Genomic DNA, 57,671 nt, shown 5'->3' with positions numbered 1-57,671 from the left:
TGATGTAGGCGGCGACGGTGTCGATGCCCTCCGCGTAGCGGGCGTGCGCGGCGTGCAGGTCCTTGGAGTTGTCGTACTCCGTGCCCTCGCGGCCGCCCCACATGACGAACGTCGAGGCGCCCATCTCGGCGGCCAGCTCGACGTTGGTGAGCACCTTGCGCAGGCCGTAGCGGCGCACCGCGCGGTTGTTCGAGGTGAACGCGCCGTCCTTGAAGATCGGGTGCGTGAAGGTGTTCGTGGTGACCATCTCGCAGACGAGGCCGGTCTCCTCGGAGGCCTTCTTCACGGCGTCGATGTGCTTCTGGCGCTCCGCGCCCTCGCCGCCGAACGGGAAGACGTCGTTGTCGTGGAACGTGAAGCCCCAGGCGCCGAGGTCGGCCAGCTTGCGGATCGACTCCGCGGGGTCCAGCTCGGGGCGGGTCGCGGTGCCGAACGGGTCGGCGGCGGGCCAGCCCACGGTCCACAGGCCGAACGAGTACTTGATGTCGCTCACGGGGTTCTCCTCGTCGAGTCGTGTGTCGAAGGCTGCCGGAACGGGCACCGGTCCAGCGGCGCCGCGTCCGCGCGGCGTTTTGTTGTACGGCTGAACTATTGCGCGTCGCTGGGCTAGAGTCAACACGTGCCAGCCACCCCGACGACGACGCCCGAACGGGCCTCCCGCGTTCCCGACGGCGGCGCGGCGTCGCGCCAGCACACCCTGCGGGAGCGGAACCTCCGCCTCGTCGCCGGGGCCGTCTTCGGCGCCGACGGGCCGCCCTCGCGCGCCGACGTCGCCGCCGCCACCGGGCTCACCCGGGCCACCGTCTCGACCCTCGTCGACCGGCTCGTGGCCGGCGGCCTCGTCGCCGAGCTGCCGCCCGTCGTCGCCCAGCGGGCCGGCCGCCCCGCCGTCCCGCTCGTGCCCGCCCGCCGCACCGTCGTCGGGCTCGGGCTCGAGGTGAACGTCGACTACCTCGGCGCGCGCGTGCTCGACCTGGTGGGCGACGTCGTCGCCGAGCGCGTCGTCACCGGCTCCCTGCACGACTCCGACCCGCGCGAGGTGCTGGCGCGCCTGCGCGGGCTCGCCGTCGACGTCGTGGCCGAGGTCGAGGCCGGCGGCATGCGCGTCGCCGGCGCGCGGCTCGCGCTCCCCGGCCTCGTCGACGTGCGCGGGGCGCGGCTGGAGGTGGCGCCCAACCTGGGCTGGTCGTCGGTCGAGCCCGTCCCCGAGCTGGACCTGCGCACCGGAGCCGGGGAGGCGGTCGACGTCGAGGTGGCCAACGAGGCCAAGCTGGCCGCCCTCGCCGAGCTCGCCGGCGAGGTGCCGCCGTCGTTCCTCTACGTCTCCGGCGACGTCGGCGTCGGCGCGGGGATCGTCGTGGACCGCCAGCTCTTCCTCGGCGAGCGCGGCTGGAACGGCGAGATCGGGCACGTCGTCGTCGACCCCGCCGGCCCCCGCTGCTCGTGCGGCGCCACCGGCTGCCTGGAGCAGTACGCCGGCAAGGAGGTGCTGCTGCGCGGCGCCGGCCTGCCGTCGTCCGCCCCCGTCCACGCCGTCGTCGACCTGCTCCGCCAGGGCGACGACGCGGCCCTCGCCACCGTGCGGCGCGCCGGCCGTGCCCTCGGAGCCGCGCTCGCCACCTTCGTCAACCTCGTCGACGTCTCGACGATCGTCCTCGGCGGCGCGTACGCCGAGCTGTTCGGCTGGGTCGGCCCCGTCGTCGCCGGCGTCGTCGAGGAGCGCGCCCTCGCCGCGCCGTTCGCGCCCGTCGACGTGCGGCCCGCCGCCGCCGGACCCCACGCCGCCCTCACCGGCGGCGCGCGCGAGGTGCTGAGATCGGTGGTCGCTGACCCGGCCGGCTGGGTCTGACGGTCGGAACGGTCAGAACCAGCCCGCGACGACGCGCACGCCCTGCACGACCAGGGCACCCAGGCCGAGGATCGCGAGCAGCGCGATCGCCCCGGCGACCAGGCCTGCCGCCGTGCACCCCGCGCGTTCGAGGACGCGCTCCGACCGGGTGCGCTCGTCCACGGCGTCGTCCGGCGATCGCGCCCCCTCCTGGAGCCGCGCGAGACGTGCCGACGCCACGGGGCCGAGAGCGTCGGTGTCGCCCGACCATGCGACGGCGGCGAGCCTGCCCCGCGGCGACCGGAAGGCGCGCTCGAAGGCCGCGATCTCGGTCGCGTCCGCGTCCTCGGCGAGGAACGACCAGCGACCCGCCTGCGCGATCTCGTGCTGGCTCCGGTAGACGACCGCCAGCCGGGCGCGGACGTCGAGCCGATCCGGGTAGGTGCGCACCAGGCTGCGCAGGCGCTGGATCGCCGGGAGGACCCGACCCTGAGCGAGGTCGTCGTCCACCCGCTGGAGCGTGAGGTCGAGGGGCACATCGAGGATTATCGGTGACGGCGCCTCGCGGCCACCAGAGAATTCGCGGCCAGGGTGCCGGGCGCGGGACGCTAGGCTGTGGGCGGCCGCGATGAGGACAACGCGGCGGCACGCGTCACCCCGTGGTGGCGCGCGCGCCTGTAGCTCAGTGGATAGAGCACCGCTCTCCTAAAGCGGGTGTCGGCAGTTCGAGTCTGCCCAGGCGCACTCTCGCCAGGTCTTCGGGGCGGTCCCGCGGTCCTAGGCTCGTCCCATGCCGCCTTCCGACGTCGAACCGCGCCTGGACTCCGCCGACCCGGCGGAGCAGTTCGCCGCCTACCTCGACTACTACCGCGCCGTCGTGGCGCGCAAGGTCGAGGGGCTGACCGACGCGCAGCTGCGGACCAGCCTGCTGCCGTCGGGGTGGACGCCGCTGGAGATGGTGACCCACCTGGTGCACATGGAGCGCCGCTGGTTCGTGTGGGGCTTCCTGGGCGAGCAGGTGGACCGGCCGTGGGGCGACAACGCGGACGCCGCCCCGGAGAGCCCGTGGCGCGTCCCCGAGGGAGTCGGTCCGGAGGAGCTGGTCGCCGCGCTGCACGCGGGCGGCGAGCGGACCCGGCAGCTGCTGGCGGTTCACGACCTGGCCGAGCGGGCCGCGGTCGGCGGGCGGTTCACGACCGACGACGGCACGCCTCCCACGCTGCTGTGGATCTGCTTCCACGTGCTGCAGGAGTACGCGCGGCACGCCGGTCACCTCGACATCGCGCGGGAGCTGGCCGACGGCGCGACGGGGGAGTAGCCCGGGCTCCCTCGCGGTCAGTCGGCCTGGGCGTGCGCGATGTGGGCGAGCTGCCGCCACACGAGCACGAGCGTCAGCCCGGCGCCGACGAAGCCGAACCACATGGGTGCGGTGAGGCCCCAGTGCTCGGCGAGGACGCCGCCGACGGCGTTGCCCACGACGATGCCGCCGAACACGCACATCATGTAGGCGGAGCCGACGCGGCCCTGGAAGCGGGTGGGGGTGGCCCGCTGCCGCACGGTGTTGGACACGGTGCCCCAGACGAACGAGTACGCGCCGAACACGAAGAGGATCGCCATCGCCGCCCAGCCCTTCGTGGCGAGGGCGAGCGCGAGGTGGAACAGCACCTCGAGCGTGAGGCACACCTTCATGAGGGTGGCGAGCGAGTACCGCCGCTCGAGCGTGCCGTACGAGAACGTGCCGATGAGTCCGCCGACGGCGGCGGCCGTGGTGAGCAGCCCGTAGCCGACGGGCCCCATGTGCAGGTAGTCGAGGGAGTACTTCACGAGGATCCCCCACGGCGCGGCCCACGTGGCGTTGAAGACGAGGATCACCAGGGCGAGCGTGCGGACCGGGGGGTTGGTCCAGATCCACCGCAGGCCCTCCGCGATGTCGTGCCGCACCTTGTGGCGCTCGCCCCCGACGCGCGCGCCCGGCGCGGGCGGTACGGGCGTCAGCACGACCTTGCTCACCAGCAGCACGGCCAGCAGCACGGTGAGGACCTGTGCGGCGAACGGCCACGCGGCCCCGGCGGCGAAGAGCGCGGCACCCAGCGGCGGCCCCACCAGCTGGTTCGCGGTGAGGAACCCGGCCTGCAGGCGGGAGTTGCCGATGCCGAGGTCGGCGGGCCGCACCAGCATCGGCAGCAGGGTCTGGGAGGTGGTGTCCGCGAAGACCTCCGCCACCCCCATGAGCAGCATGGCGGCGAGGACGACGCCGATGTTCACGTGCCCGGTGACGATCACGACGCAGAGGGCGGCGACGACGACGGCGCGCAGCAGGTTGGCGACGATGACGAGCCTGCGGCGGTCGAGCCGGTCGGCGAGCACCCCGGCCCAGAGGCCGAAGATCAGCCAGGGCAGGCGTTGCAGCATGGCGGCCAGGGCGACGAGCATGGCGGAGCTGGTCTGCGACGCGACGAGCAGTGGTCCGGCGGCGAGCGCGACGCCGTCGCCGATGTTGCTCACCCACGACGCCGACATCAGCCACCGGAACCCGGTGCCCATGCGCGCGGGCGCCACCGCCTCGACCACTCGTCTCACGAGCGACCAGCCTAGGTGCCCCGGGCAGGCGGCCGCCCTCAGAACTTCCTCACATGAGTTGCGAGGTTCGCCCTCCTCGCATATTGACGACATCGACAGTGAGCGGCACACTCTCGGTGACAGCGCGCATCGCCCGCCCCCTGCGCGGTGCGCGCTGTCCCTTGCCGGGCCGAGCCCGGCCCGACGCCCCTTCGGACCCCCCGCCGAGGGGGCGTCTACGTGCTCGTGTGCCGTCGATGTCCCCGCCGGGGCGCCTGCTCCGGCCGTTCCTCGGCGCGGCGAGCCCGGCCCGAGGGGTCGGCCGTTCTACCGTGCTGGCGTGAGAGCCGCCCGACGATCCACCGCCACGACCGCGGTCGACCCCTCCGCCGGGGCCCCCGCCGCGCCGGCCACGTCCGCACGGACGGGCCAGGACGGCGACGGTCCCGCGGGCGGGGGAGACGACGCCCCCGACGCCGCGCGCGGGGGGCGCGACCAGGAGCACGACGCCGCGCCGGGCACCGGCGACCGGTCGTCGGGCTCGGGGCCGCACGGGCGGCGGTCGGGCGAGAGCGCGTCGTCCGCGGCGGCCGCGGCCGTCGAGACGGCGACCCGCCGCTGGCGCACCTCCCTCGTCGACATGGTCGGCGGCTCGTCCCTGTCGGACGTCGGACTGCTCGGTGAGGCCATCGTCGACCTGTCCAAGGCGCACCCCAACGGGGTCGCGGGGTTGTTCGCCGGCCGCCCGACGCGCCTGTCGAACCTGGTGCGCGAGGGCGAGGCGCTCCCCGCGGCCCGCCGCCGCGCCCGTGCCGTCGCGGCCCGTGCCGCGGAGCACGCGTCGCGCTACGGCGTGGCGCCCACGTACCTCGCGATCGGCGTCGCCACCTGGGTGGAGCACGACGACGAGCCGGAGGTCCCCTTCGGTGGCGGCGGCCCGCAGCGGCACGACGTCGCCGCGCTCGCACGGGTCGCGTCGTCGGGCGCGACGGCGGCCGCCGTCGCGGACCCGGACGACGCGGACGACGCGGACGGGGCCGAGGACGCCGACGGCGTCGACGAGGCCGCCACCGACGGGTCCGGCGCTGCCGGCTCCGGGGAGGCGACCGGGTTCGCCGACGGCGACACGGGCGAGAGCCCCGCGCTGACGACGTCGATCCCCGTCGTGTCGATGGCGTCGCGGGAGCGGTCTGCCGCGCCGCGCGCCACGCCGTCGGACCCCGACGCCGGGCCGCCCGCCGGCCGTGTGGTGCACGCGCCGGTCGTGCTGCGGCCCGTCACCCTGACCCCGCGCGGGGACGGCGGCGCCGACTACGACCTCACGCTGGAGCCGACGGTCGAGATCAACCCCGTGGTGGCGCGCACGCTGCGCGCGCACGGGGCCCTGCTGGACCCGGCGGCCCTGGCCCGCGCGACCTTCACGCTGGCCGGGTTCGACCCGACCGACGTGCTGGCACGGGTGGCCGCGCTCGGCGAGGCCGTGCTCGAGGACTTCCAGCTGGACCGCCGGGTGCTGGTGGGCACGTTCGTGCACCCCGGGCAGGCGCTGGTCGACGACCTCGACCAGCTCTCGCCGTCGCTGCACCGGCACGAGGTCGTGGCCGCGCTCGCCGGCGTCGACGACGCCGCGCAGCGCCTGGCCGCGCTGGAGCTCCCGGCCGTGCGCCGCGGCGACGCCGACCCGACCCGGGAGCGCGGGGTCGGCGACCTGGACCCCCAGCAGCGGTCGGTGCTCGACGCGCTCGCGACGGGCGGGCACCTGTTCGTGGACGCCCCGGTGGGCTCCGACGTCGCGGGCACGCTCGCGGCCGTGGTCGGCGAGGCGACCGCCGCGGGCCGCTCCGTGCTCTACGTGACCGGGCACCGGCGGGCGGCCGACCGGCTGGCGCTGCGGCTCGACGGCCTGGGTCTGGAGAGCCTGCTGCTCGACGTGCCGCCCCACCCGACGTGGCGCGAGGACGTGACCCGCCGCCTGCTGTCCGCGATGGCGAGCGAGCCCGAGCAGGTGGACGTGGACGGCGCCGCCCGCGTGCGCGACGCGCTGATCGGCACCCGGTCCCAGCTCACGGGCTACATCGAGGCCCTGCACCAGCCGCGCTCGCCGTGGCAGGTCTCGGCCTACGACGCCCTGCAGGCGCTCGCGCGGCTCACCTCGGAGCGGCCGGCGCCGTCGACCACCGTGCGGCTCGCGTCCGAGTCCGTGCTGGCGCTCACCCCGGACCGCCGCCGCGAGATCGCGGCGGGCCTGGAGCGCGCCGCGGCGCTCGGAGCGTTCACGCTGCGCCCGTCGTCGACACCCTGGTACGGGGCGCACCTGCTCACCGACGACGACGCCCGCCAGGCGCTGGTGCGCGTGGAGCGGCTGCGCGACGTCACGCTGCCGCAGCTGCGCCGCCAGCTCGCGTACACGGGCGAGGTCACGGGCCTGACGACGCCGACGACGGTGCGCGGCTGGGGCGAGCAGCTCGCGATGCTCGGCGGCATGCGCAGCACCCTCGACCTCTTCCACCCGATGGTCTTCGAGCGGACGGCCGCCGACCTCGTGCAGGCGACGGCGTCCCGGCGCTGGCGGGCCGAGCACGGCATCGAGATGGGCTGGTTCGCGCGCCGGCGGCTGCGCAAGCGCGCCAAGGACATGGTGCGCCCCGGGGTGCGGGTGCCGAACCTGCACGAGGCCCTGGTGCAGGTGCAGGAGCAGCGTGACGTCTGGGCCGAGCACGCCCAGCGCGGCGGCTGGCCGACCCTCCCCGAGGGCCTCGCGTCGATCGAGGACACCTACGAGGCGGTACGCATCGACCTCGAGGCGCTGGAGCCGGTGCTGGCCCCGACCATGCTGGGCGGCCACCTGCTGGACCTCGACCTCGACGGGCTCGCCGAACGGCTGCAGCGCCTCGCCGGCGCGGCCGAGGCGCTCGCCAAGCTGCCCGAGCGGACCCGCCTGCTGCGCGAGGCCCGGGGGGCCGGCGTCGGCGACCTCGTGGACGACCTCACCGACCGGCGCGTGCCGGGAGACCTCGTCGGGGCGGAGATCGAGCTCGCCTGGTGGTCGTCCGTCTTCGAGCAGCTGCTCACCGCCGACCCGGTGCTCGCCGGGCAGGACGGCGTCGGGCTCGACGCGCTCGCGCGCCGGTTCCGCGACCTGGACCGCGAGCACCTGGCCGCCCTGTCGCAGCCGGTGCGCGTCGCCGCGCGCGCCCACCTCGGCACCGCGATGCGCGAGGATCGCGACTCCGCGGAGGCGCTGTTCACCGAGCTCATCGAGGGCCGGATGACGACGCTGCGCGACGTCGCCGAGCGGCACGGCGACGTGCTGCGCCGCCTGCGCCCGGCGCTGGTCGCCACGCCCACCCTGGTGCCGCACCTGCTGCCCGAGCACCGCACCGCGGACGTCGTGATCCTCGACGCCGTGCAGCACGTGCCCACCGAGGTGGTGGTGCCCGCCATCGCGCGCGGCCGTCAGATCGTGGTGGTCGGCGACCCGCGCTCGGCGTCCGGCACCAGCGTGCACGAGCTGTCCGCCCTGCTCCCGACGGTCACGCTGCAGCCGCACGAGAACAGCCGCGACCCCGAGCTGACCCGGCTGCTCGCCGCCCACGGCTACGAGGGACTGCTGCGCCCCGCGCCGCTGCCGCGCGCGGAGGCGCTCGTGCACCTCGACGTGGTGGACGGCACCGGCATGCCCGACCCGGTCTCGGGCAGCGTCGAGAGCACGCAGGCCGAGGTGGACCGCGTGGTCGAGGTCGCCATCGAGCACGCCCTGACCCGACCGGAGGAGACGTTCGCCGTCGTCACGGTGACCGCCACGCACGCCGACCGCGTGCGCGAGGCGCTGCTCGCCGAGGTGCGCGCGAACCCCGCGCTGGCGCCGTTCTTCTCGGGCTCGCGGCCCGAGCCCGTGGTCGTGGCCGACATCACCGGGGTGGCCGGGCTTTCCCGCGACACCGTGCTGCTGTCCGTCGGCTTCGGCCGCACCCCGCACGGCCGCGTGCTGCACCGCTTCGGCGTGCTGGGCGACGCCGGGGGAGAGGCCATGCTGGTCGGCGCGCTGGGCGCGACCCGCAAGCGGCTGCACGTCGTGTCCTGCTTCCGGGCCGACGCCCTCGACCCCGAGCGGCTGCGTGGTGCCGGCCCGCGGCTGCTGGTCGACACGCTGGAGCTCGCCGAGCGGCGCTCCGGCGTCGCCGACCAGGTGCGCCTCGGCAACGGCGTCGACGTCGGCCGCGCGCCGGACCGCCTCCTGGTCGACCTGGGCGAGCGGCTCTGGAAGCTCGGCTACCTCGTCGAGACCGACTACGGCGCCACGGACGGCGACCGCATCCCGCTGGTCGTGGGGCACCCGGACCTGCCGGGCGAGCTGCTCGTGGCCGTCCTGACCGACGACGCCGCCTATGTGGCCGAGCCGTCCGTGCGCGTGCGCGACCGGCAGCTCGCGGAGCGGCTCGAGCGGCTGGGGTGGGTCGTGACGCAGGTCTGGTCGGCCGCCGCGTTCCTCGACCCCGACGGCGAGGCCGACCGCGTGCGGCGGCTCGTGCAGCGCGTGCGCGACGAGCGCATCGGCACCGCCGGCGGCGTCGTCCCGCCGCGGGAGGTCGTCGTGCCGGTGCTCCCGGACGAGGACGAGCACCCCGTCGACGTCGGCCCGGCGCCCGAGGTCGTCGTCGACGTCGCGGTGGACGTCGAGGTGGACGTGGACGCGGATGTCGAGGTGGGCGTCGAGCCGGACGACGAGCCGGACGAGGCGTCGGGACCGGAGACGGTTGCGCTCGCGGAGGGCCCGGACGCCGCGGACGACGGCACCCCGGACGGTGCCGAGGCGGCGCGGGACGACGTCGAGGCGGCGCCGGCCGCGGCGACGGACGGCGACGACACGCCGGAGGCCCGGCCGCAGGGCTGATCGCACCTCCGCCCGCCGCGGCGGACCCGCCGCAGACCGTGGCGGACAATGGCGGGGTGAACGATTCCCCCGAGCGGACCGCCGCGCCGTCCGGCGCGGACCCGGACGAGACCACGCCGAGCGCGCCCGCTCCGCGCCGCCGGCGCCGCCGCGTGGTCCGTCAGGGCACGGAGCGGGAGACGGTCATGGGCCAGACGGCCGACGACCGCGGCGGCCACGACGACAACGACGACCGGCTGCTGCGCGACGTCCCGCCGCACTGGGGCCGCCGCTGAGAGACGCCGACGGCCGAGCCCGGAGCCAGGACCCGCTGCGGGTCCAGGTCTCGACGGGCTCGGCCGCTGCAGCGAGTTCGACTGCGGTGCGCGGCGAGCGCCGGCAGTGCGTGGCCAGGTCGGTGACCGGTCAGTACTGAGGACGGTCCGACTGCACGCCGCCGGACTGCGCGGCGAGGAGGTCGCGGATCTCCTGCAGCAGCACGGTGTCCTGGGCCAGCGGCGCCGGCTCCTCCTCCTGGCCGCGGGCACGCCGCGCCGCGAGGTGGTTGAGCGGTGCCACGACGATGAAGTAGAGGGCGGCGGCGATGATGAGGAAGTTCAGCACGGCGTTGAGGAAGAGCCCGATGCTGAACTTCGCCTCGTTGATCGTGAACGACAAGACGTGTGAGATGTCCGGCTGCCTGAAGATCGCCGCGATGAGCGGGTTGATGATGCCGTCGAGCAGCCCGGTCACGACTGCGGTGAACGCGGCGCCGATGACGATGCCGACCGCGAGGTCGACGACGTTGCCGCGCAGAACGAATTCCTTGAAGCCTGCGAGCAGGTTCTTCATGCGTGCCCCCTGGGTGGTGTGTGGCGCGCCGGGAGAACCCCGGCAGCGGCTGACGGTCGCCGATTCTCGCCGGGGAGCAGCGGGGCCGCAACGGCGGGGGCGGCGTGTCACCGGACCGGTCACCTCACCAGGACGGCGCCGACGGTGCCTCCGCCCGACGCGGCGGACAGCCCCGGCGCCTCGTCCTCGGACACGGCCACGAGGGTGACGTCGATGCCGTCGGTCGCCCCCGTCGGGCCTCCGAGGAGGCCGCCGCCGGCGTCGGTCGCGACCTCCGCGGCGGGGCGGGGGAGCACGAGGGCCCGCCGCGCGAGGTAGGGAGAGGTGTCGTCCTCCGGGTCGCCGCCCGGCCCTCCGTCCGGCTCGCTCGCCCGGACGAGGTCGACCCGGTCGCCGGGGCGCAGCCAGTCGGCGGCGGTGGCGTCGAGGCGGACCGGGACCACGACGGTGCCCGTCGGCGCCTGGGCCACCACGCCGCCGCCGGGCAGCAGCTCGACCCGCAGCGGCAGCCCGGCGGGCAGGGGGGTCGCGGGCGCGCGACCGACGAGGTCGGCAGGGGCGGTGACGGCGCCGTCGGGGGCGAGCGCCGCGGCCACGGGGACGGTGGTGAGGTCGGCTGCGGCGACCGGCTCGCCGGCGGGCAGCTCGCGCACGGGGACCACGACGTCGACCGACGGCGGCGGCGCGGGGCGGACCGCCTGGACGACGGCGGTGGCCGCGAACCCGCAGCAGGCGGCGGCCAGGACGAAGCGGGAGCGCCAGAGGGCGGCGCGCAGGCGGCGCAGCGTGCGACGGCCGGCCGGCGTGCCGCGGTCGTGGGGACCGGCGGGCTCGTCGGCGCGGCGTCGGGAGGGGCGGGTCAGCGCGTCGGGCAGCGGCATGGCGGCGACGCTAGGCCGACGTCGCGCGTCCACCCCCGTGCCGGCGGTGCACCTGTGGACGACGGGTCCCTGGGGGCAGCGCTCAGGCCAGCGCCCCAGCGACGCCGTCCCCGAGATGGGTCAGGAGGACGCGGCCTTGGAGGCGCTTGAGGACGACGTCGACGTCGACGAGGTGCCGCCCGACGACGAGCCGCCGGACGACGAGGACGACGAGCCGGACGAGTCCTTGCCCGCCGACACGGCGCTCGAGGAGGCGCTGGAGCTCTTGCCCGAGCCGGAGCGCGAGTCCGTGCGGTAGAACCCCGACCCCTTGAAGGTGACGCCGACGGAGCCGTACTGCTTGCGCAGCGCGCCGCCGCACTCGGGGCAGACGGTGAGCGAGTCGTCGGTGAACGCCTGGTGGACGTCGAAGGCGTGGCCGCAGTCGGCACACCGGTACGCGTAGGTGGGCACGTGATCTCCTCGGGGCGGACGCCGGCACCTGCCGCGGGACGCGGGATGCTGGCACTCAGGTGATGCGAGTGCCAATCATACGCCGGACGGTAGTCTCGCCTGCGTGTCAGCGACCGCCACCCCTGCAGCACCCGGAAACCCCCCCGAGCCGGACCCCTCGTCAGACGGTACGGAGACCGAGGAGACGCCGCCTCGGCAGGCCAGGCGATCGCGGCTCCGCAGCGCCGTCGTCGGCGTCGCGGTGGTCGTGGTGCTGGCGCTCGTGGCAGGCACGGTCTTCACGGTCGTGACCCTGCGGCGCCCGCTGCCGGACCACAAGGGCTCGCAGCAGGTGCCGGGCCTCACCTCCGCCGTCGACGTCCGCCGGGACGCGCAGGACGTGCCGCAGGTCTACGCGGACACCCCCGAGGACCTGTTCCGCGCGCAGGGCTACCTGCAGGCGCAGGACCGCTTCTTCGAGATGGACTACCGCCGCCACGTGACGGCCGGCCGGCTGGCCGAGCTCGTCGGCGACGTCCCGGCCGCGATCGAGGCCGACAAGGTCACGCGCACCTTCGGCTGGCGTCGGGTCGCCGAGCAGGAGTGGCACGAGATCTCCGACGAGTCCCAGGAGTACCTCCAGGCCTACGCCCAGGGCGTCAACGCCTACCTCGAGGACCGCGACACCGAGGAGCTCGGCGTCGAGTACACGGTGCTGGGCGCCACCGTGGACGTGAAGGAGCCGGAGCCCTGGGACCCGGTGGACTCGCTCGCGTGGCTCAAGGCGATGGCCTGGGACCTGCGCGGCAACTACGACAGCGAGCTCGACCGCGCCCTCGCCTACAGCACCCTCGGCGAGACGGACCTGGTCGACGAGCTCTTCCCCGACTACGACGCCAGCGGCAACCACCCCGTGCTGCGGAACCGCGACCTCGCGAACGACCGCAGCAAGTCCAGCGGCTCGGAGCAGGACGACAGCGCCTCGGACGCCGACCTCACCAGCGCGCTCACGGGGCGCACGACGGGAGCCGGGGCCGCGACGGACGCGCTGGGCGCGGCCGTCGACTCGGCCCGCAGCGCGCTGGACGCGGTCCCCGTGCTGGTGGGCCGCGGCGACGCGGCAGGCTCCAACTCGTGGGTGGTGTCGGGCGAGCACACGGCGTCCGGCAAGCCGATGCTCGCCAACGACCCGCACCTGGCCCTCTCCGCGCCGGGCATCTGGTCCCAGGTGGGCCTGCACTGCAACCAGGTCAGCGCCGAGTGCCCGTTCGACGTCGCGGGCTTCTCGTTCGCGGGCTTCCCGGGCGTGATCATCGGGCACAACGGCGACCTGGCCTGGGGCCTGACCAACATGGGCGCCGACGTCACCGACTTCTTCATCGAGCGCGTGCGCGGCGACACCTGGCTGAAGGACGCCGACGCCGAGGAGTGGGAGCCGCTCGACGTCCGCAAGGAGACGATCCGGGTGTCGGGCGGCAAGCCCGTGGACATCACCGTGCGCAGCACGGAGCACGGGCCGATCGTCTCGGACGTGCTCGACGTCGGCGACGTGGTGGGCGCGCCCACCCAGGCCGGCACCGAGTTCGGGGAGTACGCCGTCGCGCTGCAGTGGACGGCGCTGCAGCCGGGCCGCACCGCCGACGCGGTCTTCGCGTTCGACACGGCCAAGGACGCCAAGGACATCCGCGCGGCCGCCGCGCTGTTCGAGGTGCCGGCGCAGAGCATCGTCTTCGCCACCACCGACGGCCACATCGGTTACCAGGCGCCCGGCCGCATCCCGGTCCGCGCCAAGGTCAAGGGCCCGGTGCCGTCGGACGGCACGTGGCCCCGGCCCGGCTGGGACCCGCGGTACGACTGGCAGGGCTGGGTGGACCCGGACGACATGCCCCGGACCCTCGACCCGCAGGAGGGGTTCGTCGTCGCGGCGAACCAGGCCGTGCTGCGCAGCGGTACCGCGCCGTACCTCGCGGACGACTGGGACTACGGCTACCGGTCCGAGCGGATCCGCACCCTGCTGACGGAGCAGATCGCGGCGGGCCGCCCCTTCACCGCCGAGGACATGAACCGCATCCAGAACGACGACTGGTCGGCGTTCGCGGAGGCGCTCGTGCCGGCGCTGCTGGACATCGACCTCGACGACTCGTACGTCGCGGCCGGGCAGGAGCTGCTCGCCGACTGGGACTACCGGATGGACGCCGACTCCCCGGCGGCCGCCTACTTCGCCGCCGTGTGGCGCAACCTCCTGCAGGAGGCTTTCTGGGACGACCTGCCCACGAGCATGCGGCCCGACGGCGGCTCGCAGTGGCTGGTCGTCGTGAAGTCGATGCTGGACCGCTCCGACGACACCTTCTGGGACGACCGCACCACCGCGAACGTCGTCGAGTCCCGCGACGAGATCCTCACGCGCGCGCTCATCAGCGCGCGGCGCGACCTCACGGTCGAGCTCTCCAAGGAGCCGTCCGACTGGGACTGGGGCACGCTGCACACCCTGCGCCTCGAGCACCCGGTGCTCGGCGGGGCCGGGGTGCCGAGCCTCGTGCGCGACCTCGTCAACCCGGACCCGGTGAAGATGCCCGGCGGCTCGTCCATCGTCAACGCGACCGGGTGGGACGCCGGCACCGGCAGCTTCGCGGTGACGACCGGGCCGTCCATGCGGATGGTCGTGGACATGGCCGACCTGGACGCCTCCACGTGGGTGACCGTCACCGGCACGTCGGGCCACCCGGCGTCGTCGCACTACGACGACCAGCTCGACGCGTGGGCCGCCGGCAAGACGTTCGACTGGCCGTTCTCCCGCGAGGCCGTCGAGGAGTCGGCGAAGACGCGCGCCACGCTCGTGCCCTGACGGCTCCGACCGTCCGGCGCCGAGCGCGCCGACGAGCCCCGGACGTCCTGACGTCCGGGGCTCGTCCGTTCTCGAGCCCGGCGACGTCAGAAGTCGTCCGCGAGCGCCGCGCCGTAGGCGTCGGCCCACGAGAGCTGCTGCGCGAGCTCGGCGGCGTCCACGGAGCCCACGACCTGCTCGGACCCCGCGACGGGCGGCGTCGTGGAGTCCTCGAGCAGCGCGATGCCGGTGACGGCGGTGGCGGCCGCCGCGACGAACGCGACGCCGAGCGCCATGACCGTGCGGCCCGGGCCGCGCAGCCAGCGGCGCACGACGCCGCCCGGCGCGGGCGCGTCCTCCGCCGTGCCGCCGGGCGCCCCCGCGGTCGGGCCGTCGACGAGCCCGGCGACGAGGGCGTCGAGCTGGCGCGGCGTGAGCCGCTCGAACGCGTCGACGAGTGCCGGCCCGAGGGTCCGGCCGGCGTGTCGGTCGGCGTCGCGGAAGCGGTCGAGCGCCTCCTGGTCGGTGCGGCCGAGGCGGGGTGCGGTGGTCATGGTCGGCTCTTCTCGGTTCGGGTGGCGGTCGCGGGGTCGGCGGGTGTCGGGGTCTCGAGGTCTCGGGGTCAGCGGCCCGGGGCGCGGGTCACGACCTGCTGGAGCACCCAGCCGTTGCCGTCCGGGTCGGCGAACGACGCGTAGGTGCCGTAGCTGTCGGTGGCGGGGTGGGGCCCGGGGACGCGGTTGACCTCGCCGGCCCAGTGGAAGATGCCGTCGGCGTCGTGCCAGAGGTCGCTGACGTCCGCACCGCGGCGGCGCAGCTCGTCGCGGGCGGCGCCGATGTCGGTCGTGACGAGGTGCAGCCCCTGGAGGGAGCCGGGCGCGGCGTCGGTGAGGCGCTCGCCGAGGATGATCGACGCCTCCGACCCGGGCGGGGTGAACTGCACGACGCGCAGCCCCTTGTCGCTGCGGAAGTCGGCGTCCAGGCGGAAGCCGAGGCCGGTGTAGAAGGCCGTCGCGCGGTCGACGTCGGAGACGGGCAGGACGACGATCTCGAGCTTGAGTTCCATGGTGTTCCTCCGGTGCTCTCGGAGACCGGCGTTACCGGTCTGACTGGTGACGACCTTCCTCCGACAGGGTGTCACCTGTCAAAGTGGTGATGGTCACGCGGCCCGGCCTTGCGTTGACAGGCGTCACCCCTCAGGATGGTGACGTGATCCATGCCTTCCCCTGCGGCACCCTCCCGCTCGACTTCGTCGGCACGCTGCGCGCGCGCCGCAACGACGCGCCCATGGAGAAGCTGGCGTCGGCCGCGGACCTCGACGCGTGGTTCGTGGAGTCGGGCCTGCTGCCCGACGCGCGGTCGTCGGGCGCGCGCGACCTCGAGCGCGCCGTCGAGCTGCGGGAGGCGGTCTACGCGCTGGTCTGGGCGCGCCTGCACGACCGCCCGCTGCCCGAGGACCCCGTCGCGACCGTCAACGCGTACGCCGCGGCCGCGCCGCTCGTCCCCGTCCTCACGGACGCGGGCTGGTCGCGGGTGGGCGGCGCGGGGCAGGCGCTCTCACAGCTGGCGCGGGAGGCCGTCGAGATCGTCGGCGGCGACCAGGCCGCGCTGCTGCGCGAGTGCGGCCGGCCGGAGTGCACCCAGGTCTACCTGGACCACTCGCGTGGCCACCGCCGCGAGTGGTGCTCGATGGCGACGTGCGGCAGCCGGATGAAGGCCGCGGCCTACCGCGCCCGGCAGCGTGCCGACGCGGAGGCCTGACGCCGGGGGAGGGGCGGCCCGAACGGGCCGGCTCAGCGCCCTACGGCGGGCGCGGGCAGCTCCTGCCACCCCTCGGGGGTGACGACGGCGTGCACGGGCACGTCGTGCTCCTCGGCGGGCAGCGGCTGCTCGGCCGAGTCGTAGACCTCCTCGGGGAAGACCAGCGCGACGACGGGCACGCCCGGGCGGCGCATCTTCAGCAGGCGGTCGTACCAGCCGCCGCCCTGGCCCAGCCGGACACCGCGGTCGTCGACGGCGAGCGCGGGGGCGACGACGACGTCGGCCCGGGTGATCGCCTCGGCGCCCAGCGCGGGGCCGCTCGGCTCGGGAGGACGCCCGGGGGCGCGCTCGAGGAGGTCCTCGGGCCCGGCGTACCAGGCCCAGTCGCGCGCCAGGCCGGCGCCGAGCACGGGGAGCAGCACCTGCGTGCCGCGGGCGGCGAGCTGCTCCAGCAGCACGTGCGTGCCCGGCTCGGTGGGGCGGGAGACGTACGTGGCGACCACGCCGGCGTCGCGGACGGCGGGCACGGTGGCGAGGACGTCGGCGAGGGCCCGTGCGGCCTCGTCGCGGAGGCGCGGGGAGCGCTCGGCGCGGTGCGCGCGGATGGCCCGGCGGAGCTCCTCCTTGGCGTCCCCGGCCTCCATGCCGGCGACGACGGGGTACGGCCGGTGTGCTCTCGATCCCTTGCGGTCGCCGTGCATGGGGCCATTGTGGCAGGGTCCCGTCCGGGGAGTCCCGGCGCGCGCCGGTGACGCCGAGAACGGCACGGGCGATCGCGCGCGGGCCGGAGCGTCGGGACGGAACGAGGTGGCATGACGCACAAGCTCGCCCGTGGATGGACGGTGTCGCGGCCGTGGCCGGTGACGCTGCGCGAGGACGGCCCGACCGGCACCGTGGTGCTGCGCCCGCTGCGCCGCAAGGACGGCCCGGAGTGGCTGCGCCTCCGCTCCCGCAACGCGGGGTGGCTCGAGCCGTGGGAGGCGACCTCGCCGGGGGAGCGGCCCGCCGCGTCCACCTTCGGCGACTACCTGCGCGCGCTGTCCGCCCAGGCCCGCGCGGGGACGACGCTGCCGTTCGCCGTCGAGCTCGACGGCGCGCTCGTCGGGCAGCTCACCGTGTCGCAGATCGTCTACGGCTCGCTCTGCTCCGCGAGCATCGGGTACTGGGTGTCGCAGGACGTCGCGGGCCGGGGCGTCATCCCGACGGCCGTCGCGATGGCGGGGGACTACTGCCTCGCCGTGCTCGGGCTGCACCGCCTGGAGATCAACATCCGGCCCGAGAACGCGCCCAGCCTGCGCGTCGTGGCGAAGCTCGGCTTCCGCGACGAGGGCCTGCGCGAGCGCTACCTGCACATCCAGGGCACCTGGCGCGACCACCGCACCTTCGCGGTCACCACCGAGGACGTCCCCGAGGGGCTGCTCGCCCGCTGGCAGCGCACGCGCGACGACGACTGAGGGTCCCGACCACGGACACGCCGCGACGGCGTGCGTCCTCGGCGTTGCCGCGTCCCCTACCGTCGTGACGTGGAAACATCGGCGGCAGGACTCGCGGTGCTCGCGCTGTTCGTCCTGTGGCTGGGCTTCTGGGTGCCGCACCGGCTGCGGCACCGTCAGCAGCTGCTCGACGCGCGGATGGACGACAGGTTCTCCGGCGGGCTCCGGGTGCTGGCGGTGGCGGAGGCGGGCGGCGCGCGCGGGGTGACGACACCGACCGGCGGTGCGGTGCCGCTGCTGATGTCCGGCACGCCGTCGGACGGCGGACGAGGGGAGCGACCGATGGGTCTGGACGACGACGAGGGCGCGTCGCGTGCCCTGACGGACCCGCGCGCCGAGGCCCTGGCGCCGAGCCGGCCGCGCGAGTCGCGCCTCGCGATGCTCGAGCAGCGCGCCGCCCGGGCGCGCCGTCGGCTGCTGCTCACGCTGCTGCTGCTGCTCGCCACCGTCGCCGCGTGGGTCGTGGTGGGCCTCGGCCTGGTGACGTGGGTCGCCGGGGCGGTCCCGACGGCGCTGCTGCTCGGCGTGCTCGTGCTGGGCCGGGTCGCGGTGCTCCAGGCGCGCCGCGCCGACGCCCGCTGGGCAGCCGAGCGGAAGGCCGCGCGGCAGCAGGCGACGCAGGCGCGCGCCCTCGCGAACGGCGGCCCGCACGCGCCGCGCAACCGCCCGCGGGTCACCGGCCACGCCGTGCGCCCCTCGGCCACGCACACGCAGATGATCCCTCGCGTCGCCGCCCCGGCCGCGGAGCCGTCGTCGGCCCGTCCCACCCCTCGCGCCTCGTCCCGCGTCGCCGCCGGTGCGGTCGGCGCGCGCGACGAGGAGCCCACGGAGCCCGAGCCAGTCGTTCCCCGGGCCGCGCCGGCCCCGGGCCGTGCCGTCTACGACGCGCGCGCCGACGAGGCGCCCGCCGAGCCCGAGCCCGTGGTGGTCGTGGACCCGGGCCCCGGCCCGGCGCCGGTGGCCGGCCCGCCGCCGGTCGGCAGCGAGCCGTGGGAGCCGGTCCCCGTGCCCCTGCCCACCTACGTCACGAAGCCGGCGGCGCCCCGCCGGGAGCCGCGCCCGCTCGTCGCGTCGTCCTCGACGGCGACGGGGCGGACCGTGTCCGTCTCCGACCCCGCCCGCGTCGCCGCCCTCGCCGCGACGATGCAGGCTGCGCTCGGCCCGACGGCGACGCCCGCGGGCGCCGACACGGCGTCCTCGACCACCTCGTCCGCCCGGGACGCGGCCGCTCCCGAGGAGCCGCGCCCCCGCACCGAGACGCTCGGGCTGCCGCTCGACGAGATCCTCGCGCGCCGTCGCGCCGCCGGCTGAGCCGATTTGGCGACCTGCCGTGACGGGGTGCTAATGTTGGCACCGCTCTCGGGGCTATGGCGCAGTTGGTAGCGCGTCTCGTTCGCAATGAGAAGGTCGGGGGTTCGAATCCCCCTAGCTCCACCGAAAGCCGAAGGCCGTCGCACTCCGTGCGGCGGCCTTCGTCGTTCCCGGGCCCCTCACCAGGTGCGACGCACCGTCGCCTTGGACCCCGTGACGAGGCTGCGGGGCGGGACGTCCTCGGTGACGACGGACCCGGCGGCGACGACGGAGTCCCGGCCGATGGTGACGCCGGGCAGGATGGTGGCCCCCGCGCCGATCCAGACGTTCTCCTCGACGTCGATGGGGCCGCCGGTGAGCCAGATCCTGCGGTCGTCGGTGTCGACGGGGTGGCCCACGGTGATGAACGTGACCTTCGGTGCGACCATCACGCGCTCGGCGAGACGGATGCCGGCGTAGTCCAGGAACGTGCACCCCTGGTTGACGAACACCCGCTCGGCCAGGTCGAGGCGCAGCCCGTGGTCCGTGTAGAAGGGCGGGTAGATCGTGACCCGCGGCCGCAGGGGGCGGCCCAGGATCTGCTCGAACAGTGCCGCCTTGCCGTCCTCGTCGTCGAACGGCAGGACGTTGAGGCGCGAGGTCAGCTCGGTGGCGCGCAGCACGCGCTCCGACATGGCCTGGAACTCGGGGCTGTGGATCCGCATGAGGAGGTCGTTCGCCATCCGGAGATCCTCTCGTGCCCGGGCGGGTCGCGGCGCGACACGCCGAGGGTCCGGGATACCGGACGGGGCGACGTCGACCTTGGCCGCAGGATGCGCAAAGATGAGGGGCGTGCCCCTCCGGAACGTCCGATTCGTCCTGCCCGTCGTCGTCCTGACCGGTGCACTCGCCCTCACAGGCTGCACGGCGTCGCCCCCCGACGAGGGGTCGACGGCGCCCACGGCCGCGCCGGCGGTCGCGGTGCGCGACCTGCCGGACCACACCGTGCTGCTCGACTCGGCGGACCCCGTGGAGCTGGCCCTGACCACGAGCCAGGCGATCTACGCGCGCTCGGAGATTGTGGTGCTCGCGGACGCCGACGACGAGGCCGCGCTGCCCGCGCTCGCGGCGACGGCCGTGGCCGTGCACGCCCCGGCGCTGCTGACCGACGGGACCGGTGCCGGCGTGACGGAGGAGCTGAAGCGGCTCGGCGCCCGCGTGGCCGTGGTGGTCACGGGCGACGAGATCCGAGGCGGCGAGGACGGCACCACGAAGGACGAGGACGACGAGGCGTCGCGCCAGGCCGCGGACGCGGCGGGCGTGCAGGCCCTCGACGTCGCGCCGGACGTGGTCGAGGGTGCCGACGGGGCGGGCCCGACGCTCGAGGACGACGACCTGGACGACCTCGCCGCACAGCTCGACGGGATGCTGGGCGGCAGCGTGACGTCGTCGCCCCCGGCGTCCGGCGCCGAGGAGGGCACGGCGTCGACCGGCCCTCGGCTCCTGCGGGAGGTGCTGGCGCTCGTCGACCCGGGGGAGGGGCAGGAGGCCGCGATCGCGTCCCTCCGGGCGGCCGGCGCCGTGACGACCGAGGTGCCCGGCGGCGACCTGGGCACCCGCGACGCTGTGCGGACGGTCGACCGGGCGCAGGCCCTCACGGTCGTGGGGTTGGGCCGGTCGTTCGGCGACGCGGGGACGTTCGCGTGGCGGGTCGCCGCCGCCGAGCGCGCCGCCCTGCTGCCCACCGGCAGCCAGCACCTGCTGCCCGCGCGGTACGTCACGGCCGCGGCGACCGTGTGGGACGACCCGGCGACGGCGGTCGCGCGGGCGCAGGCCGCGGCCGCCGCGTACACGCCGACGGACGACGACGCCAAGGGGTCCGGCCCGGTCGTGCCGACGCTGGTGGTGCCCGTGAGCGTGACGGCGGGCGGCCCGGGCGACGACGGCGACTGGGTCACGCAGGAGGACGTCGAGGCCTTGAGCCCCCTGGTCTCCGCGGCCCGCGACGCCGGGGTCTACGTGCTGCTGGACGTCGGCGCGGGCACCACCCCGGTGGTGGACCAGGTGCGCGCGGCGGAGCCGCTGCTGCAGTCGTCCGGGGTCGGTGTGTCCGTGCGGCCGGAGAAGCGCGTCGGGGACGGGGCGTCGACCACGTCGCACGAGATGAGCGCCGACGAGCTCGACGAGGTCACCGCCTACCTGGCCGACCTCGTCTCGCGCGAGGGGCTGCCGCCCACCCTGCTCGTCGTGCACCAGACGCGACCCGAGTCGGTGCCCGACCGCGCCCTGCTGCACCCGCTGCCGCAGGTGGAGGTGGCGGTCGTCGCCGACCGGACCGGCGGCGTCACGACGGGCGAGTGGGTGTGGAACCAGGTGAGCGAGGGCATCCCGGAGGGCGTCCACGTGGGCTGGTCCGGCCCGGCCGCCGGGGTGCTCGACTCCGTGCTGCCCGCCGACCCCGCGCCGGTCGTGATCGACACCTACTGAGGCGGGCCGGGGCGGAGCGCAGGCCCACGGGGCGGGTCGTTGACACGGGTTCCACCTATTCGGCAGGATCGCTAACGTAACGATTCGACCCGCGTCTGGAGACTGATCCCCGTGCTGCCTCTCATCCCGTGGCCCACCGTCGTCGAGGGCCAGGACGCGCCGTCGCTCGCCCTGGACGTGGCGTCCGTCGTCGCGCCCGACGACTCCCTCGCCGCGCTGGCGGCCGAGCAGCTCGCGGCCGTCGGCGTCCGCGTCGCCGCCGCCGACGAGGACGGGGCCACCCCGGTGGTGCTGCGGCTCGACGCCGCCGCCGGGCCCGAGGGGTCCGACAACCCCGAGCGCTACACGCTGCGCGTCACCACCGCCGGGGTCGAGGCGACCGCGCCGGAGCCCGTCGGCCTGCTGCACGCCGCGCGCACGCTCCGCCAGCTCGTCGCGCCCGTCCCCGCCGGCGCTGCCGACGCTGCCGGCGGCGCCCGCGAGGTGCCCGGCGTCGTCGTGCACGACGCGCCGCGCTACCGCTGGCGGGGCCTGTCGTTCGACGTCGTGCGGCACTGGTTCGGCCCCGACGACATCCGCGCCGTCGTGGACCTCGTCGCGGCGTTCAAGCTGCGGGTGCTGCACCTGCACCTCACCGACGACCAGGGCTGGCGGATCGAGACGCCGTCGCGCCCCGAGCTGGAGAAGGCGTCGGACAGCCAGGTGGGCGGCGGCACGGCCGGCTTCCTCACCGTGGACGACTACCGCGAGCTGCAGGCGTACGCGGCGGAGCGGTTCGTCACGATCGTGCCGGAGTTCGACATGCCGGGGCACATCAACGCCGCGCTGCAGGTCTACGGGGCCCTCAGCCAGGACGGCCTGGCGACCGAGCCCTACGAGGGCATCGAGGTCGGCTTCTCCCGCCTGTGGTTCGACAACCCGGCCACGGAGCCGTTCCTGCGCGCCGTGATCGGCGACATCGCCGGCATGACCGAGGGCGACTGGGTGCACGTCGGCGGCGACGAGGTGCACACGATGGAGGTCGAGGAGTTCGCGAAGTTCGTGGAGCTCGCGGGCCGCATCGTGCGCGAGCACGGCAAGACACCGATCTTCTGGCAGGAGGGCGCCCGCGGCCCCGTGGAGCCGGGCACGCTGCTGCAGTACTGGGAGCCGAAGGGCGAGGAGTTCGCCCGCTTCGTCGCGGCGGCCCACGCCGGCGCGCGGTTCATCATGTCGCCCGGCAACCACGCCTACCTCGACATGAAGTACACGCCGGAGCACCCGCTGGGCCTGCACTGGGCCGGGTACGTCGAGCTGCGCGACTCCTACGAGTGGGAGCCCACCACCGTGATCGACGGGCTGCCCGCCGACTCGGTCGAGGGCGTCGAGGCCGCCGTCTGGACGGAGACGCTCGCCACCCGCGACGAGCTCTTCTCCATGCTGCTGCCGCGCCTGGGCGCCGTCGCCGAGGTGGCCTGGACGGCGCCCGAGCGCAAGGACTGGGACGCCTTCCGCGCCCGGGTCGCCGCGCAGGCGCCGGTGTGGCGCGAGTCCGGCTGGGCGTTCCACGAGACCCCGCAGGTCGACTGGCCCACCGCCTGACGACCCCGAGCACCGTCGGTACGAGAGCGGCCCCGCCCCGCGAGAGGGGCGGGGCCGCTCTCGTCCCCACGTCCGCCGGGTGGCGTCAGATCCACGACTCCAGGCGCATGACGTTCTGCCAGTACGGGTACGGCACCTGCGTGCCGGTCCACAGCGGGTAGAAGACCGCCGACACGGCGAGGATCACGAGCAGCACGGCGAGGATTCCCGCGACGACGAGGCCGCGCTCGCGACGGCGCCCCTCGGTGCGCTCGAGCGCGACCACCATGGGATAGAGCAGCGTGAGCACCACCCACGGTGTGAAGGCGATCGTGTAGAAGGTGAAGATCGTCCGGTCGCTGAACGGGGGCGCGTACGCGAACCACGGCAGCCAGCCGGCGGCGGTGCCGCTGAGCACGGCGACGGCGCGCCAGTCGCGGAAGCGGATCCCCAGCCAGATGGTCGCGACGATCGCGAGCGCGGCGAGCAGCCACAGCAGCGGGTTGCCGAGCGACGTGACGGCGCGGGCGCACGCGTCGGCGGCGTCGGCCGGGCAGGTCCCCTCGCCGGGCGCCTGCTTCTCCCAGAAGAACGACGTGGGCCGCCACTGCACGATCCAGCCAAGCGGGTGCGACGCGTACGGGTGGTCGGACGAGAGCCCGGTGTGGAAGTCCCACATCTGCTGGTGGTACGCGAGCAGGCTGCGCAGGGACTCGGGCAGCCACGTGACGCCCTCGCCCGGATGCTCCGCCGCCCACTGCCGCATGTACGCGCCGGCGTGCGTGAACCACGACCACCACGACGCCAGGTAGACGACGAACGCGGTGGGCACGATCGTGAGGAACGCGGGCACGGCGTCGACGACCAGGGAGTCCTCCCACCAGCGGCCGACGCCGGCCGCGCGGCGCGCCGCCAGGTCCCACAGCACGGTGAGGATGCCGAAGACGGCGACGAACCACAGCCCGGACCACTTCGTGCCGCACGCGAGCCCGAGGCTGACGCCGGCGGCGAGGCGCCACCAGCGGAACCCGAGCCGCGGACCGTAGCGCGCGACGGTGCCGCCCGCGTCGAGGATCTCGGCGACCCGGCCGGCGAGCCGACGCCTGGCCTGCTCCCGGTCCATGACGAGGCAGCCGAACGCCACCAGCACCCACAGCATGAGGAACTGGTCGAGCAGCGCCGTCCGGGAGTGCACGATCGCCTCGCCGTCGATCGCCAGGAGCAGGCCCGCGGCGACGCCCATCGCCGATGACGCGAAGAGGCGGCGCGCGATCCGGACCAGGAGGAACACGGCGAGGATGCCGACGACGGCGCTCGCGAGCCGCCACGCGAACGAGCTGGTGGCGCCGCCCCCCGCCTCCATCCCGAGCCAGATCATCCACTTGCCGATCGGCGGGTGGACGACGTACGCCGCCTTGTCGAGGTAGGTGAGCACGTCGCCGGCCTCGAACGCCGGGTTCGGCTCGTCCGGCCACTGCGCCTCGAAGCCCAGCCGGCCCAGCGTGAAGGCGTCCTTGACGTAGTACGTCTCGTCGAACACGAGCTTGTGCGGCTGCCCCAGGTTCCACAGCCGCGTCGCGGCGGCGAGCAGCGTCACGACGATCGTGCCGAACCAGCCCCAGAAGCGGTCGCGGCGGCGCAGGTCGAGCCGTACCCGTCGCGCGCCGAGCAGGCGGTCCAGCAGCCGCTCGTGCGTGGAGCGGGGGTCGGGCTCCGCCTCCGGGACCGGCGGGAACGCCGGCGACGGGACGCCGGGGAACGCCGGGGACGGGCCCCCGGCCGCACCGTGGGCGACCTCGCCGGCCCCCGTCGCCCCTGCCTCGGGCCGGTCGGCGGCGGCGAGGTCGGGGACGTCGGGCCTGCCGTACGGGTCGTCGGCCGCGCGGTGGCGACCGCGGTCCGGCGGCGTGCCCGCGGGCGCGGGATCGCCGGTGGCTGTGGCGTCGGCGTCGGGGGCGGTCACCGGGTCATCGTAGGGGCGTGGGACGCTGGTCACCATGACCCCCGAGCCTCCTGTCGCACCCCGTCCCGCCCCGAGCGCCGAGGCCGGGGCGGTCGTGCTCGCCGCGACGCCGATCGGGAACGCCGAGGACGCGTCGCCGCGGCTGCGCCGGCTGCTCGCGGAGGCCGACGTCGTGGCAGCCGAGGACACGCGCCGGCTGCACGCCCTCGCCCAGCGCCTGGGCGTGACGGTCGGGGGGCGGGTCACGTCGTACCACGAGCACAACGAGGCGGCGCGCGCCGACGAGCTGCTCGACGTCGTCGCCGACGGCGGCACCGTGCTCGTGGTGTCCGACGCGGGCATGCCCGCCGTGTCCGACCCCGGCTACCGCGTCGTCGCCCGCGCCGTCGAGCGGGACGTGCGCGTCACCGCCGCGCCGGGCCCGTCCGCGGTGCTGACCGCGCTCGCGCTGTCCGGGCTGCCGACGGACCGGTTCACCTTCGACGGCTTCGTCCCGCGCAAGCCGGGCGAGCGGTCGCGGTGGCTGGGGGCGCTCGCGGCCGAGCCGCGCACGATGGTCTTCTTCGAGGCGCCGCACCGCATCGCCGACACCCTGCACGCGATGGCGGACGCGTTCGGCGGCGACCGCCCCGCCGCGGTGTGCCGCGAGCTGACCAAGACGTACGAGGAGGTGCTGCGCGGGCCGCTCGCCGACGTCGTCGCCGAGGTCGACGCCCGCGCGGCCGCCGGCGACGGCCTGCGCGGCGAGATCTGCGTCGTCGTCGGCGGGGCCCCTGTCGGCGCCGCCCCGAGCGTCGAGGACCTCGTGCCCGAGGTGCTGGCCCGCGTCCGGGCGGGGGAGCGGCTCAAGGCCGCCGTCGCCGACGTCGCGACCGCCGCCGGCGTGCCCAAGCGCGACCTCTACGCGGCGGCCCTCGCCGCGAGGTAGCCGCCGAGCAGGCGGTCGCGCACGTTCGGGACGCTCAGGACGTGCGCACCCGCCTGCTCGCCGGCGTCGGAGCTCGGCGAGGTCAGGGAGCGGTCGAGGGGACCAGCTCGACGCCCGCGGCGGCGAGCTCGGCGCGGGCCTGCTCCCCCTGCTCGGGGCTGACGGGGATGGTGAGGTCCGTGAGCACCCGCGTGGCGAGGCCCAGCCCGACGGCGTCGAGGGCCGTGCGCCTGACGCAGTGCGACTCGACGAGGCCGACGACGTCGACCGCCTCGACGCGGGCGTCGCTCAGGGCCTGCTCCAGGGTGCGGCCGGCGTCGTCGGTGCCCTCGAAGCCGGAGTAGCCGTGGGCGTACTGGCCCTTCTTCACCGACACGTCGGGGTGCAGGCCGGCGAGGGCGGGGTGCAGCTCCGCGTTCGGCGTGCCGGCGATGCCGTGCGGCGGCCAGGAGTCGACGAAGTCGGGCCGGTCGCTGAAGTGGTCGCCCGGGTCGACGTGCCAGTCCTGCGTGGTCACGACGATCTCGTACCGGTCGCGGTGCGCGGCGACGTAGGCCGCGACGTCCGCGGCGACCTGGTTGCCGCCGTCGACGGCGAGCTCGCCGCCCTCGCAGAAGGTGGGCTGGACGTCGACGACGATCAGGGCGCGGCCCGCGGCCGCGGGGACGGTGCTCTCGCTCATGCCCCCACCCTGCCACCGCCCGCGCGCGGGGCGCGCCCGACGTCGCGCCCGCCGTCCGAGCCGCGGGCAGACCGTTGACGCTCCCGCCGACCTCCGCTAGCGTTCCCGTTCATCGACACACGAGTCCCGATGAACGGGACGACACGACGAGGTGGGGACGTGGAGATGAGGTCGCTGACGCGACGCGCGGTGCTCCGCGCGCTGGGGGTGGCGGGTGCCGCGGCGGCCGTCGCCGGGTGCGCGCCCACGATCGGCACGACGCGCATGCCGCAGGTGGCCGGCGCCTACGACGGCCCGCCGGTCACGCTGCGGTTCTGGAACGGGCTCACGGGCGGCGACGGCCCGGTGATGCGGACGCTCATCGCGGAGTTCACGGCCGCGCACCCGAACGTCCGGATCGACATGTACGCGCTGCCGTGGCCGGACTTCTACCAGAAGTTCCCGGCGGCGGTGATGAGCGGCCTGGCCCCCGACTTCGCGCTCATGCACAACTTCCAGGTGGCGACGAACGCCGCACGGAACGTGATCATGCCGGTGGACGAGGTGCTGGGCACCGTCGGGCTGACGGAGGCCGACTACCTGCCGGTCGTGTGGGGGTCCGGCGTCTACCGCGACCAGCGCTGGTCGCTGCCGCTCGACATGTGGCCGGACTCCCTGTTCTACAACCGCCGGGTGCTGGAGGCGGCAGGTCTCGACCCCGAGACGCCTCCCGTCGACCGCGCCGGGTACGAGGCGGCGCTCGACGCGCTGGCGTCGACCGGCGTCCGCGGCCACTGGCTCCCGGCCATCGACCCGCAGGGCGTGGGCCGCGGCTTCGACTCCCTGCTGTGGCAGCACGGCGGCACCCACTACGACGACGCCGGCCGGTCCGCGACGTGGGCCGGCCCCGAGGGGGTCGAGGCGCTGGCGTGGCAGCAGTCGCTCATCCGGCAGGGCTGGAGCCCGCGCGACGTCAGCGGCTCCGACGCCAACGTCGCGTTCAAGAACGACCAGAACGCGTTCCTGTGGGGCGGCCCGGGCGCACTCATCAACGACCTGGCGCAGGTCGACGGCCTCGACTGGGACGTCGCCCCGCTGCCGCGCATCGGTGGCGAGCGGGCCGCGTTCTCGGGCTCGCACCAGTTCGTGGTCGCCAGGCAGCGCACGTTCGACGCCGACCGGCTGGCCGCCGTCGTGACCTTCCTCGGCTGGATCCTCGAGAACTCCCTCGGCTGGGCGTCCGCCGGCCCCGTGCCGGCGCGGCTGCCCGTGCTCCGCTCCCCGGAGCTCCAGGACCTCCCCGCGCAGGCGCACGTCGCGCAGGGCGTGGAGCACATCCGGTTCTACCCGCTGGTGCCGGGCATCGCGGAGGTGCAGACGACGATCCTCTACCCGGCCGTCGGGGACGCCCTGCTGTCCCTGGGCGACCCGCGCACCGCGCTCGAGACCGCCACCACCCAGGCGTCCTTCCTCCTCACGGAGAACGCCTCGAAGTACGGGGAGGCCTGACATGACCACCGTCTCCGCCGCCGGCACCGCCCGGCACGAGGCCCCGGCGCCCGCCACGGGCGCGGCCGGACCCGACGTGCGGCGCCGCGCCCGCTCGCCGCACCGCCCGCGCTGGTGGACGCCGTACGCCTTCCTCGCCCCGTTCCTCCTGATCTTCGGCACGTTCGTCCTGGTCCCCGCGGTGTCGGGCGTCTGGATGAGCCTGCACAACTGGGACTTCTTCCTCCCGGCCCGCCCGTTCGTCGGGCTGCAGAACTACGTCGACCTGTTCACGCCCGGCGCGCTCGTCGCCCAGCAGTTCTGGGAGAGCATGCGCGCCACGGGGATCTTCGTGGTGCTCAGCGTCCCGCTGCTCATGGCGGTCCCGCTGGCGCTCGCGCTGCTGCTCGACCAGCGCTTCCGCGGCCGCACGTTCTTCCGGGCGGTGTTCTTCGCGCCCTACGTGCTGGGCGTGAGCGTCGTCGGGCTGCTGTGGCAGTACCTGCTCAACGGCAACACGGGGCTGGTCAACGGCTACCTCGCGGAGCTCGGCATCACCGAGGCCGTGCCCTGGCTCACGGCGACGCCGTGGGTCTGGGTGTCGCTGGTCGGCGTCACGCTGTGGTGGACCCTGGGGTTCAACTCCGTGGTCTACCTGGCGGGCCTCCAGGGCGTCGACGAGGCGCTCTACGACGCGGCGAAGGTGGACGGCGCCGGCCGGTGGGCCCGGCTGTGGCACGTGACGCTGCCGCAGCTGCGGCCCGTCATCCTCTTCGTCCTCACGATGACGGTGCTGGCGTCCGCGAACATGTTCGGCCAGTCGTACCTGCTCACGGGCGGCAACCCGTCGAACGAGACGCGCACGGCGATCATGTTCATCGCCGAGGTCGGGCTCGAGCAGTTCCGCATGGGCCTCGCCGCCGCGATGAGCTACCTGCTCGCTCTCCTGCTGATCGTCGTCAGCGCCCTGAACTTCCTGTTCCTGCGTCAGAAGGAGAGCTGAGATGACGACCACGGTCGAGCGCACGGGACGTGCCCGCACCCGGACGGCGTCCCCGGCCGGGCGCGGGGTGGTCGGCGCCCTGCTGCTGTACGCGCTGCTGCTGATCCTGTCGGTCCTCGTCCTGGCGCCGCTGCTCTGGATGCTGTCGACGTCGTTCAAGACGACGGGCGACGCGACGGTCCTGCCGCCGCAGTGGGTGCCGCCGGAGCCCACGCTCGAGGGGTACCGCACCCTCTTCGCCGACGCCCAGGCGCCGCTGCTGCGCTGGTTCGGCAACTCGGTGCTCGTCGGGGTGCTGCACACGGTCCTGGTGCTCGCGACGGCGTCGGCGGCGGCCTACCCGCTGGCCCGCATGCGGTTCCCCGGGCGGCGGGTCGTGTTCGCCGTCATCGTCGCCACGCTGTTCGTGCCGGGGTTCGTCTTCCTCATGCCGAACTACCTCATCGTGGACGGGCTCGGCTGGCTCGACACCGTGTGGGCCCTGGTCATCCCGGGGGCGGCGAGCGCGTTCGGCGTCTTCTTCCTGTGCCAGTTCTTCGCCGGCCTCCCGGCGGCCCTCGAGGAGGCCGCGCTGATCGACGGCGCGAACCGGTGGCAGATCTTCGTGCGCGTCGTGCTGCCGCTGTCGAAGGCGCCGCTCGCGACGCTGGGGCTGCTGACGTTCCTGGCCAGCTGGAACGACTTCCTGTGGCCGCTGTACGTGCTGTTCAACCCGTCGCAGCTCACGCTGCCCGCGGGCCTGGCGACGCTGCGCGGCGCGTACGCGACGGACTTCCCGGCCGTGATGGCCGGCGCCGCCGTCGCCAGCGTGCCCGTCCTCGTCCTGTTCGCGTTCGTCCAGCGCTACGTCATCGCGGGCGTCGCCCGGTCGGGGCTCAAGGGATGAGCGCCCGGGCCGGGGCAGGATGGCAGCGTGAGCACTGTGAACGCGAGCAACGACGTCGACAGGGGAGCCGCCGGGACGCTGGTCCGCGGCCTCGACATCATCGAGTGGGTCGCCGCCCGGCCGGGAGGGACGGTGCAGCGGCTCGCGACCGACCTCGGGCTGAGCCGCAGCGCGGCCTACCGGATCGTGGGCACCCTGCGCGACCGCGGCTACGTCGTGGGCGAGACGGAGCTGCGCCTCGGTCCCGTGACGATGCGGCTCGGGCTGCAGGCGCTCGACGGGCTGGACGTGTTCGCGGTCGGCCCGGAGCACCTGCGCGCCCTGGTCGACGAGACGGAGGAGACGGCGTTCATCGCCGTCGTCGACGACGACCAGATGTGCTACGTCATGCAGGAGGAGGGCCCGCAGGTGGTGCGGGTGCTGTCGAAGCTGGGCAGTCGTGCGCCGCTGCACGCGTCCGGGCTGGGCAAGGCGTGGATGTCGGCGCTCCCGGCGGCCGAGGCCGACGCCGTCCTCGCCCGCATCCCGAGGCCGCGGTACACCCCGACCACGCTCACGACACTCACCGAGCTGCGCACCGAGCTCGACCGCATCCGCGACCAGGGCTGGGCGCTCGACGACGCCGAGCGGGAGCCCGGCGTGCGCTGCATCGCCGCCCCGCTGGTCGGCCGCGACGGCCGGCCGGTCGCCGCCATCAGCGTCGCGGGCCCCCGCGAGCGCATCGTCGACGCCCAGGACGACATCGTCGCCGCCGTGCTCCGCACCGCTGCACGCATCTCCGCCGCGCTCGGCGCCGAGCCGCGGACGCCCGCACCACCCCCGACCCCCTGAAGGGACCCATGACCTCCGCCGACCCCCGCATCGCATCGGTGCGCCTCGCCCGCCTCGAGACCCGCTATCCCCGCACCGTCGGCCGCAACGCGCGGCTCGGCAGCCACGGCGACGGCCCCGACTCGGACGTCGCGGTCCTCGTCACCGACGACGGACGGACCGGCTGGGGTCTGGTGGAGGGGCCGGCGGGGGACGTGACGCGCGTGGAGGGGCGCCGGCTCTCCGAGCTGGTGGACCCCGCCGTGGGCGTGCTCGACCCGGCGGACCGCTGGCTCGACGTCGCGCTGCACGACCTGCTCGGCGTCGTCCACGACGCGCCCGTCCACGCCCTCCTCGGCGGGCTCGGGACCCGGGACGTCCCGGTCTACGACGGCGCGCTCTACTTCGACGACCTCGACCCGCAGGGGTCGCCGCGCGGGGTGGACGTGGTGCTCGAGGAGTGCCGGGCCGACGCCGGCCTCGGGTTCCGCGACTTCAAGCTCAAGATCGGGCGCGGGAACCGCTGGATGGACCGGGCCGCGGGGGACGAGCGCGACGTCGCCGTCACGTGCGCGGTCCGCGAGGCCTTTCCCGACGCCCGCCTCCTGGTCGACGCCAACGACGGCTACGACCTCGACGGCTTCCTCTCGTACCTCGACGCCGTGGCCCACGTCGGCCTGTACTGGGTGGAGGAGCCGTTCCTTGACGACCCGGGCGACCTCAAGGCCCTGCGGGCGTGGCTCGACGACCGCTCCCCGTCCACCCGCGTGGCCGAGGGCGAGACCAGCCCCGACGTCGCCGCCCTGCTGCCCGTGGCGACGAGCGGCGCGATCGACGTGCTGCTCATGGACGTCATGTCCTTCGGCCTCACCGCGTGGCGGGAGCTGATGCCCCAGCTGGCGGGCACCGGCGTGGGGGCCTCCCCGCACGCCTGGGGGCGCCCCCTCAAGACGCGGTACGCCGCGCACCTCGCCGCCGGCCTCGGCAACGTCGAGGTCGTCGAGGGCGTGCCGGGGCGCGTGGCGGGCGTCGACCCGGCCCTGCTGCTGCCCCGCGACGGCGTGCTGCACCTCGACGACGCCCCCGGCTTCGGCCTCCCCCTGCCCGACGACGCCCACCTGCGCCCGATCCGCTGAGGAGCCTCCCGTGCGACTTCTGCCGTCGACCCATCCCGACGACTTCGCCCGCCTGACCACCGACGAGCTCCGCGGGCGCTTCCTCGCGGACGGACTGTTCCCGTCCCCGACGCCGACCTGGGCGCTCGCGGCGGACGACCGGATGCTGCTGGGCGGCCTCGTGGCCGGCCCCGAGGCGGTGGTGCTCGTCGCGCCGCCCGAGCTCCACGCCCCCTCCCTGCTCGCGCGCCGGGAGCTCGCCGTCGTCCCCCTCGACGGCGCCGTGACGGTGACCGTGGACGGCGTCGACCACGTCGTGGCCGCGCTGGACGTCCTGTACGTCGGCGCGGGCGACGACCGCGAGGTCGCCGTCGCGGGGGAGGGGCGCGTCTACCTCGTGTCCGCGCCCGCGCACGCCGCGCACCCGGACGCCGTGGCCCGCCGCGACGAGGCCGACGGCGCCCGGCTCGGCGAGCAGGAGAGCGCCAACGTGCGCACCGTGCGGAGGTACGTGCACGCCGACGGGGTCCGCTCGGCCAACCTCGTGCTCGGCATCACCACGCTGGAGCCGGGCAGCGTCTGGAACACCATGCCGCCGCACACGCACGCGCGGCGCACCGAGGCGTACCTCTACACGGGCCTCGGCGCGGAGGACCGCGTCGTGCACCTCGCCGGCCCGCCCGACGGCACCCGGTCGATCGTGCTGGCGGACGGCGACGTCGTCGTCAGCCCGGGCTGGTCGGTGCACCTGGGCGTCGGCACCCGTGCGTACTCGTTCGTCTGGGCGATGGCGGGCGAGAACCAGGACTACGCCGACATGGACCCGGTCGGGATCGCGGGGCTCCGGTGACGGGCCCGTTCGACCTCACCGGCCGTCGCGCCGTCGTCACGGGTGCGAGCCGCGGCATCGGCCTCGCGGTCGCGGACGCGCTGGCGGCGGCCGGGGCGGACGTCGACGCCGTGGGCACGAGCCTGCGTCCGGGCACGAGCGAGGTGGAGCGCCGCGTGGCCGCGCACGGCCGGCGGTGCACGGTGCACGCGTGCGACTTCGCCGACTGCGGGGCGGTGCTCGCCCTCGGCGAGGCGCTCGTCGCGTCCGGGCCCGTGGACGTCCTGGTGAACAACGCGGGCACCATCCGCCGTGCCCCTGCGGCCGAGCACCCGCTCGCCGACTGGGACGAGGTGCTGCAGGTGGACCTGTCGAGCCAGTTCGCGCTCACGCAGGTCGTCGCGCGCCCCATGCTGGAGCGAGGCGGCGGGAAGGTCGTCTTCACCGCCTCGCTGCTGAGCTTCCAGGGCGGGGTGAACGTGCCGGGCTACGCGGCCGCGAAGTCGGGCGTCGCGGGCCTCACCCGCGCGCTCGCCAACGAGTGGGCCCCGCGCGGCGTCAACGTCAACGCCGTCGCGCCCGGGTACGTCGCCACGGACAACACGCAGGCCCTGCGGGACGACCCCGACCGCTCCGCGCAGCTGCTCGACCGCATCCCGGCGGGGCGCTGGGGGCGGGCCGAGGACGTCGGGGGCGCCGTGGTGTTCCTCGCGTCGCCCGCCGCCGACTACGTGCACGGCGTCGTGCTCCCCGTCGACGGCGGCTGGCTCGCGCGGTAGGTCAGTACGGGAAGGAGGCCGACCCCGAGGGCCGCAGCGGCTCGACGCACATCGTCCCGGACGCCGGTCGTGCGTCGAGGACGGCCTCGGGCGCGGCAGGGAGACGGGGGAGGTCGCGGGGGCGGTCGGGCTCCGCCTCGCGCTCCTCGCGACGGAACCAGCTCGACACGGTACTGACGATGCTCATCACGACCTCCGGGCTCGGCGGTACTCCGGGCTTGGTTCTGCCTTGACCACAGGGTGCCAGAACTTCGACCGACGGTCGACCACGTGTCGACCGACGCCCGAGCGTCCCGGGCGGGAGGATGGGGTCATGGACTCACGCCACCGCACCTCCGCCGCCCGCCGGGGCGCGGCGGCAGCCGTCGTGCTCCTGGCGCTCACCGGGTGCGGCACGACGGCCGACGGCGGGCCGCCCGAGGCGTCGAGGACGTCGGCGTCCCTCGGTCCCGCCGAGAACCCCGCCGCGCCCGGCGCCTCGGCGACCTCCACGCCCGGGGCCACGGTCGAGACCGTCGTCGACGACCTCGACGTGCCGTGGGGCCTCGCGCCCCTGCCGGACGGGACCCTGCTGATCAGCCTGCGGGACGCCGCCCGGCTCGTCGTCGTCGACCCCGACGCGGGGACGACGACCGAGGTCACCGGCCCGGGGGCCGACACGCTCGTCGCCCAGACCACGCCCGACGGCGAGGGCGGGCTGCTGGGCGTGGCCCGCGACCCCGCGTCGGGCGACGTGTTCGTCTACCGCACCGGCGCCGACGACAACGCGGTGCTGCGCGGCACGCTGGAGGGGACCACGCTCGGCCCGCTCACGACCGTTCTCGACGGCATCCCCCGCGCCGGGCACCACGACGGCGGCGGCCTGGCCTTCGGGCCGGACGGGTTCCTGTTCGTCGGCACGGGCGACGCGGGGGACGGCGCCGCGTCGCAGGACCCGGGGTCGCTGGGCGGCAAGATCCTGCGCGTCACGACGGATGGCGACCCGGCCCCGGGGAACCCCGACCCCGCGTCCCCGGTCTGGACGCTCGGGCACCGCAACGTCCAGGGCCTGGGGTGGGAGGCGTCGGGGCGGATGTTCGCGAGCGAGTTCGGGCAGAACACCTGGGACGAGCTCAACGTGATCGAGCCGGGCGGCAACTACGGGTGGCCCGACGTCGAGGGCCCCGGGACCGAGGGCCAGGAGGGGGCCGTGGCCGGCACCGTCACCCCCGTCGCCTGGTGGTCCACGGCGGACGCCTCGCCGTCGGGCCTCGCGGTGACCGACGACGCCGTCTACCTCGCGGGGCTGCGCGGCGAACGGCTCTGGCGGGTGCCGCTCGGGAGCACGGCCTCGGGCGCGGACGAGAAGGGCGCGAGCGAGGGGGTCGACGCCGACGGGAGCGTCCGACCGCTCGGGGCGGCGCAGGCGCTGCTCGTCGGCGAGCTGGGGCGGCTGCGCAACGTCGCGCCCGTCGTCCCCGGCGGCAGCGACGCGGACGGGCTGTGGGTGCTGACCAACAACACCGACGGCCGCGGCGCGCCGCGCGACGGCGACGACCGGCTGGTCCGCGTCACCCTCCGGTGACGCGGACCGCGGTGCGGGACGCCCCGGACGCGCGGGGGACCGGCCCCTAGAATCGCGGTCGTGACCCACATCCTGTCCGCCGTGGCCTGGCCCTACGCCAACGGCCCGCGGCACATCGGCCATGTCGCCGGGTTCGGCGTTCCCTCCGACGTCTTCAGCCGGCACATGCGGATGGCGGGTCACGACGTGCTGATGGTGTCCGGCACCGACGAGCACGGGACGCCGATCCTCGTGCAGGCGGAGCAGGAGGGGGTCACCCCGCAGCAGCTCGCGGACCGCTACAACCGCGTCATCGTCGAGGACCTCACGTCGCTCGGGCTGTCCTACGACCTGTTCACCCGCACCACGACGCGCAACCACTACGCCGTCGTGCAGGAGATGTTCCGCACGGTCCACAAGAACGGCTACATGGTCGAGAAGACCACGATGGGCGCGATCTCCCCGTCCACGGGCCGCACGCTGCCCGACCGCTTCATCGAGGGCACGTGCCCCATCTGCGGGTACGACGGCGCGCGGGGCGACCAGTGCGACAACTGCGGCAACCAGCTCGACCCGATCGACCTGATCAACCCCCGCAGCCGCATCAACGGCGAGACGCCGAAGTTCGTCGAGTCGGACCACTTCTTCCTCGACCTGCCGGCCCTCGCCGACGCGCTGGGCGACTGGCTGCGCACCCGCACCGGGTGGCGGCCCAACGTGCTGAACTTCAGCCTCAACCTGCTCGACGACGTGCGCCCGCGCGCCATGACGCGCGACATCGACTGGGGCATCCCGGTGCCGCTCGAGGGCTGGGAGCAGAACCCGACCAAGCGGCTGTACGTGTGGTTCGACGCCGTCATCGGGTACCTGTCCGCGTCGATCGAGTGGGCGCGCCGCACCGGCGACCCGGAGGCGTGGCGCGCGTTCTGGACCGAGGAGACGGCCCGCTCGTTCTACTTCATGGGCAAGGACAACATCACGTTCCACTCCCAGATCTGGCCGGCGGAGCTGCTCGCCTACGACGGGCGCGGCTCCCGCGGCGGCGCGCCCGGCCCGTACGGGACGCTGCAGCTGCCCACCGAGGTGGTCAGCTCGGAGTTCCTCAACGTGGAGGGCCAGAAGTTCTCGAGCTCGCGCGGCGTGGTCATCTACGTGCGCGACATGCTGGCCCGCTACCAGCCGGACGCGTTCCGCTACTACGTGGCGGCAGCCGGCCCGGAGAGCCAGGACGTCGACTTCACGTGGGACAGCTTCCTGCGGCGCACCAACGACGAGCTCGTCGCGGGCTGGGGCAACCTCGTGAACCGCACGGCGAGCATGGTGCACAAGAACTTCGGGCAGGTCCCGACCCCGGGCGAGCGGTCCGACGTCGACCGCGCCGTCCTCGAGACGACGGGCAAGGCGTTCGGCACCGTGGGCGGGCTCATCGGGTCCAACCGCCAGCGGGCGGCGATCGCCGAGGCCATGCGCGTCGTCGGCGACGTCAACCGGTACGTGTCCGAGACCGAGCCGTGGAAGCTCAAGACGGACCCCGACCGCCTCGCCACGGTGCTGCACACGGTCACGCAGGCCGTGAGCGACTGCAACACGCTGCTCAGCCCGTTCCTGCCGCACTCGGCGCAGCAGGTGCACGAGACGTTCGGCGGCACCGGGACGTTCGCGCCCCAGCCGCGCATCGACGAGGTCACCGACCTCGACGACGACTCGCGCACCTATCCGGTGATCACAGGCGACTACGCCTTCCCGGCGTGGGAGTCGCGCGCCGTCGTGCCGGGCACGGAGGTCGGGAGGCCCACCCCCGTGTTCACCAAGCTCGACGACTCGATCGTCGAGGAGGAGCTCGAGCGTCTGCGCGAGAAGGCCTGAGCGCGGGGCGCCCTCAGGGCGCAACTACGATGGGCACCATGCCGGAGCCCGCGACCTTCTACCTGACGACGCCGATCTACTACGTCAACGACGCCCCCCACATCGGGCACGCGTACACGACGGTCGCGGCCGACGTCGTCACCCGCTGGCACCGCCAGCGCCAGGAGGACGTCTGGTTCCTCACCGGCACCGACGAGCACGGCGAGAAGGTGCTGCGCACGGCCGAGGCGAACGGCGTCAGCCCCCAGGAGTGGGCCGACCGCCTCGTCGAGTCGGCGTGGGAGCCCGTGCTGCAGACGCTCGACGTGCGCAACGACGACTTCATCCGCACCACGCAGGAGCGGCACGAGACCGCGGTACAGACGTTCCTGCAGGACCTGTACGACAAGGGCGAGATCTACTCCGGCTCGTACGAGGGCCCGTACTGCGTGGGCTGCGAGGAGTACAAGCTCCCGGGCGACCTGGTGGACGGCACCGGTGAGCTCGAGGGCCAGAAGCTGTGCCCCATCCACCTCAAGCCGGTGGAGATGCTCGCGGAGGAGAACTACTTCTTCCGCATGAGCGCCTACGCGGACCGGCTCCTCGCGCTCTACGAGGACCACCCCGAGTTCGTGCAGCCCGCCAGCGCCCGCAACGAGGTCATCGGCTTCGTCAAGCAGGGCCTGCAGGACCTGTCGATCTCGCGGTCCACGTTCGACTGGGGCATCCCGATCCCGTGGGACGACAAGCACGTGCTGTACGTGTGGTTCGACGCGCTGCTCAACTACGCCACCGCCGTCGGCTACGGCTCGGACGACGAGGCCGCGCAGGAGAAGTTCGCGCGGACGTGGCCCGCCGACGTCCACCTGGTCGGCAAGGACATCCTGCGGTTCCACGCCGTCATCTGGCCGGCGATGCTCATGGCGGCCGGGCTGCCGCTCCCGAGGCGCGTGTTCGCGCACGGCTGGCTGCTCGTGGGCGGCGAGAAGATGAGCAAGTCGCGCCTGACCGGCATCGCGCCCGCCGACATCATCGACACGTTCGGCTCGGACGCGTTCCGCTACTACTTCATGCGGACCATCGCGTTCGGCGGCGACGGCTCGTTCTCCTGGGAGGACATGGTCGCGCGCTACCACGGCGAGCTGGCCAACGGGTTCGGCAACCTCGCGTCGCGCACGGCCGCGATGATCGGCAAGTACTTCGGCGGCACGCTGCCGACGCCGGGGCCGGCCACCGACCTGGAGACGAACCTCGAGGCCGTCGCCGCGAAGGCCGTGGCCGACGCCGAGGACGCCATCGACCGGCTGGCGATCCACGACGCCGTCGGCGCCGCCTGGACGCTGGTCGACGCGACGAACGTCTACCTCACCGAGACGCAGCCCTGGAAGGTCGCGAAGGCCGAGGGCGAGACCGACGAGGACGGCCGCGGCGTCGACGGGGGCCGCCTCGCGACGTCCCTCGTGACGGCTGCCGAGGCGCTGCGCTCGCTCGCGGTGCTGCTCAACCCGGTGACGCCGAAGGCCGCCCAGGCGCTGTGGGAGGCGCTCGGCGCCGAGCCCGCGCTGGGTGCGCTCGACGCGCAGCCGGTCGCGAGCGCGGCGTCCTTCGGGGCCCTGCCCGCGGGCGCCGTCGTGACGAAGGGCGCCGCGCTCTTCCCGCGCCTCGCCGACGACGCCTGACCGTGGGGCGCAAGCGCGAGCGGGGGTTCCCGGCGGACCCGGAGCCCCTGCCCGTCCCGGTCGCGGACAACCACACGCACCTCGACGCGATCGCGGGCGTGCTTCCGGACGACGTCCCGTCGCCGGGCGTCGCCGAGCACCTCGCCCGCGCGGCGGCGGCCGGCGTGGACCGGGTCGTGCAGGTGGGCTGCGACCTGCCCGGCATCGACTGGACCGTCGACCTGCTCGGTGCGGGCCACCCCGGCGTGCTCGCCGCCGTGGCGATCCACCCCAACGAGGCGGTGCTGCACGCCGGCGTGCGGGAGGTCGGCCCGGACGGGCTGGAGCCCGACCCGGCCGCGCACCACGCCGTGCCCCTCGACGACGCGCTCGCCCGCGTGGCGGAGGTCGCGCGGTCGCACGACCGCGTGCGCGCGATCGGGGAGACGGGGATGGACCTGTTCCGCACCGGCCCGCAGGGCGAGGCCGTGCAGCGCGAGGCGTTCCGTGCGCACGTCGCCCTGGCGAAGGAGCTCGGCCTGGCGCTGCAGATCCACGACCGGGACGCGCACGCCCAGGTGATCGACGTGCTGCTGGCCGACGGGGCGCCCGAGCGCACGGTGTTCCACTGCTACTCCGGCGACGAGGAGATGGCCGCCCTGGCGGCGGAGCACGGCTGGTTCCTGTCGTTCGCCGGCCCGGTCACCTACCCGCGCAACGACCACCTGCGGGCCGCGCTGCGCACGGTGCCGCTGGACCTGGTGCTGGTCGAGACGGACGCGCCGTACCTGCCGCCGCACCCGTACCGCGGCCAGCCGAACGCCCCCTACGTCGCGGCGCACACCGTGCGGGCGATGGCCGAGGTGCTGGAGCGCCCGCTGGACGAGGTCTGCCGCGCCGTGTCGGACACGTCCGAGCGCGTCTACGGCGCGTGGTGAGCGGGAGGGGACTTCCCCCCAGGTCACGGTTCCGTTACGGTCTGGTGCTCGTGCGGAGATCGAGGGCGAAGCGGACGTCGGACGGGTCGGCGGCCGGTCGGTCGACCCCGCGCCGCGGGGCGCTCACGGGCCCTGCGCGGCACGTCGTGCACGGCGCCGTCGTGGTCGCGCTGGTGGGCAGCACCGCGGTCGTCGCGCACGCGCACAAGTCCGTGACGATCGACTACGACGGCCGGGTCGCGACCGTCGACGCCTACGGCACCACGGTCGCCGAGGTGCTGCGCTCGCACCACATCACCCCCGGTCCGGACGACCTGGTCCAGCCGGCGGTGACGTCGGCCGCCAGGAACGGCGGCGAGGTCGTGGTGCGCTCCAGCCGCGACGTGACCGTGGAGATCGACGGCGAGGTCACGACCTTCCCGACGACGGCGCACACGGTGGGCGAGCTGCTGGCCGCGCTGGGCCCGCGCGGCGACGAGGCGGTGACGTCCGCGTCGCGCACCACCCCGCTGGACCGCGCGCCCGTCCGTGTCTCGACGATGAAGACCGTGCAGGTGGCGGTCGACGGCCTCGTGCTGCCGATCCGCACGTCGCAGGCCACGGTCCGCGACGTGCTGTCGACCGCGGGCATCACCCTCGGCGAGCAGGACCGCACCTCGGTGCCGCTCGGCGCGGCGGCCGTGGACGGCATGGTCGTGATGGTCAGCCGCGGGAACACCGACGCCGACCGGGTCACCGAGGTCGTCCCGTTCGAGACGGAGCGCGTCGAGTCCGCCGAGCTGCCCCAGGGCTACGAGGTGGTCCGCACCTCGGGCGTCCCGGGCGAGCGCGTCACCACCTACGAGGTGCGCACGCTCGACGGCGCCGAGGTGCAGCGCACGGTGCTGGACCGCAAGGTGACGCGCGAGCCCGTGACCGAGGTGGTCGTCGTGGGCACGCTCGACGTCTCGTCGGCGAACCCGGACCCGGGCTCGGCGAAGGCGATCGGCAAGGCGATGGCGGCCGAGCGGGGCTGGGGCAGCGACCAGTACGTCTGCCTCGAGAAGCTGTGGACCAAGGAGTCGGGCTGGCGCTGGAACGCCGAGAACCCGTCCAGCGGGGCCTACGGCATCCCGCAGGCGCTGCCCGGTACCAAGATGGCGTCCGCCGGCGCGGACTGGCGCACCAACCCGTCGACGCAGATCGAGTGGGGCCTGGGCTACATCGCCGGGCGGTACGGCACCCCGTGCGGGGCGTGGAGCCACTCGATGTCGGTGGGCTGGTACTGATCGCTCGCCCGGTGACCGCCCGCCTGTGAGTCGGGTCACGCCGTCCGTCACGACTTTTCGGACAGCGGGGGACAGACGCGGGCATCCGTAGCACATCCGGGCTTGGCCGATAGTCACGATCCGGTTACGGTCTTCGGAGCCACCGGATCGACCTCGGTCCCGACAGCCAGTCGGGAGGCCCGACGTCGTGGCCGGATCGCACGACGACTGGACCTGTGTGAACTCCTCGAACGAGACTCCCCATCCCTCGGCCGAGTCGACGCCCGAGGCGTCCGGCTCCGGCACCACGACCGCGACCCGCCGCCGCCGCCTCCCGCTGATCGCGGGCCTCGCGGCAGGCGCCCTCGTCATCGCCGGTGGCGCGGCCACCGCCTACGAGAACGCACGCAAGAACGTGACTCTCGACATCGACGGCGAGACGCAGACCGTCCAGACCTTCTCCGGCTCCGTCGCCGGCCTGCTCGACGCCCAGGGCGTCGACGTCGGCGAGCGTGACTCCGTCACCCCCGGCACCGATGCCGCGCTGCGGGACGGCGCACAGGTCGTCGTGCGCACCGGCCACGAGCTCAAGGTCGACGTCGACGGCGAGCAGGACGACGTGTGGGTCACCGCGCTCGACGCCGAGGAGGCGCTCCGCGGCCTCGACGCGCGCGGGTCCGACGTCTCCCTCGTCGCCTCCCGTTCCGGCGACCGCGCGTCGCTGCCCCTGCAGCTCGACGCCGACCAGCCGGTCGCCGTGGTCGCCGACGGCACCACCACGGTGGTCGGCGACGGCTCCGTCGGCCTCGACGCGATCCTCCAGGGCCTCGGCCTCACCGTCGACAAGGACGACCACGTCTTCGTCGAGAGCCAGGCCGCCAAGGCCGACGGCGACCCCGCGGTGCGCATCGTCATCGAGCGCGTCGAGACCAAGAAGGTCGCCAAGAAGGTCGCGGTCGACCACAAGTCGCGCACGGAGACGGACGCCGACCGCTACGCCGACCTGGGCAGCAAGGTCACCCAGGCGGGCAAGGACGGCCAGCGCACCCTCACCTACCGCGTGACCACCGTCGACGGCAAGGTCGTCGCGAAGAAGAAGCTCTCGGACAAGGTGACGACCAAGCCGGTCACGGAGGTCGTCGTCAAGGGGACCAAGGCGCGCCCCGAGCCGAAGCCCGACCCCGCCCCGAAGAAGACGTCGAGCACCTCCTCGTCGTCCTCCTCGTCGTCCTCGTCCTCCTCGTCGAGCGGCTCGACGTCCGGCGGCAAGGACCTCGGTTCCGCGCCTGCCGGCGTGTGGGCCCAGCTCGCCCAGTGCGAGTCCGGCGGCAACCCGGCCACGAACACCGGCAACGGCTACTACGGGCTGTACCAGTTCTCGGCGCAGACCTGGCACGCGATGGGCGGCTCCGGCCTCCCGTCGGAGAACTCGGCCGCCGAGCAGACCCGGCTCGCCCAGAAGCTCCAGGCCCAGTCGGGCTGGGGCCAGTGGCCCGGCTGCGCGGCCAAGCTCGGCCTGCTCTGACCTGACCCGCCAGACCTGCGGAACGACCGCCCGGACCGGCATCGCCGGCCCGGGCGGTCGCGCGTCGGGGCGGTTCGTCGGGGCATGTGTCGGGGACGTGGGGAGGCCGTGGAGTCCGTCACGACGGGCCCTCAGGATTAGGTTCGGCATCACGATTCGGTTACGGTCGGGTGTCCCGCATGCGAGCCGCATCCTTCAGGTGTATGTGCCGCATCGGGTGGACCGCCGGATCGGTGGGTCGGAGCTCGGCGCCCCAGGGTGCAGAGGCCGGGAGCGAGGCGCCGCGCGCCGCCCCGGTGTGTGACGGGTCGTCGAGGCCCGCCGCCGACGACCGTGCCCGGACAGCACGACGACTGGACTCTCGTGACCCGCACCCCCCTGACCTCACCCACGCCTGCCGTGCCGGCCGACGACCCGACGGCGACCGGCACGACCCGCTCCCGCCGCCGCTGGCCCTTCGTGGCCGCCGCGACCGCCGCCGCGGTCGCGGTCGCCGGTGGCGCCGTCGCCTACGCGGACGCCCGCAAGACCGTCACGCTCGACGTGGACGGCGACGTGCGCACCGTGACCTCCTACTCCGGTTCCGTCGACGACCTGCTCGGTTCGCAGGGCGTGACGGTCGACGACCGCGACCTCGTGACTCCCGCCGCCGGCGCCGACCTCGTGGACGGCGCCGACGTCGTCGTCCGCACGGGCAAGCAGCTGACGCTGCAGGTGGACGGCGAGCAGGACGACGTCTGGGTCACCGCGCTCGACGCCACGGAGGCGCTCGACACCCTCGGCGCGCGCGGCGACGACGTGCGCCTCGTCGCGTCCCGCTCGGGCGACCGGGCCACGCTGCCCGTGGACGTCGACACCGACGGCCAGGTGGCCGTGGTGCACGACGGCACCGCGGACGTCGTGGCGGGCGCCGACGACGTCGCGGGCGTGCTCGACCAGGCCGAGGTCGAGCTCGGCGACAGGGACCGCGTGCAGGTGACCGACACCGCGAACCCGGACGTGAAGAAGGACGTCGCCACCGCGGTGGCCAAGCAGGAGAAGAAGCAGGCCGACAAGGCTGCCGACCAGGCCGACGAGAAGGCCGGCACGGCCGGCGCGACGGTCGAGCAGGCCGCGGCGGAGACCCCCGCCGCGCCGCAGGTGGCCGTCGTCGTCCAGCGCGTCGAGACCAAGAAGGTCACGACCACCAAGGCGATCGCGCACGACACGACGACCAAGAAGTCGTCCTCCCGGTACTCCGACCTCGACGCCAAGGTCGCGACGAAGGGCAAGGACGGCGAGCGCACGATCGTCCAGAAGGTCACGACGATCGACGGCAAGGTCGTGAAGAGGACCAAGGTGTCGAACGAGGTCACCAGCAAGCCCGTGACCCGCGTCCTCGTGAAGGGCACCAAGGCGCGCCCCGAGCCGAAGCCGGAGAAGGCGGCGACGCCGACCTACTCGGGCTCCACGCGGTCGATCGGCCAGCAGATGGCCGCCGCGCGCGGCTGGAGCGGCTCGCAGTGGACGTGCCTCGAGTCCCTGTGGACCAAGGAGTCGGGCTGGAACGCCTCGGCGGCCAACCCGTCGTCCGGCGCCTTCGGCATCCCGCAGTCGCTGCCCGGCTCGAAGATGGCGTCCGCCGGCGCCGACTGGCGCACGAACCCGGCCACCCAGATCGAGTGGGGCCTGGGCTACATCGCCGACGTGTACGGCACGCCGTGCGGCGCGTGGGGCCACTCGCAGTCGGTCGGCTGGTACTGAGCCGGCACCCGAGTCCCTGAGCGGCCCGGCGCGGGCCGACGAATAGACTCGCCCCCATGACCAACACCCCTGGCGCCCTGCTCGGCCCTGCGGAGATCCGCGAGCTGGCGGGGCGCCTCGGTGTGCGCCCCACCAAGACGCTCGGGCAGAACTTCGTCCACGACGGCGGCACGGTGCGCAAGATCGTCCGCGCCGCCGGCCTGCGGCCGGGGGAGCGGGTCGTCGAGATCGGGCCCGGCCTGGGGTCGCTGACCCTGGGCCTGCTCGAGGCCGGCGCGTCGGTCGTCGCGGTCGAGATCGACCGGGTGCTGGCGGGCCAGATCACCGAGACCGTGCGCAGGCACGCCCCCGAGGCGGACTTCGAGGTGGTGCCCGCGGACGCCCTCGACGTCACGGAGCTGCCCGGCGAGCCGCCCACGGCCCTCGTCGCGAACCTCCCGTACAACGTCGCCGTGCCGGTGCTGCTCACCTTCCTGCAGCGGTTCCCGAGCCTGGAGCGCGTGCTCGTCATGGTGCAGGCCGAGGTGGCCGACCGGCTCGCCGCCGGTCCCGGGTCGCGCACCTACGGCGTGCCGTCCGTGAAGGCCGCCTGGTACGCCGACACGCGCCGGTCGCTCAACGTCAGCCGGCACGTGTTCTGGCCCGAGCCCAACGTGGACTCCGCGCTCGTGTGGCTCGAGCGGCGCGACCCGCCCGCCACGACCGCGACGCGCGAGCAGGTGTTCGCCGTCGTCGACGCCGCCTTCGCGCAGCGGCGCAAGACGCTGCGCGCCGCGCTGTCGGGCACGTTCGGTTCCGGGGCCGCGGCCGAGGAGGCCCTGCGCGCCGCCGGCGTCGACCCCGGGCTGCGGGGCGAGCGGCTCGACGTCGCCGACTTCGCGCGCATCGCCGAGCAGCTTCCCGTCGCTGCTGGGACGGTAGAGGCGTGACCCACCTCGCCGCCGCGCCCTCGCCGTCGGTCCGCGTCCGCGCGCCCGGGAAGGTGAACCTGTCGCTGCGCGTCGGGCCGGTGCAGGAGGACGGCTACCACCCGCTGGCCACCATCTTCCAGGCCGTGGCCCTCTACGAGGAGGTGACCGCCACCCAGGTGCCCGAGGGCGCCGGCGTGACGATCACCGTGGAGGGCCCGCAGGCGGACCAGGTCCCGGTGGACGCGTCGAACCTCGCGTGGCGGGCGGCCGAGGCGCTGGCCCGGCAGGTGGGGACGGCGCCCGACGTCGCGCTGCACCTCGCCAAGGGCGTCCCGGTGGCCGGCGGCATGGCGGGCGGCTCGGCCGACGCCGCCGCGACGCTCGTCGCCTGCGACGCCCTGTGGCAGACGGGGCTGAGCCGCGACGACCTGACCGAGCTCGCCGCGGACCTCGGGTCCGACGTCCCCTTCTCCCTGCTGGGGCACACCGCCGTCGGCACGGGGCGCGGCCACCTCCTGACGCCCGCGATGACCCGCGGCGAGTTCCACTGGGTGTTCGCCACGCAGGCGGAGGGCCTGTCGACGCCCGCCGTGTACGGCCGGTTCGACGAGCTGGCGTCCGGGGCCGGCCGGACGCCGGACGACCCTGCGATCGAGGCGGACACCGGCCTGATGCAGGCGCTGCGCGCTGGCGACGCGCACGCCCTCGGCGCCGCCCTGCACAACGACCTCGAGCCCGCCGCGCTGTCGCTGCGCCCCGAGCTGGAGCGCACCCTCGCCGTCGCGCGCGAGGCCGGGGCGCTCGGCGCGTTCGTGTCCGGCTCCGGGCCGACCGTCGCCGCGCTGGCCCGGTCGCGCCAGCACGCGCTCGCCGTCGCCGCGTCGTGGACCGCCGAGAACGCCGCCGACGCCGTGTGGTGCACGTCCGGCCCCGCGCACGGCGCCCGCCTGCTGCCCTGACCCCGCTGCCGAGCCCCGGGGTACGCATCGAGCGTGCTGATTTGCTCCTCAAGACCGGGCTTGAGGAGCAAATCAGCACGCTCGATGCGGAGCCGGGGCGTCCGTCAGAGGTGCTTGCCCAGCCAGGAGAGCGTCGGGGCGAAGCGGTAGCCCTGGCCGCCCTCGTGGCGGTTGTAGGGGTAGACGTCGATCGCCTTCTCGGGGGCCGTGTCGCCCAGCACGCCCCACTGGTTGTACGCGGCGTAGACGGTGGACGGCGGGCAGACGTCGTCGCGCAGCGCCGTGGAGAACAGGCCGGCCGCCCGGGCTCGGCGGGCGAACGAGACGCCGTCCAGGTAGGAGAACGTGCGCCAGACGGCGTCCTCGTGCTCGCGGTGCACGGACAGGTACTGGGTGATCTCGGCGTAGGGGAACGCGTCGGAGATCTGCACGGCCCGGCGGTAGTGGCACAGGAACGGCACGTTCGGGACGGCGGCGGCGAGGTCCGGCACGAGGCCGGCGACGGCGATCGCGATGCCGCCGCCCTGGCTGGTGCCCATGACGGCGACGCGTCCGGGGTCGACGCCCTCGACGCGGCGCACCGCGTCGACGGCCCGCACGCCGTCGGTGAAGACGCGGCGGTAGTAGTGGTCGCGCGGGTCGAGCACGCCGCGGGTCATGAAGCCGGGGGAGGCGGGGCCGCTGCCCACCGGGTCGGGGGTGTCGCCGCCGTGGCCCCAGCCGGAGCCCTGCCCGCGGGTGTCCATGACGAGGTGCGCGTACCCCGCCGCGGCGAGGGCGAGGTGGTCGTGCGCCAGCCCGCGGCCGCCGCCGTACCCCACGAACTCGACGACGGTCGGCAGCGGGCCGTCGGCGCGGGCCGGCCGCGTCAGCCACGCCTTGACGGGCTGGCCGCCGAACCCGGGGAAGGTCACGTCGTCGACGACGAGCTCCGTGAGCCCGGTGTCCGCGCGCTCGAGCACGGGGGCGTCGTCGTGCGCGCGGCTCTCGACGAGGGTGCGGGACCAGAACTCGTCGAAGTCGGCGGGCTCGTCGATCGGGGGGACGTACGCCTCGAGCTCGGGCACGGGCAGGTCGAACTGCGCCATCGGGTTCCTCCGGGACTTCCTGCGGCACTGCGGTGTCGGGCTGCACTGTAGCGGGCCGAGGGGTGGCCACGGAGAACGTTTGCCCGCGCCGGACGTCTACGCTTCAACCACATCGGACGGACGAGGTGAGGACACGGTGCGTCGCGGGACGAACCTGCCCCGGGTGGGCGACTTCAACCAGATGGTGGTGCTCGACCAGGTGCGGCGGGCGCCGGACGGGTCGAGCCGCAGCGAGCTCGCCGCGGGGACGGGGCTGTCCCTGCAGGCGGTGTCGAACATCGTGGCGCGGCTCATCGCGCACGGGTACGTCGTCGAGGGGGAGCGGCGGTCCGCGGGACGCGGCAAGCCGCGCACGATGCTCTACCTCGACCCGCGGGGCGCGTACGCGCTGGGCACCCACATCGACCCGGTGGTCGTGACGTCGGTGCTCGTCGACCTCGACGGCCGCACCGTGGAGAAGGTCGTGGAGCCGACGCCGGCGGGGCCGGAGGCCGTGGCGGCGTCGGTCGCGGAGGCGACGGACGCGATGCTCCGGCGCGCGGGCGTGGACCCCGCGGCGGTGCTCGGCCTGGGCGTCGCCGCCCCCGGCCCGGTGGACCTGGACGCCGGCACGGTGCTCCGGCCGCCGCTGCTGGACGGCTGGGGCGAGGTGCCGGTGCGCGACCTGCTGGCCGCCGCGACGGGCTTCGACGTCGTGCTCGGCAAGGACGTCTCGGCGGCGATGGTGGCGGAGCTGTGGCGCGGCAACCGGATGCTGCGCGGCACGTCCCTGTTCTTCTACTCGGGCTTCGGCGTGGCCGTCGCGGTGGCGCACGACGGCGAGCTGCTCTCGGGCACGTCGCGCAACGCCGGCGAGGTGGGCCACCTCGTGGTCGACAGCGACGGGCCGCTCTGCGACTGCGGCAACCGGGGGTGCATCGGCGTCTCCGCGGCGCCCGCGACGCTCGTCGCCGAGGCCGTCGCGGGCGGCGTGCTGCCGCCGGACACGCCCGCGTCGTCACCCTGGGAGCTCGACGCCGCCCTCACGACGCTGTGCCGGCTCGCGGGCGACGGCGACGCGCTGGCGACGCGGATCCTCGAGGTGTCCGCGCGGCGCGTGGCCCGCGGGATCACCGTGGTGGCCGACCTCGTGGACGCGGGCGTGGTGGTGTTCGGCGGCCCGGCGTGGGCCCGCCTGGCCCCGCACTACCTGCCGGAGGTGCGGCGCGAGCTGACCCTGCAGTCGACGCTGCGCGAGGTGCACCCCGTCGAGGTGCTGGGCTCCGCGGTCGGCGACCACGTGGGCGCCGTCGGAGCGGCCAGCCTGGTGCTGGACGGCCTCTTCACGCCCCGCCCCTCGGGTCTCGTCGAGGCGTCGCCGCCCGGCGCCGCGGTCCGCTCCTAGCCGCGACCCGACCCGACCCGCCGACACGCGCGACGACACGCCCGCCGGGCACCGGGATGCCCTTGACAGCATTAACTCAATTCGCTTGAGTTAATCGCGTCAGCCGGCCCGGCGTCGTCGGGCCACTCATGTGGGCAAAGGAGCACCATGCGACTGGCACGACCCCTCGCCGCGGGCACCGCGGTCACGGCACTCGTCCTCGCCCTCGGAGCCTGCGGCTCGGGGGCCGACGGCGGCGACGGCGACGCGACGATCAAGATCGCGTACCAGAAGTTCGGCAACTTCACGCAGGCCGACGAGCTGTTCAAGGACGTCAAGGCGGAGTACGAGAAGGCGAACCCCGACGTCACCATCGAGCTGGTGCCGATCGAGGCCAGCCAGAACGACTACTTCACCAAGCTCGCGCTGATGAACCGGGCGCCGGCCACCGCGCCCGACCTCATGTACGAGGACACGTTCATGATCAAGTCGGACGTCGAGGCGGGCTACCTGCTGCCGATGGACGACTACCTCGCCGACTGGGAGGACTGGGGCCAGTTCGTGGACCAGGCCAAGCAGGCCGGCCTCGGCGACGACGGCAAGACGTACGGCGTCCCGATGGGCACCGACACCCGCGGCCTGTGGTTCAACAAGGACGTGCTCGCCAAGGCCGGGCTGCCCGACGACTGGGCGCCCAAGAGCTGGGACGAGCTCCTCGAGGCCGCGCGCGCCATCAAGAAGGCCGAGCCGGACGTCATCCCGCTCAACGTCTACTCGGGCAAGCCGATGGGCGAGGGCTCCACGATGCAGGGCTTCGAGATGCTGCTGTACGGCACGGGCGGCACGCTCTACGACACCGACTCCAAGAAGTGGGTCGTCGGGTCGCAGGAGTTCGTCGACTCGCTCGACTTCATCAAGACGATCTACACCGAGGGCCTGGCCCCGACGCCGCAGCAGGCGCTCGACCCGAACGTCGGCAACACCGTCTCCGCGGAGTGGCTGCCGAAGGGCAAGCTCGGCATCTCCCTCGACGGCTCGTGGATGCCCGGCACCTGGCTCGAGGAGGGCACGGCGCCCTGGCCCGAGTGGACCGACGTCATGGGCACCGCCGCGATGCCGACCCAGGAGGGGCAGGCGCCCGGCGCGGTCAGCATGTCGGGCGGCTGGACGATGGCGATCGGCGCCGGGTCCAAGAACCCCGACGTCGCGTTCGACGTCCTCACGCACTCCCTCGACAAGGAGAACTCGCTGCGGTTCGCGATCGACAACAGCCAGATCGCGGTGCGCACCGACGTCGCCGAGGAGCCCTCCTACTCCGAGGCCAACCCGACGGTGCCGTTCTTCTCCGACCTCGTCGGCGTGACGAACTTCCGGCCCGCCACCTCCGACTACGCGCAGGTCTCCAACGCGATCCAGGTCGCGATGGAGTCGGTGATGACCGGCCAGCAGTCGCCCGAGGAGGCGGCCGCCGTCTACGACAAGGCCGTCGTCGCCCAGGTCGGCGAAGAGAACACGACGAACGGCTGACGACGTGACCGCACTCGCCCCCGCGCCCGCCGCGGCGCCGGGAGCGGGGCCGCGGGCGGTGCGGCGCACCCCGGTGCGCCGCACCGCCGGCCGCCTCGTCCCGCTGCTCCCCGCCGTCGTCCTGCTCGCCCTGTTCATGCTCGGGCCGGTCGTCTGGTCGTTCTACGGCTCGTTCACGAACGCGGCGCTCACCGGCCCGAACGCCGCGAACCCCGAGTGGGTGGGGCTCGGCAACTACGTCCAGCTGCTCGGCGACCCGGACTTCCCGAAGGCGCTGTGGCTCACGGTGCTCTTCGTCATCGCGTCCGCCGTGGTCGGGCAGAACCTCGCCGGCCTCGGGCTCGCGATGCTCATGCGGTCCGCGCTCAAGCCCGTGCGGGCGGTCGTCTCGACGCTGGTCGTGACGGCGTGGGTGCTGCCCGAGATCGTCGCCGCCTTCGCGGCCTATGCCTTCTTCCACGCCGACGGCACCCTGAACTCGCTGCTGGCGGGCGTCGGGATCACCGGGCCGGACTGGCTGTTCGACTACCCGATGCTGGCCGTCATCCTCGCCAACGTCTGGCGCGGCACCGCGTTCTCGATGATGGTCTACTCGGCCGCCATCGCGGAGGTGCCGCCCGAGATCACGGAGGCGGCGACGGTCGACGGCGCGAACGCCGTGCAGCGGCTCGTGTGGGTCACGCTGCCCACGATCCGCCGCAGCATCTCGACCAACCTCATGCTCACGACGCTGCAGACGCTGTCCGTGTTCACCCTCATCTACGTGATGACGGGCGGCGGCCCCGGCACCGACAGCTCGACGCTGCCGATCCTCGCCTACCAGGAGGCGTTCAAGTTCGCCCAGGTCGGCTACGGCACGGCGATCGCCACCGTGATGCTGGTGATCGGCGCCGTCTTCTCCGTCGTGTACATCCGCAGCCTGAAGCCGGAGGTCGACTGATGGCCCGGACCGCCCCCGCGCCCGCACCGGACGCCGCCCTCGCGGCCGCGCCGCCGGCCCGACGCAAGGCCGCGCCGTCCGTCGCCGCGCCCGGTCCGCGCGCCGCCCGCGCGCTGTCGAACGCCGTGCTCGTCGTCGTCGGGCTGTGCTTCCTGCTGCCCCTCGGCTGGATCGTGCTGGCGTCGCTCGACGCGAGCGCCACGCTCGCCGTCGGGCTGCCGGAGACGTTCACCCTCGAGAACTTCACCGCCGTGATGACCCCCGAGCAGACCTGGCGGCCGTTGTGGAACGCGTTCCTCCTGTCCGCCGGGACCGGCCTCATCACCGTGGTCGCGTCCGTGCTGGCGGCGTACCCGCTGTCGCGCTACCGGATGCGGTTCAACAAGCCGTTCATGTACGCCGTCCTGTTCGGCACGTGCCTCCCCATCACGGCGATGATGGTGCCGGTCTACTCGCTGTTCGTGCGGCTCAACCTGCTCGACTCGCTGCCGGGCACCACGTTCTTCATGGCCGCGACGTCCCTGCCGATGGCGATCTGGATGACGAAGAACTTCATGGACTCCGTGCCGATCTCCCTCGAGGAGGCGGCGTGGACCGACGGTGCGTCGGCCATGACCACGCTGCGGACCATCGTGCTGCCGCTCATGCGCCCGGGCATCGCCGTCGTGTTCATCTTCGTGTTCATCCAGGCGTGGGGGAACTTCTTCGTCCCCTTCGTGCTGCTGCTGACCCCCGAGAAGCAGCCGGCCGCCGTGAGCATCTTCGCGTTCTTCGGCCAGTACGGGTCCGTGGCCTACGGCCAGCTCGCGGCCTACTCGATGCTCTACTCCATCCCCGCGGTCGCGCTCTACGTGCTCGTCTCGCGGCTCTCCGGCTCGTCGTTCGCGCTCGCCGGAGCGGTCAAGGGCTGACTCCGCCCTCCCTGTCCCACCCGCCCCACCCGTCACCAGGAGCCTGATCCATGCACGACACCACCACCCGCACCACCATGCGCCTCCAGCGCTTCGTGAAGGACTGGCTGGAGCCCGCCGTCCTGCGCGAGACCCGGCCGCTCGACGTCGAGGCGTGGACCGTCGGCGGGGAGCCGGTGCCCTTCGCCGAGGCGGTCGCGGCGACCTACGCGCCGTTCGCGATCGGCGCGCCGTGGGGGCGCCCGTGGGACACCACCTGGTTCCACGTGACCGGCGACGTCCCCGCCGCGTGGACCGGGGACGCCGCGCCCGCGGGCACGCGCGTGGAGCTCGTCGTCGACCTCGGCTTCACCGGCGCCGGCCCCGGCTTCCAGGCCGAGGGCACCGCGTGGACGCCGGACGGCCGCATCATCAAGGCCGTCGAGCCCCGCAACCGGCACGTGCCGCTCGCGGCCGGGCAGGCGCTGGACGGTGCGGGGCGGGTCGACGTCTTCGTCGAGGCCGCCGCCAACCCCGACGTGCCCGGCGGCGCGTGGACGCGGCCCACCCCGATGGGCGCCTGGGAGACCTCCGGCCCCGACCCGATCTACGCCCTGCGCACCATGCACGTGGCCCTCGTGGACACCACGGCCTGGGAGCTGCTGCAGGACGTGCGCGCCCTGCACGGTCTCGTGCGCGTGCTGCCCGCCACCACCCCGCGCGCCGCCGAGGTGCTGCGCGCCCTCGAGGACATGCTCGACGCCGTCGACCCGGACGACGTGCCGGGCACCGCCGCCGCCGGCCGGGCGGCGCTCGCCGCCGCGCTGGCCAGCCCCGCCGCCGCGTCCGCGCACCGCGTGCACGCCGTCGGGCACGCGCACATCGACTCCGCCTGGCTGTGGCCGACGCGCGAGACGGTGCGCAAGTGCGCCCGCACGTTCTCCAACGTGCTCGCCCTCATGGACGAGGACCCGGACGTGAAGTTCGCCTGCTCCTCGGCGCAGCAGTACTCCTGGGTCCAGGAGCACTACCCGGAGCTGTTCGAGCGGATCCGCGAGCGCGTGCGCGAGGGCCGGTTCGTCCCCGTGGGCGGCATGTGGGTCGAGTCGGACACGAACATGCCGGGCGGCGAGGCGCTGGCCCGCCAGCTCGTGGCCGGCAAGCGGTACTTCATCGACGAGCTGGGCGTGGAGCCGAAGGAGGTGTGGCTGCCGGACTCCTTCGGGTACACGGCCGCCCTGCCGCAGCTCGCGCGCCTGGCGGGCAGCGACAACTTCCTCACGCAGAAGATCTCGTGGAACGACACGAACACGATGCCGCACCACACCTTCTGGTGGGAGGGCATCGACGGGTCGCGGGTGTTCACCCACTTCCCGCCCGTGGACACGTACAACTCGGAGCTGACGGCCGAGGAGCTGGCCCGCGCCGAGCGGCAGTACGCCGAGAAGGGTCGCGCCAACACGTCCCTCGTGCCGTTCGGCTTCGGCGACGGCGGCGGCGGCCCCACCCGCGAGATGGTGGCCGCGGCCCGCCGCACCCACGACCTGGAGGGCTCGCCGCGCGTCGAGCTGTCCGACTCGCAGGCGTTCTTCGACGCCGCGCGCGCCGAGTACGCCGCCCCGCCCACGTGGACGGGCGAGATGTACCTCGAGTACCACCGCGGCACGTACACGTCGCAGGCCCGGACCAAGCGCGGCAACCGCCGCAGCGAGCACCTGCTGCGCGAGGCGGAGCTCTGGGCCTCGACGGCGGCCGTCCGCGCCGGCGCCGAGTACCCGGCCGAACGCCTGCAGCGGCTGTGGCGCACCGTGCTGCTGCAGCAGTTCCACGACATCCTGCCCGGGTCGTCCATCGCCTGGGTGCACCGCGAGGCCGAGCGCAACTACGCCGAGGTGGCGCGGGAGCTCGAGGAGATCATCGACGACGCGCTGCAGGTCCTCGTGGGCGCGGGCGACCGACCGGTCGCCGTCAACGCCGGGCCGTTCGCGCGCGGCGGGGTCGCCGGGCTCGGGGCCACCGCCCTCGACGCGCCGCGCGGGGCGGGCACCGTGGCGCCGGTGCCCGGTCCCGTGGCCGACGGTGACGGCTGGGTGCTGGAGAACGACCTCGTGCGCGTCGCCGTCGACGGCCGCGGGCACTTCGTGTCCGCCGTCGACCGCCGGACCGGGCGGGAGGCGATCCTGCCCGGCGGTCGCGGCAACCTGCTCCAGCTGCACCGCGACGTCCCGAACGAGTGGGAGGCGTGGGACATCGACGAGCACTACCGCCGCGCCACCACCGACCTGGTCGACGTGGCGAAGATCGAGGTCGTCACGACCGACGCCGGGCCCGCGCTGCGGGTGCTGCGCGAGTTCGGGTCGTCGCGCGTGGAGCAGGACCTCGCGCTCGCGGCGGACGGGCGTGCCCTGCGCATCACGACGCGCGTCGACTGGCACGAGCGGCAGAAGCTGCTCAAGCTCGCGTTCCCGCTCGACGTGCGCGCCGAGCGCGCGACGTCGGAGATCCAGTTCGGGCACGTGCACCGGCCCACGCACGTCAACACGTCGTGGGACCACGCGCGGTTCGAGACGGTCGCGCACCGGTGGGTGCACGTGGAGGAGCCCGGCTTCGGCGTCGCCGTCGCGAACGACTCGACCTACGGGCACGACATCACCCGCACCCGCACCGACGACGCGACCGACGCCCAGGGCGCCCGGGGCACCACGGTGCGGCTCTCGCTGCTGCGCGCGCCGATGTTCCCGGACCCCGACGCCGACCAGGGCGAGCACGAGCTGCGCTGCGAGCTCGTCGTCGGCGCCGGCATCGAGGACGCCGTCCGCCACGGCTACGCGCTCAACCTGCCCGAGCGCGTCGTCACCGGTGACCACGGCGTCGAGCCCCTCGTCGCGGTGGACGACGACGCCGTCGTCGTGGAGGCCGTCAAGCTCGCGGAGGACGGCAGCGGCGACGTCGTCGTGCGGCTGTACGAGAGCCGCGGCGGGCGGGCCCGGGCGCGCGTCACGCCGGCGTTCGAGCACACCGGCGTGGTCGTGACCGACCTGCTGGAGCGCCCGCTGGACGCCGCGCACCGCGACGGCGACGACGTGCTGCTCGAGCTGACCCCGTTCCAGGTGGTCACGCTGCGCGTGCGCCGCTGACCCTCCGGCGGGGACGTGGGCGCGAGCCCGGCGCTGTCCGGAAGGCGGACGGCGGCGGGCTCGCGCCCACATCGTCTGGGCACCACCCGAGCACCACCCGAGCACCACCGAGCGAAGGAGAAACGATGAGGTTCACCAGAGCAGTCGGTACGGTCGCCGCGCTGGCGTGCGTGATGGGGGCGGCGGCGGTCGCGCCCGCGTCCGCCGACGACGCGGGACGGGACGGGCCCGGCGTCCCGCCGCGCACGCAGGAGGCGCGGGCGGTGGCCAGCTACGAGGCGATGCAGGAGCACCTGTACGCCGACGACGGGTCGTCGCTCTACCTGGAGCACTACCCGAGCAAGGCGGACGACCGGACCTACTCGTTCGAGTGGCCGTTCTCGCAGGCGCACATCGCCACCCTCGACCTCGCGGGCATCCCGGGCCGCACCGGCCGCGCGTTCGCCGACGACCTCGCCGACCGCGGCGTCGGGCAGGAGCGGTTCTGGAACGCGGGCGGCGGCACGACGGGCCTGCCCGGCTACGACTCCTACCCCCGCGCCCCGTACGGCGACGGCGGCGACATGTTCTACGACGACAACGAGTGGGTGGCGCTCGCGAAGGTGCAGCAGTACCTCGACACCGGGGACAGGGCGGCCCTGCGCCGGGCGAAGGAGATCTTCGCGCTCGTCGAGTCCGGCTGGGACACCGACCCGAGCCACCCCGCGCCCGGCGGGGTCTTCTGGACCCAGGCGACGTGGAGCACCGACCGCAACACCGTCTCGACCATGCCCGGCGCGCAGCTCGCCACGCGGCTGTACCTGATCACGGGGGAGCGGCACTACCTGCGCTGGGCCGAGCGGATGACGGACTGGACCGACCGCTACCTGCTGGCCCCCGACGGGCTCTACTGGGACAACATCAAGCTCGACGGGTCCATCGACCGGACGCACTGGTCGTACAACCAGGGCGTGCCGGTCGGCACGTACGCCCTGCTGTACGAGGCGACGGGCAAGAAGGAGTACCTGCGCAGGGCCGAGGCGGTCGCGCGGGCGTCGTACCGGTACTACGTCACCGAGGGGCGGCTCGACGGGCAGCCCATGTTCTTCAACTCCATCTGGTTCAAGAACCTCCTGCTGCTGGAGTCGGTGACGGGCGGGCACACCTACCGGGACGCCATGGCCGACTACGCGGACGCGCGGTGGAGCGACGTGCGCGACCCCGAGACCGGGCTGTTCCCCACCGACGGCGGGACGACCGAGCTGCTCGGCCAGGCCGCCATGGTGCAGATCTACGCCACGCTCGCGTGGCCGCGCGGCAAGGCGTCGATCCTGTACTGACGCTCCCGCCTTCGAGAACGGGATCTGTCGCGTCCTCCGGCCGGATGACGCGACAGATCCCGTCCTCGAAGGCGACTACCCTCGTGAGGTGGCACATCTCCTCGGCGCGGACGGCATCGCGCTGACCATCGGTACCCGCACCCTCCTGCGTGACGTCTCCCTCGGCCTCGACGACGGCGACCGCATCGGCGTCGTCGGCCCCAACGGGGCGGGCAAGTCCACCCTGCTGCGCCTGCTGGCCGGCACCCAGGCGCCCGACGCCGGCCGCGTCACCCGCGTGGGCGGCTCCCGGCTCGGCATGCTCGTGCAGCGCGACGTCGACGACGACGCGGCCACGATCCGCGACCTCGTCCACGGCGACGACGCCACGCACGAGTGGGCGTCCGACGCCCGCATCCGCAACGTGCACGCCGGCCTGCTGGCCGACCTCGACCTCGACCAGCCGGCGGCCACCCTCTCCGGCGGGCAGCGCCGCCGCGTCGCGCTCGCCGCGCTGCTCGTCGAGGACCCCGACGTCCTGCTCCTCGACGAGCCCACCAACCACCTCGACGTCGAGGGCGTCGCCTGGCTGGCCGAGCACCTGTCGGACCGCTACGGCCGGCCCGGCGCCACCGGCGCGCTCGTCGTCGTCACGCACGACCGCTGGTTCCTCGACGCCGTCTGCTCCCGCACTTGGGAGGTGCGCGGCGACGGCACCGGCGGCGTCGACGGGTACGACGGCGGGTACGCCGCCTACATCCTGGCCCGCGCCGAGCGCGCCCGGCAGGCCGCCACCGCCGCCGAGAAGCGCAACAACCTGCTCCGCAAGGAGCTCGCCTGGCTCAAGCGCGGCGCCCCCGCCCGCACCTCCAAGCCCAAGTTCCGCCTCGACGCCGCGGCCGCCCTCATCGACGACGAGCCGCCGCCCCGCGACACCCTCGAGCTCACGCAGATGGCCACGCGTCGCCTCGGCAAGGACGTGCTCGACCTCGAGGACGTCACCGTCACGGTGCCCGTCCGCGACGACTCCGGCCGCCGGCGCGTGCTGCTCGACGACGTCACCTGGCGGCTCGGCCCCGGCGACCGGTACGGCGTCGTCGGCGTCAACGGCTCCGGCAAGACCACGTTGCTGTCGCTGCTGGCCGGCCGCCGCGAGCCCGACTCCGGCCGGGTGCGGCGCGGCAAGACCGTGCACGTCGCCGAGCTCACCCAGGACGTCGGAGAGCTCGACGACGTCGCGCACCTCACCGCCGTGCAGGTCGTCGACCGCGAGAAGCGCACCGTCGTCGTCGACGGCAAGGAGCTCACCGCCGGCCAGCTCACCGAGCGGCTCGGCTTCACCCGCGAGCGCGCGCACACCATCGTGCGCGACCTCTCCGGCGGCGAGCGGCGCCGGCTCCAGCTGCTGCGCCTGCTCGTCTCCGAGCCCAACGTGCTGCTCCTCGACGAGCCCACGAACGACCTCGACACCGACACCCTCGCCGCCGTCGAGGACCTGCTCGACGGGTGGCCCGGCACGCTCATCGTCGTGTCCCACGACCGGTACCTGCTGGAGCGTGTGTGCGACCGCCAGTGGGCGCTGCTCGGCGACGGCGCGCTGCGGGACCTGCCTGGTGGGGTGGAGCAGTACCTGGCGCTGCGGCGTGCTGGTGGTGGTTCTGCTGGTGGTCGGGGGGCGGCGTCGGGCGATGTGGCGTCGCGGGGCGCGCCATCCGCCTCGCTCGTTCCTCGCTCGGCTCCCGCCAGGCCCGACCAGC

Annotated in this window: 48 protein-coding genes and 2 tRNA genes (1 of these 50 running past the window's edge); 36 read left to right on the top strand and 14 right to left on the bottom strand. The window is 74.5% G+C overall.

Annotation, left to right across the window (positions count from 1 at the left end):
• Positions 1–493: the beginning of a xylose isomerase gene (xylA, locus tag ACFU5J_RS17665; RefSeq protein WP_430579598.1), read on the bottom strand. Its footprint begins 674 nt before the window's first position; only the first 493 of its 1,167 coding nucleotides appear in the window; the start codon lies at positions 491–493; its stop codon lies off the left edge, out of view.
• 126 nt (positions 494–619) lie between these two features.
• Here xylA and ACFU5J_RS17660 point away from each other — a divergent pair, with 126 nt between their 5' ends.
• Positions 620–1,849 carry an ROK family protein gene (locus ACFU5J_RS17660; protein ID WP_430579597.1) on the top strand — a complete coding sequence of 410 codons (1,230 nt, stop codon included), beginning with the start codon at positions 620–622 and terminating at the stop codon, positions 1,847–1,849.
• 12 nt (positions 1,850–1,861) lie between these two features.
• Here the strand turns inward: ACFU5J_RS17660 and ACFU5J_RS17655 are convergent, their stop codons facing one another.
• A complete protein-coding gene (locus ACFU5J_RS17655) occupies positions 1,862–2,365 on the bottom strand; it encodes a DUF6584 family protein (RefSeq protein ID WP_430579596.1) in 504 nt (167 codons plus the stop codon).
• Positions 2,366–2,499: 134 nt separating this feature from the next.
• Here ACFU5J_RS17655 and ACFU5J_RS17650 point away from each other — a divergent pair.
• Together ACFU5J_RS17650 and ACFU5J_RS17645 are read left to right on the top strand one after the other, a co-directional pair.
• Positions 2,500–2,572 (top strand) — tRNA-Arg (locus ACFU5J_RS17650).
• 46 nt (positions 2,573–2,618) lie between these two features.
• Positions 2,619–3,146, top strand: a complete 528-nt coding sequence (locus ACFU5J_RS17645; protein ID WP_430576549.1) for a DinB family protein — start codon at positions 2,619–2,621, stop codon at positions 3,144–3,146.
• A gap of 17 nt (positions 3,147–3,163) precedes the next feature.
• Here the strand turns inward: ACFU5J_RS17645 and ACFU5J_RS17640 are convergent, their stop codons facing one another.
• On the bottom strand, positions 3,164–4,408 hold the full coding sequence (locus ACFU5J_RS17640) for an MFS transporter (protein ID WP_430579595.1): 1,245 nt from the start codon (positions 4,406–4,408) through the stop codon (positions 3,164–3,166).
• A 319-nt stretch (positions 4,409–4,727) separates the two neighbouring features.
• Between ACFU5J_RS17640 and ACFU5J_RS17635 the strand changes: the two genes are divergently transcribed.
• Positions 4,728–9,281, top strand: a complete 4,554-nt coding sequence (locus ACFU5J_RS17635) for a hypothetical protein (protein WP_430579594.1) — start codon at positions 4,728–4,730, stop codon at positions 9,279–9,281.
• Positions 9,282–9,337: 56 nt separating this feature from the next.
• Positions 9,338–9,556 carry a hypothetical protein gene (locus ACFU5J_RS17630; RefSeq protein WP_430576547.1) on the top strand — a complete coding sequence of 73 codons (219 nt, stop codon included), beginning with the start codon at positions 9,338–9,340 and terminating at the stop codon, positions 9,554–9,556.
• Between the two features lie 130 nt (positions 9,557–9,686).
• On the opposite strand, the gene mscL is transcribed toward ACFU5J_RS17630, so the two are convergent.
• The 3 genes from mscL to ACFU5J_RS17615 all read right to left on the bottom strand — a co-directional run bounded on the left by mscL (position 9,687) and on the right by ACFU5J_RS17615 (position 11,446).
• The gene (gene mscL / locus ACFU5J_RS17625; protein ID WP_430576546.1) at positions 9,687–10,112 is read right to left on the bottom strand and encodes a large conductance mechanosensitive channel protein MscL; all 426 of its coding nucleotides are present in this window, start codon (positions 10,110–10,112) and stop codon (positions 9,687–9,689) included.
• Positions 10,113–10,231: 119 nt separating this feature from the next.
• Complete coding sequence (locus ACFU5J_RS17620) at positions 10,232–10,993, bottom strand: SAF domain-containing protein (RefSeq protein WP_430579593.1); 762 nt, start codon at positions 10,991–10,993, stop codon at positions 10,232–10,234.
• 120 nt (positions 10,994–11,113) lie between these two features.
• Complete coding sequence (locus ACFU5J_RS17615) at positions 11,114–11,446, bottom strand: FmdB family zinc ribbon protein (protein WP_430576544.1); 333 nt, start codon at positions 11,444–11,446, stop codon at positions 11,114–11,116.
• Positions 11,447–11,696: 250 nt separating this feature from the next.
• On the opposite strand from ACFU5J_RS17615, the gene ACFU5J_RS17610 reads away from it, so the two are divergent.
• On the top strand, positions 11,697–14,270 hold the full coding sequence (locus ACFU5J_RS17610) for a penicillin acylase family protein (RefSeq protein ID WP_430579592.1): 2,574 nt from the start codon (positions 11,697–11,699) through the stop codon (positions 14,268–14,270).
• Between the two features lie 86 nt (positions 14,271–14,356).
• On the opposite strand, the gene ACFU5J_RS17605 is transcribed toward ACFU5J_RS17610, so the two are convergent.
• The gene (locus ACFU5J_RS17605; RefSeq protein ID WP_430579591.1) at positions 14,357–14,803 is read right to left on the bottom strand and encodes a hypothetical protein; all 447 of its coding nucleotides are present in this window, start codon (positions 14,801–14,803) and stop codon (positions 14,357–14,359) included.
• Positions 14,804–14,871: 68 nt separating this feature from the next.
• Positions 14,872–15,315 (bottom strand): VOC family protein, encoded by a 444-nt coding sequence (locus tag ACFU5J_RS17600; protein WP_430579590.1) that lies wholly within the window; start codon positions 15,313–15,315, stop codon positions 14,872–14,874.
• A 143-nt stretch (positions 15,316–15,458) separates the two neighbouring features.
• On the opposite strand from ACFU5J_RS17600, the gene ACFU5J_RS17595 reads away from it, so the two are divergent.
• Positions 15,459–16,010, top strand: a complete 552-nt coding sequence (locus ACFU5J_RS17595; RefSeq protein WP_430579589.1) for a CGNR zinc finger domain-containing protein — start codon at positions 15,459–15,461, stop codon at positions 16,008–16,010.
• A gap of 32 nt (positions 16,011–16,042) precedes the next feature.
• Here ACFU5J_RS17595 and ACFU5J_RS17590 read toward each other — a convergent pair whose 3' ends face one another.
• The gene (locus ACFU5J_RS17590) at positions 16,043–16,711 is read right to left on the bottom strand and encodes a 5-formyltetrahydrofolate cyclo-ligase (protein ID WP_430576540.1); all 669 of its coding nucleotides are present in this window, start codon (positions 16,709–16,711) and stop codon (positions 16,043–16,045) included.
• A gap of 111 nt (positions 16,712–16,822) precedes the next feature.
• Here ACFU5J_RS17590 and ACFU5J_RS17585 point away from each other — a divergent pair, with 111 nt between their 5' ends.
• The 3 genes from ACFU5J_RS17585 (at position 16,823) to ACFU5J_RS17575 (ending at position 18,937) form a co-directional block, all read left to right on the top strand.
• A complete protein-coding gene (locus ACFU5J_RS17585; protein WP_430576539.1) occupies positions 16,823–17,464 on the top strand; it encodes a GNAT family N-acetyltransferase in 642 nt (213 codons plus the stop codon).
• 69 nt (positions 17,465–17,533) lie between these two features.
• Positions 17,534–18,814 (top strand): hypothetical protein, encoded by a 1,281-nt coding sequence (locus ACFU5J_RS17580; protein ID WP_430579588.1) that lies wholly within the window; start codon positions 17,534–17,536, stop codon positions 18,812–18,814.
• 50 nt (positions 18,815–18,864) lie between these two features.
• Positions 18,865–18,937: transfer RNA gene (locus tag ACFU5J_RS17575), tRNA-Ala, on the top strand.
• 56 nt (positions 18,938–18,993) lie between these two features.
• Here ACFU5J_RS17575 and ACFU5J_RS17570 read toward each other — a convergent pair.
• Complete coding sequence (locus ACFU5J_RS17570; RefSeq protein ID WP_430579587.1) at positions 18,994–19,536, bottom strand: sugar O-acetyltransferase; 543 nt, start codon at positions 19,534–19,536, stop codon at positions 18,994–18,996.
• A 109-nt stretch (positions 19,537–19,645) separates the two neighbouring features.
• On the opposite strand from ACFU5J_RS17570, the gene ACFU5J_RS17565 reads away from it, so the two are divergent.
• Entirely contained in the window at positions 19,646–21,280 is a 1,635-nt protein-coding gene (locus ACFU5J_RS17565; protein WP_430579586.1) for a hypothetical protein, read from the top strand.
• 111 nt (positions 21,281–21,391) lie between these two features.
• Complete coding sequence (locus ACFU5J_RS17560) at positions 21,392–22,861, top strand: family 20 glycosylhydrolase (RefSeq protein WP_430579585.1); 1,470 nt, start codon at positions 21,392–21,394, stop codon at positions 22,859–22,861.
• A gap of 85 nt (positions 22,862–22,946) precedes the next feature.
• Here the strand turns inward: ACFU5J_RS17560 and ACFU5J_RS17555 are convergent, their stop codons facing one another.
• The gene (locus ACFU5J_RS17555) at positions 22,947–24,803 is read right to left on the bottom strand and encodes a phospholipid carrier-dependent glycosyltransferase (RefSeq protein ID WP_430579584.1); all 1,857 of its coding nucleotides are present in this window, start codon (positions 24,801–24,803) and stop codon (positions 22,947–22,949) included.
• A gap of 34 nt (positions 24,804–24,837) precedes the next feature.
• Between ACFU5J_RS17555 and rsmI the strand changes: the two genes are divergently transcribed.
• Positions 24,838–25,731: a 16S rRNA (cytidine(1402)-2'-O)-methyltransferase gene (gene rsmI, locus ACFU5J_RS17550; RefSeq protein WP_430579583.1), complete on the top strand. Its 894-nt coding sequence runs from the start codon at positions 24,838–24,840 to the stop codon at positions 25,729–25,731.
• 82 nt (positions 25,732–25,813) lie between these two features.
• Here rsmI and ACFU5J_RS17545 read toward each other — a convergent pair whose 3' ends face one another.
• Positions 25,814–26,413: an isochorismatase family protein gene (locus tag ACFU5J_RS17545; protein WP_430576532.1), complete on the bottom strand. Its 600-nt coding sequence runs from the start codon at positions 26,411–26,413 to the stop codon at positions 25,814–25,816.
• Between the two features lie 165 nt (positions 26,414–26,578).
• Between ACFU5J_RS17545 and ACFU5J_RS17540 the strand changes: the two genes are divergently transcribed.
• The 7 genes from ACFU5J_RS17540 to ACFU5J_RS17510 are packed head-to-tail and all read left to right on the top strand — an operon-like array spanning position 26,579 to position 33,302.
• Positions 26,579–27,901 carry an ABC transporter substrate-binding protein gene (locus ACFU5J_RS17540; RefSeq protein WP_430576964.1) on the top strand — a complete coding sequence of 441 codons (1,323 nt, stop codon included), beginning with the start codon at positions 26,579–26,581 and terminating at the stop codon, positions 27,899–27,901.
• Position 27,902: 1 nt separating this feature from the next.
• The gene (locus tag ACFU5J_RS17535; protein WP_430579582.1) at positions 27,903–28,883 is read left to right on the top strand and encodes a carbohydrate ABC transporter permease; all 981 of its coding nucleotides are present in this window, start codon (positions 27,903–27,905) and stop codon (positions 28,881–28,883) included.
• 1 nt (position 28,884) lies between these two features.
• Positions 28,885–29,769 carry a carbohydrate ABC transporter permease gene (locus ACFU5J_RS17530; protein ID WP_430579581.1) on the top strand — a complete coding sequence of 295 codons (885 nt, stop codon included), beginning with the start codon at positions 28,885–28,887 and terminating at the stop codon, positions 29,767–29,769.
• 27 nt (positions 29,770–29,796) lie between these two features.
• A complete protein-coding gene (locus tag ACFU5J_RS17525) occupies positions 29,797–30,600 on the top strand; it encodes an IclR family transcriptional regulator (protein WP_430579580.1) in 804 nt (267 codons plus the stop codon).
• Between the two features lie 8 nt (positions 30,601–30,608).
• Positions 30,609–31,715 (top strand): enolase C-terminal domain-like protein, encoded by a 1,107-nt coding sequence (locus tag ACFU5J_RS17520; protein WP_430579579.1) that lies wholly within the window; start codon positions 30,609–30,611, stop codon positions 31,713–31,715.
• 10 nt (positions 31,716–31,725) lie between these two features.
• Positions 31,726–32,544, top strand: coding sequence for a 5-dehydro-4-deoxy-D-glucuronate isomerase (gene kduI, locus ACFU5J_RS17515; RefSeq protein WP_430579578.1), 819 nt, complete (start codon positions 31,726–31,728; stop codon positions 32,542–32,544).
• Complete coding sequence (locus ACFU5J_RS17510) at positions 32,541–33,302, top strand: SDR family oxidoreductase (protein ID WP_430579577.1); 762 nt, start codon at positions 32,541–32,543, stop codon at positions 33,300–33,302. The genes kduI and ACFU5J_RS17510 overlap by 4 nt, the downstream gene beginning before the upstream one ends.
• 1 nt (position 33,303) lies before the next feature.
• Here ACFU5J_RS17510 and ACFU5J_RS17505 read toward each other — a convergent pair whose 3' ends face one another.
• The gene (locus ACFU5J_RS17505; protein ID WP_430579576.1) at positions 33,304–33,489 is read right to left on the bottom strand and encodes a hypothetical protein; all 186 of its coding nucleotides are present in this window, start codon (positions 33,487–33,489) and stop codon (positions 33,304–33,306) included.
• A gap of 126 nt (positions 33,490–33,615) precedes the next feature.
• On the opposite strand from ACFU5J_RS17505, the gene ACFU5J_RS17500 reads away from it, so the two are divergent.
• The 9 genes from ACFU5J_RS17500 to ACFU5J_RS17460 all read left to right on the top strand — a co-directional run bounded on the left by ACFU5J_RS17500 (position 33,616) and on the right by ACFU5J_RS17460 (position 45,671).
• Positions 33,616–34,866, top strand: coding sequence for a PQQ-dependent sugar dehydrogenase (locus ACFU5J_RS17500; RefSeq protein WP_430579575.1), 1,251 nt, complete (start codon positions 33,616–33,618; stop codon positions 34,864–34,866).
• Positions 34,867–34,926: 60 nt separating this feature from the next.
• Positions 34,927–36,711 (top strand): methionine--tRNA ligase, encoded by a 1,785-nt coding sequence (metG, locus tag ACFU5J_RS17495; RefSeq protein ID WP_430576524.1) that lies wholly within the window; start codon positions 34,927–34,929, stop codon positions 36,709–36,711.
• Between the two features lie 38 nt (positions 36,712–36,749).
• Positions 36,750–38,369, top strand: coding sequence for a methionine--tRNA ligase (gene metG / locus ACFU5J_RS17490; RefSeq protein WP_430579574.1), 1,620 nt, complete (start codon positions 36,750–36,752; stop codon positions 38,367–38,369).
• Between the two features lie 2 nt (positions 38,370–38,371).
• On the top strand, positions 38,372–39,286 hold the full coding sequence (locus ACFU5J_RS17485; RefSeq protein WP_430579573.1) for a TatD family hydrolase: 915 nt from the start codon (positions 38,372–38,374) through the stop codon (positions 39,284–39,286).
• 50 nt (positions 39,287–39,336) lie between these two features.
• The gene (locus ACFU5J_RS17480; protein WP_430576521.1) at positions 39,337–40,554 is read left to right on the top strand and encodes a ubiquitin-like domain-containing protein; all 1,218 of its coding nucleotides are present in this window, start codon (positions 39,337–39,339) and stop codon (positions 40,552–40,554) included.
• Between the two features lie 187 nt (positions 40,555–40,741).
• Complete coding sequence (locus tag ACFU5J_RS17475) at positions 40,742–42,058, top strand: transglycosylase family protein (RefSeq protein ID WP_430576520.1); 1,317 nt, start codon at positions 40,742–40,744, stop codon at positions 42,056–42,058.
• Positions 42,059–42,421: 363 nt separating this feature from the next.
• On the top strand, positions 42,422–43,801 hold the full coding sequence (locus tag ACFU5J_RS17470) for a G5 domain-containing protein (RefSeq protein WP_430579572.1): 1,380 nt from the start codon (positions 42,422–42,424) through the stop codon (positions 43,799–43,801).
• Between the two features lie 56 nt (positions 43,802–43,857).
• On the top strand, positions 43,858–44,730 hold the full coding sequence (rsmA, locus tag ACFU5J_RS17465) for a 16S rRNA (adenine(1518)-N(6)/adenine(1519)-N(6))-dimethyltransferase RsmA (protein WP_430576518.1): 873 nt from the start codon (positions 43,858–43,860) through the stop codon (positions 44,728–44,730).
• Positions 44,727–45,671 carry a 4-(cytidine 5'-diphospho)-2-C-methyl-D-erythritol kinase gene (locus ACFU5J_RS17460; RefSeq protein ID WP_430576517.1) on the top strand — a complete coding sequence of 315 codons (945 nt, stop codon included), beginning with the start codon at positions 44,727–44,729 and terminating at the stop codon, positions 45,669–45,671. Before rsmA ends, ACFU5J_RS17460 begins: the two co-directional genes overlap by 4 nt.
• 104 nt (positions 45,672–45,775) lie before the next feature.
• Here the strand turns inward: ACFU5J_RS17460 and ACFU5J_RS17455 are convergent, their stop codons facing one another.
• The gene (locus tag ACFU5J_RS17455) at positions 45,776–46,759 is read right to left on the bottom strand and encodes an acetylxylan esterase (RefSeq protein ID WP_430579571.1); all 984 of its coding nucleotides are present in this window, start codon (positions 46,757–46,759) and stop codon (positions 45,776–45,778) included.
• 136 nt (positions 46,760–46,895) lie between these two features.
• Here ACFU5J_RS17455 and ACFU5J_RS17450 point away from each other — a divergent pair, with 136 nt between their 5' ends.
• The 7 genes from ACFU5J_RS17450 to ACFU5J_RS17420 all read left to right on the top strand — a co-directional run.
• The gene (locus tag ACFU5J_RS17450; protein WP_430576515.1) at positions 46,896–48,143 is read left to right on the top strand and encodes an ROK family transcriptional regulator; all 1,248 of its coding nucleotides are present in this window, start codon (positions 46,896–46,898) and stop codon (positions 48,141–48,143) included.
• 147 nt (positions 48,144–48,290) lie between these two features.
• Complete coding sequence (locus ACFU5J_RS17445) at positions 48,291–49,649, top strand: ABC transporter substrate-binding protein (protein WP_430579570.1); 1,359 nt, start codon at positions 48,291–48,293, stop codon at positions 49,647–49,649.
• A gap of 4 nt (positions 49,650–49,653) precedes the next feature.
• Complete coding sequence (locus ACFU5J_RS17440) at positions 49,654–50,589, top strand: carbohydrate ABC transporter permease (RefSeq protein ID WP_430576513.1); 936 nt, start codon at positions 49,654–49,656, stop codon at positions 50,587–50,589.
• Positions 50,589–51,500: a carbohydrate ABC transporter permease gene (locus ACFU5J_RS17435; RefSeq protein ID WP_430576512.1), complete on the top strand. Its 912-nt coding sequence runs from the start codon at positions 50,589–50,591 to the stop codon at positions 51,498–51,500. Before ACFU5J_RS17440 ends, ACFU5J_RS17435 begins: the two co-directional genes overlap by 1 nt.
• A gap of 50 nt (positions 51,501–51,550) precedes the next feature.
• Positions 51,551–54,616, top strand: coding sequence for an alpha-mannosidase (locus ACFU5J_RS17430; RefSeq protein WP_430579569.1), 3,066 nt, complete (start codon positions 51,551–51,553; stop codon positions 54,614–54,616).
• 125 nt (positions 54,617–54,741) lie between these two features.
• Positions 54,742–55,935 (top strand): glycoside hydrolase family 76 protein, encoded by a 1,194-nt coding sequence (locus tag ACFU5J_RS17425; protein WP_430579568.1) that lies wholly within the window; start codon positions 54,742–54,744, stop codon positions 55,933–55,935.
• An 88-nt stretch (positions 55,936–56,023) separates the two neighbouring features.
• On the top strand, positions 56,024–57,671 hold a 1,648-nt coding region (locus ACFU5J_RS17420), incomplete at its 3' end, for an ABC-F family ATP-binding cassette domain-containing protein (protein ID WP_430579567.1).

Origin of the sequence: Isoptericola sp. NPDC057559 (genome assembly GCF_042801555.1) — a bacterium.
GTDB lineage: Bacteria > Actinomycetota > Actinomycetes > Actinomycetales > Cellulomonadaceae > Isoptericola.
Note: the sequence above shows the minus strand (reverse complement) of the source record. Positions and strands in the feature narration are given on the sequence as shown.

Excerpts from the sequence above, each read along its gene's own strand:
- ACFU5J_RS17520 (WP_430579579.1), top strand. The coding sequence starts at position 30,609 with ATGACCTCCGCCGACCCCCGCATCGCATCGGTGCGCCTCGCCCGCCTC.
- ACFU5J_RS17605 (WP_430579591.1), bottom strand. The coding sequence starts at position 14,803 with ATGACCACCGCACCCCGCCTCGGCCGCACCGACCAGGAGGCGCTCGAC.
- metG (WP_430579574.1), top strand. The coding sequence starts at position 36,750 with ATGCCGGAGCCCGCGACCTTCTACCTGACGACGCCGATCTACTACGTC.
- rsmI (WP_430579583.1), top strand. The coding sequence starts at position 24,838 with ATGACCCCCGAGCCTCCTGTCGCACCCCGTCCCGCCCCGAGCGCCGAG.
- ACFU5J_RS17430 (WP_430579569.1), top strand. The coding sequence starts at position 51,551 with ATGCACGACACCACCACCCGCACCACCATGCGCCTCCAGCGCTTCGTG.
- mscL (WP_430576546.1), bottom strand. The coding sequence starts at position 10,112 with ATGAAGAACCTGCTCGCAGGCTTCAAGGAATTCGTTCTGCGCGGCAAC.
- ACFU5J_RS17620 (WP_430579593.1), bottom strand. The coding sequence starts at position 10,993 with ATGCCGCTGCCCGACGCGCTGACCCGCCCCTCCCGACGCCGCGCCGAC.
- ACFU5J_RS17590 (WP_430576540.1), bottom strand. The coding sequence starts at position 16,711 with ATGCACGGCGACCGCAAGGGATCGAGAGCACACCGGCCGTACCCCGTC.
- ACFU5J_RS17600 (WP_430579590.1), bottom strand. The coding sequence starts at position 15,315 with ATGGAACTCAAGCTCGAGATCGTCGTCCTGCCCGTCTCCGACGTCGAC.
- ACFU5J_RS17530 (WP_430579581.1), top strand. The coding sequence starts at position 28,885 with ATGACGACCACGGTCGAGCGCACGGGACGTGCCCGCACCCGGACGGCG.
- ACFU5J_RS17540 (WP_430576964.1), top strand. The coding sequence starts at position 26,579 with ATGAGGTCGCTGACGCGACGCGCGGTGCTCCGCGCGCTGGGGGTGGCG.
- ACFU5J_RS17505 (WP_430579576.1), bottom strand. The coding sequence starts at position 33,489 with ATGAGCATCGTCAGTACCGTGTCGAGCTGGTTCCGTCGCGAGGAGCGC.
- ACFU5J_RS17570 (WP_430579587.1), bottom strand. The coding sequence starts at position 19,536 with ATGGCGAACGACCTCCTCATGCGGATCCACAGCCCCGAGTTCCAGGCC.
- ACFU5J_RS17585 (WP_430576539.1), top strand. The coding sequence starts at position 16,823 with ATGACGCACAAGCTCGCCCGTGGATGGACGGTGTCGCGGCCGTGGCCG.
- ACFU5J_RS17425 (WP_430579568.1), top strand. The coding sequence starts at position 54,742 with ATGAGGTTCACCAGAGCAGTCGGTACGGTCGCCGCGCTGGCGTGCGTG.
- ACFU5J_RS17535 (WP_430579582.1), top strand. The coding sequence starts at position 27,903 with ATGACCACCGTCTCCGCCGCCGGCACCGCCCGGCACGAGGCCCCGGCG.
- ACFU5J_RS17435 (WP_430576512.1), top strand. The coding sequence starts at position 50,589 with ATGGCCCGGACCGCCCCCGCGCCCGCACCGGACGCCGCCCTCGCGGCC.
- ACFU5J_RS17455 (WP_430579571.1), bottom strand. The coding sequence starts at position 46,759 with ATGGCGCAGTTCGACCTGCCCGTGCCCGAGCTCGAGGCGTACGTCCCC.
- ACFU5J_RS17445 (WP_430579570.1), top strand. The coding sequence starts at position 48,291 with ATGCGACTGGCACGACCCCTCGCCGCGGGCACCGCGGTCACGGCACTC.
- ACFU5J_RS17545 (WP_430576532.1), bottom strand. The coding sequence starts at position 26,413 with ATGAGCGAGAGCACCGTCCCCGCGGCCGCGGGCCGCGCCCTGATCGTC.
- rsmA (WP_430576518.1), top strand. The coding sequence starts at position 43,858 with ATGACCAACACCCCTGGCGCCCTGCTCGGCCCTGCGGAGATCCGCGAG.
- ACFU5J_RS17645 (WP_430576549.1), top strand. The coding sequence starts at position 2,619 with ATGCCGCCTTCCGACGTCGAACCGCGCCTGGACTCCGCCGACCCGGCG.
- ACFU5J_RS17500 (WP_430579575.1), top strand. The coding sequence starts at position 33,616 with ATGGACTCACGCCACCGCACCTCCGCCGCCCGCCGGGGCGCGGCGGCA.